This is a genomic window from Nocardiopsis sp. LDBS0036 (assembly GCF_041228755.1).
Classification (GTDB): Bacteria; Actinomycetota; Actinomycetes; order Streptosporangiales; family Streptosporangiaceae; genus Nocardiopsis; species Nocardiopsis dassonvillei.
Map to the genome: position 1 here is coordinate 6,141,263 of NZ_CP141103.1, position 57,671 is coordinate 6,198,933.

The following is a 57,671-nucleotide window of genomic DNA, read 5'->3' on the forward strand; positions in this document are numbered from 1 at the left end:
GCGCGGGCGGGCGACGGCTGGGTGGGCTGGAGGTCGGGGACCGCCCGGCTGCTGCCCGAGCTCGTGGCGGGGCGCGAGCGGGGGCCGCTCCTTCTGGCAGACCGGCGTCCGGGACCGGCGAGGCGCCCCGCCGCGGCCGACCTGTGCCCGCTGACGGGGCGAGGGCGCCTGTCCTACCCGCGTGCGGAGTACCTGTTCAAGCGGGCCACGCGCTCTCTGGATCCGGCGGGGCGGGGCTACACCCTGAGCAGGCTCCGGCCCTGAGCGCATCCGCGCGCGGCGGGGCGGAGGGGGCCGCCCCGTGGTCCCGGTCGGCCCGCCGGGGAGTGTTCCGCGCGGGCTTCCGGAGCGGCGAGCGGCCCTCCGGGCCGTCTCCCGCACGACGGTTCGCGCGGGTCGGCCCGGTGGGCGCCTCCGGCGGGCGCCCGAGGCGCGGCGCGGGGACGGCGGGTCCGGTGGGGGCGGCTTACCCGTGGGCGCCGGGCCACCGCCCGCACCGGACGCTAGGCGAGCAGGCCGTCCAGGGGGATCAGCACCCCCGAGCCCAGCGCCAACAGGCCCGTGGACAACAGCACCACCACCATGAACAGGGTTCCCACCACGGCCAGGCGGAAGGCCCCCAGGCGCCGACGGGCCCGCGAGGTGGGCTTCCTGCTGGCCGCCGAGCGGCCCAGCGCCACCAGCAGCACCGACAGCAGCACCGGCAGCCACCACGCCGCCCCGGTGTCGCCGGGCAGCAGACCGGTGACGGCCCCGGTGACCTCCGACAGCCAGCCCAGGACGGCGCCGTTGCTGGCGTCCAGCAGTCCGGTGTAGGCCGAGGTCACGAACTCGCTCTCGGGGTAGAAGCCCTCCTGCGGGCGCACCACGCGGCCCAGGCCGTCCAGGAGCCCGAGCAGCGCCGCGGGGTAGGCGAACCGGCGGCACGCGCCCGCCTTCATCGCCCGCTGGATCTGGCCCATGGTCTTGTCGGCCCGGCGCCTGCGGCGTTCCTGTTCGCGGGGGTCGAGCGAGGGGTCCTGCGGTCCCGCGGGGTTGTAGGGGTGCGGGGCGGTCGCGCCCTCCGGGCGGCCGGGCGCGGAGGACCCGGCGGCGCGCCTGCGGACTCCGGCCGCCTTCTCGCGGACCTGCGACCAGCGTTCGCCGGCCGAACCGGCCAGCGACGCCCACCGGTCCTGGCGGCGTGCCCTGCCGTCGGCGCGCTCGCGCTCGGCGACCGCGCCGCCGACCCGGGCCGCCTCGGGCAGCAGGAGCACCGCCGTGATCAGGGCGGCCCGGGTGGCCAGGGCGTCGCGGCCGTTGGCGTCGCGCAGGGCCAGGCGCCGCTGCTCCGCCCACCACGGGGCGTGCGGGGCGGCGGTGCGCTGGCGCGGGTGCCAGGACTGGCGCCGCAGCAGCGACCGGCTCCGGGAGGCGGTGTCGGGGAGCAGGACCAGTTCGACCGCCCTGGCCCAGGCGGTGTCGGTCTCGTGGGTGTCCGGGCGCCGGGGCGCGTCGGGGCCCGAGCCGACCAGCTGGTCGACGTTCTCGGACACCTTGCGCATGATCAGGGGCACCTCGTGCTGGACGCGCTCCAGCAGGGCGCACCGCCCCGAACCGCCCGAGCGGCAGGCCGGATGCGGACACCAGTGCTGGGCGCCCAGCCCGACCGCGCCCGAGGTCACGGCCTCGCGCACCACCGCGTGGCGGCTGGCGTCGCCGGTGGCCAGGTCCAGCAGCCCGTCGGCGCTGATCTCGTGGCCGCGAAAGCGCGGCGGCATCCCGGGCACGTAGCGGGCGGCCAGCGCGCTGATCGCCACGTGCGCCTGTTCGGGGTGGGCGTCCAGGCCGGTCAGGTAGGCGCGGTCGAAGGTGTAGTCGTTGACCTCGCGGTCCAGCCAGCTGCGCAGCTGCGACCAGTGGGTGCGCAGCCACATGGCGCCGGTCTCGGAGCGGTCGAGCAGGTCGAAGGCCAGGCTCGGCGGGTCCTCGTGGCTGGCTCCGGCGAACTCGATGGGGCGCAGGCGCTTGACCGCGCGGATCTGCGGGCGCTCGCCCGCCAGCCACTGCGCGACCTCGTCGTATCCCCAGCGGGCCGAGGGCGCGAGCGTGAGCAGGCCCCGGGCCAGCAGGCGCCAGCGCTCGTCGGTGATGGCGGAGATGTCCACCTCGGTGTTGCGGGCGGTCAGCCAGTTGCCGCCGCGCTCGGGGCGGCGTCCGGCCACCAGTTCGTGCACGATCACGCCCAGGGACCACCAGGCCGCGGGCGCCTCGCGGCGGCCCTCGACGACCTCAGGGGCGGCGTAGTCCTCGGTGACCGCCAGTCCGCCGTAGACGCGGCTCATGGTGGCGCGTACGGCGCCGCCGAAGTCGGTGAGCGCCACGACCGGCGGGTCCAGGGACCGCACGAGCAGGTTCTCGGGCTTGACGTCGGTGTGGTTGTGCTGGAGTTCGTCCTGCCAGTGGTGCAGGCACTCGGCGATGGCGGAGACCACGGCGCGGGCGCGGTCGTCCGGTAGCGGGGCCTGGTCGATGAGCGCGCGCAGCGAGCCGTGGGAGAAGTACTCCTGGGCCTCCCAGGCCAGGTCCTCGCCCCAGGAGCTGGCGGCGGTGCCGTAGCCCTGGATGGCGGGGGTGTGCGGTGAGGCGGTGCCGCGGGCGCGCAGGCGGTCGAGGAGTTCGCGGTTGATGTCGTGGCCGGGCCGGTACACCTTGAGCGCGAGCCGGCGCCCGGGGGAGTCGGTGGGTTCGGCCAGGTAGACGACGGCCTCGCCGCCCGCGCCGATGTGGTCGAGCACGCGGTAGCGGCGGCGCAGTTCGGCGGGGACGGCGTAGTCGAGGTCGCTGGCGGGGCCGACCACCACGCGCGAGACCAGGCGGGCCATCCAGTCCAGGAGCGGGCCGAACAGGGTCCGCCACCAGGGCGCGCGGCCGTCGGTGCGGCCGTCGCCCGGGATGCTGCGGGCCGGGCGGGTGCCCGGGGCCGCGGCGGCCGTGCGGGTGGCGTCCGCCTGGCCGGCGCCGGGCAGGACGCTGGTGCGGTCCGCGGCCGGGGAGGACACGCGGGTGGGCTCGGTGCCCTCCCCCGGGGCCGTTCCCGGGCGGAACACACGGGTGGCCCGGTGGGTGCGGTCCGCACGCGTGCGGTCCTCGTCGGGGCCGATGCGTGTGGTGGGCGCGGTGGGTTCGATCCGCTGGGTCGGCGCGTTCTCGTCACCGGGGTCGGGCGTGACCATCGGGGTCGGAGCCATCCTTCGGATAGGCGTTGGTGTCGTGGACCTGCGGGGGAACGAGGGCCCCTCCAGGGTAGGTCCGCGCGGCGCGGTTCGCGCGCCGTTTCGGGCCCCGGTGCGGGTTCCTCGGCGTAGCCCCTCGTCTCCTTTGACTCCCGGTGGGCGCGTGGAGTTCCACCCGGAACGCGCAGACGGTGCGCTCCGGGGCGGGAAGACCGGTGCCGCGGCGCTGCGCGCGCCTCGGCGCCGTCCGCGCGGGCCACCGCGCGCCGGTCCCGCTCCGCCGTGCGGGACCGCCTGTTCGGCCCCGTCCTCCGTGGCATGAGGGCCCGGTTCCAGGCGGCCGGTCGGCTGCTCGCGGTCGGCCGTGCGTCCCTGCGGCACGAGGGCCCGGTGCCGCCCGTGGTGCTCAGTGCCGTCCGCGCGGGGTCACGCCGAGCCTGTCGCAGGACTCCTGGTACATGCGCACGACCTCGGCGCGGATCTGGGCGCGTTCGGTGAGCGGTCGCGCCCACGGCACGCGCACGGCGTGCTCGGTTCCGTCCACGGTGACCGCGTAGTCGCCGCCGTCGCCGTCCAGGCCCGTCATGCGCGCGGCGGTGGCCTCGGGCTGGCCGCCCAGCGCGCGGCAGATGAGCAGGGTGTCCTCGGGGTGGTCGCCGTTCATGTGGGCGGTGACGGCGGCGACGACCTCGGGGGAGAAGGGGTTGGACGGGGACACGGGACCTCCTGGTCGGCGGGTGGCGCGCACGCGTGACACGAGCGGGGGGAGGGCTGTGCGCCCTCCCCCCGCTGACGATATCCGAGCGGCCCCGAAGGTGATGACGGTGTGTCGTCAAAACTTCCGGGAGGCCGTCCCGTCCCGCGTGTTCCCCCGCTTCGTCCGGCCCGGAGTCCGCCCGGCCGTCACGGACGTGCTCAGGCCTGGCGGGTGAACTCGGCGTCGATGTCGATGGTGATCTTGTCGCCGACGACCACGCCGCCGCCGTCCATCGGCATCTCGATGTCCACGCCGAACTCCTTGCGGCTGATCTGCGTGGAGGCGGTGAAGCCGGCGCGGTTGAGACCGTAGGGGTCGATGGTGGAGCCGTTGAACTCCAGCGCGATCTCGACGGGGCGGGTGTTGCCCTTGATGCTCAGCTCGCCCTGCAGGACGAAGTCCTCGCCCTTGGCGACGGCGCCGGTGGAGCGGAAGGTGAACTCCGGGTGGTTCTCGACGTCGAAGAAGTCGGCGGAGCGGATGTGGTTGTCGCGGTCACCGTTGTCGGTGTTGATCGAGCTGGCGTCGATGGTGGCCTCGACGGACGCCTGGGTGGGGTCCTCGGGCACCGTCAGCGTGGCGTCGAACTTCTCGAACCGCCCGCGGACCTTGCTGACCATCATGTGTCGTACGGAGAAGCCGACGACGCTGTGGGCGGTGTCGATCTTCCAGGTTCCGGCCTGGAGTTCCTGCGCTGCCATGGTGTCTCCCTGTCGGGTCGGCGGACCCGGGGACCGGGCCCATTCGCTGAGGTGTAACAAGACGCCTTAGAAGAATCTTCCTCGGAAGAGGAGTTTAGGCAATGCCGAGCCCTCGTGCAAGGCGTTCCTCCGGCGAGAGCCGACGCGGGGCCCGACGGTGTGGCGGAGCGGGGGTTTCGGACACGCCGCTACGATGGGCCGCATGAACAACGCCGGGTGGCTTGACGTCAAGGAACAGCACGTCTGGCGTGGTTTCCTCAGGATGAACGCCTGGGTCTACGACGAGCTGGAGAAGGACCTGCGCGCCCGTACCGGGCTCTCCCTCATCGAGTACGGCATCCTCGTGCACCTGTCCGAGGCCGAGGGGCGGCGCATGCGCATGCGGGTGCTCGCCGACAGCGTCATCGTGTCCAAGAGCAGGCTCTCCCACCAGGTCGCACGGCTCGAACGCGGCGGCTACGTGCACCGGGAGCACTGCGACGACGACCGCCGCGGGCTGTGGGCCGTGCTCAGCGACAAGGGCTCCCTCCTCCTGCGCCAGGCCGCGCCCGGCCACGCCGCGCGCGTGCGCTCGCTGGTCTTCGACCGCCTCAGCGAGGAGCAGGTCGCCCAGCTCGGCTCGATCATCGGCGCGCTGGAGCAGGGCGAGGCCGCCCGGCGGGGGTGAGGCCCCGCGACCGCCGTCCCCGCGGGCCCGCCCGTTTCGTGTGTCCGGCACACCCCGAGGGCGGCCGGTGACCGGGCGCGTCGCCCGGTTCGCGCCCTTTCGGGCGTGCCCGCCACAGGCCCCGCGCCCCACGGGTAGAGTCGGTGCACGTGAGCAGACCATCCATCATCGGCGCCCAGAACTTCCGCGACGACGACGGCAGCGTCGATCCCGGGGTCGAGGCGCGCCTGCGCGAACACGCGACGGGCGCGACGGGCGACCGCCAGGTGCTGGCCGCGCTCAGCGGAACCCGCGTGCTCATCCCCGTGGTCGCCGTGGCCACCGAGACCGAGGAGGGCGTCGGCGGGCTCACCAAGGACAAGAACAGCGAGGTCGCCGTCCCGATCATGACCGGCAGGGACGGGCGGCGCGGCATGCTCGCCTTCACCTCCGTGGACGCGGTCCGCCGCTGGCGCCCGGACGCGCGCCCCGTGCCCTTCACCGTCAGGGACGCCTGCCAGGCGGCCCTGGAGGAGGAGGCGGACGCGCTGGTGCTCGACGTGGCCGGCCCCGTGCCCTACACCGTTCAGGGTCCCTTCCTCAGCATGATCGCCGAGACCGGCGCCGTCCCCGAGCCCAAGGACGACCCGCAGGTCCTCGGACTCATCTACCAGGTCACCAAGGGCGAGTTCGGTATCGAGCGCGTCCGCATCCACCCCTCCGAACGCGGCGAGATCGGCATCCGCCTCGAACTCGACGAGCGCGACGACGAGGTCCTGCGGCGCGTGGCCGGGCGGCTCACCGCCGAACTGCGGCACGTGCTGCCCGGAGGCATCGAACTGAGCGCCGTCGTGCGCGCCCAGCGCGACGACGCGCCCCCGAACGGGCCCGGGACCGCCGCCCGGGACTGACTCCGTCCCGGTCGCTTCCGGCCGGGCCGCGAGCCCCGCGGTCGTGGGCCGCTCCGCGCCCTCGTCCCGTGCGTGCGCCGTGCGGGCACACGGTGCCGCGGCGTTCGCGTACGGGGAGTTTTCCACAGGCCGGACCGGGCGGTGTCGCCGCGGGCCCCGGAAGGGTAGCTTCCCATCATGCCCACCCCCTCGACACTCCTCCTCCACCCGCACCTGTGGACGGCGTCCGTCGCCGTCCTCCTCGCCCTGCTCGGAGTGGTGGTGGGCCGGGTCAACGGCCGCCTCGTCCACCTCTTCGGCCCCGCCGACCCGCCGCCCGCACCCGCCTCCCGCGGTTCGCTCACGCCCTCCGCCGACCGGCACGTCCAGCCCGCGCGCGACGACGCCACCGCGGTCCCCGACACCGGGGAGGACGTGCGCGGCGAGCGCCGGCTCCCGCCGCCGGACGACGACGAGGGCCCGCCGCCCCCCCGCTGCCCCCACTGCCGCGCCGAGCTGCGCTTCCTGCGCTGGTTCCCGGCGGTGGAGGCCCGCACGTTCCGAAGACGGGGGGCCTGCCCCCACTGCGAGCAGGTCGTCCGGTCCCACCCCGCGGTCGTCGTCGTGACCGCCGTGCTCTTCGGCTGCGTCGGCCTGTGGGCCACCCTCCAACCCGACTGGTCCCCGTTCGGCGTGCTGGCCGTGCTCTGGCTGACCGCCGTCGGCGTGCCGCTGGCCGTCATCGACCTGCGGGTCATGCGCCTGCCCGACGCGGTCGTCCTCCCCGCCTACCCCGTCGCCGCGGTCCTGATCGGGCTGGCCGTCCTGCTGCCCCCCGAGGGGCCCGACACCGACCGGGCCGCCGGGGCGCTCGTCAGCATGGTCCTGGTCACGGTGCTGTACTGGCTGCTGTGGCGGGTGCACAGCGCGGGGCTGGGGTTCGGCGACGTCAAGCTCTCCGGGCTCACCGCGCTGTACGCGGGGTGGGCGGCCGGGACCCTCGGCGCGCTGGTCGCCGTGTTCTGGGCCTTCGCGGCCTTCTCCCTGGTGGGGGTCGTGCTCATGGCGCTGCGGCGGCTCACCCGCAGGGATCCCTTCCCGCTCGGTCCGTTCATGCTCGCCGCCGCGCTGGCCACCGTCCTGACGGGAGGAGCGCTGTTTCCACAACCCTGAACCCGGCGCTCCACCGCGCACCGATCCGTGAAAGGATCGTGCACATGTTGCGTTGGCTGACCGCGGGGGAGTCCCACGGACCCGCACTCGTCGCGATTCTTGAGGGCCTCCCGGCCGGTGTGTCCGTCACCTCGGACGACATCGCCGCCGCGCTGCTCCGCCGTCGCGCCGGGTACGGGCGGGGTGCCCGGATGAAGTTCGAGAAGGACCAGGTCTCCGTCATCGGGGGCATCCGACACGGCCGCACCCAGGGGGGTCCGGTCGCGATCGAGGTCGGGAACACCGAGTGGCCCAAATGGGAGAAGGTGATGTCCCCCGACCCCGTGCCCGCCGAGGAGCTGGAGAGCGTGGCGCGCAACGCGCCGCTCACCCGGCCCCGCCCCGGCCACGCCGACCTGGTGGGCATGCAGAAGTACGGCCACGGGGAGTCGCGGCCGATCCTGGAGCGCGCCAGCGCCCGTGAGACCGCCGCCCGCGTCGCGATCGGCGAGGTCGCGCGCCAGTTCTGCCGTCAGGCCCTGGGCGTGGAGATCCTGAGCCACGTGGTGTCCATGGGGCCCGTGGCGGTGCCCGAGGACGCCCCGGAGCCGCGCCCGGAGGACCTGGCCGCCATCGACGCCGACCCGCTGCGCTGCTTCGACGCCCAGACCAGCGCCCGCATGGTCGAGGAGGTCGACGACACCAAGAAGTCCGGTGACACCCTCGGCGGCGTGGTCGAGGTGCTGGCCTACGGCCTGCCGCCCGGCCTGGGCAGCCACGTGCACTGGGACCGGCGCCTGGACGCGCGCCTGGCCGGTGCGCTCATGGGCATCCAGGCGATCAAGGGCGTGGAGGTCGGCGACGGCTTCCGCACCGCCGCCCGCCGCGGTTCGGCCGCCCACGACGAGATCGAACCCGGTCCGGACGGCGTGCGCCGCCGCACCAACCGCGCCGGAGGCGTCGAGGGCGGTATGACCACCGGCGACCCGCTGCGCGTGCGCGCGGCGATGAAGCCCATCGCGACGGTGCCCAGGGCGCTGGACACCATCGACATCGAGACCGGCGAGCCCGCGCAGGCCAACCACCAGCGCAGCGACGTCACCGCCGTCCCGGCCGCCGGTGTGGTCGCCGAGGCGATGGTCGCCCTGGTGCTCGCCGAGGCCGCCGTCGAGAAGTTCGGCGGAGACTCGGTCGCCGAGACCGCGCGCAACCTCCGGGGCTACCTGGACGCGCTGACTATCCGCTGACCTTCGATCCCGACCTCGGCGTGCTTCCGTCCCGTTCACGAACGGGACGGAAGCGGACTGGGAACCGCCACGGCTCCCCTTGCCGGAGCGGTTGTCCACAGGCGCGTCCTCGGGGCTGGCGGGGCGCCAAGGGAAGGGCCACACTGGATTCGGGAGCGCTCGTCGCGCTCACAGGCGACGGAGTCGCCCCCGAATCCGAGCATAGGGGCGGATCGAATGTCCCCGCCAGTGCCGCGATCCGGCCTGTGGACGACCTCTCTCACCGCCTCCGGGGACCGAGGTCCGCTGGAGTAGGACAACGCCGTGGCCGTGCTGTCCCCGCACGCGCGGGAACGGTTCACATCCCCCCGGCAAGGGTTCGCGTCTCCCCGGCGAAGCTAAGGTGGGGGGAAGGCAAGATCAAGGCAGGGGGGCAGCGCTTCTCAGCGCGCGGTGCCCCGGATTCTCCAGATGGGAAGAGCGTGGCAAAAGCGATCGCGGTGCTCATCGGTTCGCCCGGATCGGGCAAGTCCACCGTCGGAGAGGCCCTGGCGGGGCGCCTGGGCGCCGACCTGTTGTGCACCGACACCGAGGTCGAGAAGCGCGCGGGCAAGCCCATCGGCGACATCTTCGTCGAGGACGGCGAGGAGCGCTTCCGCGCCCTGGAACGCGAGGTCGTCGCCGAGGGGCTGCGCGCCTGGGAGGGCGTGATCGCCGTCGGCGGCGGCGCGGTCCTGGACGAGGACACCCAGCGCGACCTGGCCGGACACCACGTGGTCTACCTCCAGGTGGAGTTCGGTGAGGCCGCCAAGCGCGTGGGCATGGACGTGGCCCGTCCCCTGCTCGCGGGCAACCCCCGCACCCGGCTGCGCCAGCTGCTCAACGAGCGCCTGCCCGTCTACGAGCGCCTGGCCAGCGTCACCGTGGAGACCACCGGCTACCACCCCGAAGAGATCGTCGACGCCATCCTGCCCTCCCTGGCCGGACAGGACTCCGGAAAGGCCCAGCAGTGACCGTGACCCGGATCGGTGTGGGCGACTCCGCCGGCCGCTACGACGTGGTGGTCGGCAGCGGGGTCCTCTCCGAACTCCCCTCCCTGGTCGGCGACGCCGCCCAGGTGGCCGTCATCCACCCCGAGAGCCTGGACGGGATCGCCCGCCCCGTGGTCGGCGCCCTGGAGGCCGCCGGTTACCGGGCGCACTCCATGCCCGTCCCGGACGGCGAGGCCGCCAAGACCGCGGCCGTCGCCGCCGACCTGTGGTCCCGGCTCGGGCAGCGCAACTTCACCCGCAGCGACGCCGTCGTCGGCGTGGGCGGGGGAGCCGCCACCGACCTGGCCGGGTTCGTCGCCGCCACCTGGCTGCGCGGCGTGCGCTCGGTCCTGGTGCCCACCACCCTGCTCGGCATGGTCGACGCCGCCGTCGGCGGCAAGACCGGCATCAACACCCCCGAGGGCAAGAACCTCGTCGGCGCCTTCCACCCCCCGGCCGGGGTCCTGTGCGACCTCGCGACCCTGCCGAGCCTGCCCCGCGCCGACTACATCGGCGGCCTCGCCGAGATCGTCAAGGCCGGGTTCATCGACGACCCCGTCATCTGCGACCTGGTCGAGGACGACCCCGAGGGCGCGGCCGAACCCGGGGGCAGGCACACCCGCGAGCTCATCGAGCGCGCCATCCGGGTCAAGGCCGACGTCGTCTCCGGCGACCTGCGCGAGAGCGGCCGCCGCGAGATCCTCAACTACGGCCACACCCTGGGCCACGCCATCGAGCGCGCCGAGAACTACACCTTCCGGCACGGCTACGCGGTCTCCATCGGCATGGTCTACGCCGCCGAACTCGCCCGCCTGGACGGCCGCGTGGGCGACGACCTGGTCCAGCGCCACCGCTCGCTGCTCTCCTCGGTCGGCCTGCCCGTCTCCTACGCCCCCGAGGCCTGGCCCGAACTGCGCGCCGCCATGAGCGTGGACAAGAAGGCCCGCGGGGCCACCCTGCGCTTCGTCGTCCTGGACGGCCTGGCGCGGCCCACCATCCTCAGCGGCCCCGCGCCCGAACTGCTGGACGAGGCGTACCGCGCGGTCACGGGCGACACCCGGGTTCCGCGAAGCCACTAGACTGCACACAGGCGACGTGCGCACCGGCGCGCCCGGGGAGCTCCCCGAGGTGCCCGTGCCCGGCCCCACCGAACACCGACCGGGCCCCGCGGGGGTCGGTCCCCGACGTGTCAAACCCCTTGGAGAGACGACCGAAGTGGCCACGACGAACGACATCAAGAACGGCACGACCCTGCGGCTCGACGGCGGCGTCCTCTGGAACGTCCTGGAGTTCCAGCACGTCAAGCCGGGCAAGGGCGGCGCGTTCGTCCGTACCAAGCTGAAGAACGTCCTCACGGGCAAGATCGTCGACAAGACCTTCAACGCCGGGTCCAAGGTCGAGTTCGCCAACGTCGACCGCCGCGAGATGGAGTACCTCTACCACGACGGCGAGGCCTTCATCTTCATGGACACCAGCACCTACGACCAGATCCCGGTCCCGGAGGCCGTCGTCGGCGACGGCAAGGACTTCCTGCTGGAGAACACCAAGGTCACCGTGGCCACCAACGAGGGCAACCCCCTCTACATCGAGCTGCCCGCCGCCGTCGAGCTGGAGATCACCCAGACCGACCCGGGCGTGCAGGGCGACCGCTCCACCGGCGGCACCAAGCCCGCCACCGTCCAGACCGGCGCCACCATCCAGGTTCCCCTGTTCATCAGCGAAGGCGAGCGCGTCAAGGTCGACACCCGCACGGGTGACTACCTCGGGCGAGTCAACTGATGAGCGGAGCACGGCGCAAGGCACGGCGGCGCGCGGTCGAGGTCCTCTACGAGGCCGAGGTGCGCGCCACCTCGGTGGAGGACGTCATCCGGCGCCGGCGGGCCCAGCCCGAACCGCCGATCAACGACTTCACCGAGAGTCTGGCCCGCTCGGTCGACGAGCGGCGTGAGCGCATCGACGAGCTCCTGGACACCTACGCCATCGGCTGGACCCTGGAGCGCATGCCGGTCGTGGACCGCAACATCCTGCGGATGGGCGCCTACGAACTGCTGTGGGCCGACGACATCCCGGACGGTGTGGCGATCGCCGAGGCGGTCGGCGTGGCCAAGGAGCTGTCCACCGACGAGTCCCCCAACTTCGTCAGCGGACTCCTGTCCAGGCTGATGGAGAACAAGTCGACGCTCTCGCTCTAGGGCGCGACCGGCATCGGCGCGTGGGGGACCGTCGGGGCAACGTGGATTGAGGGAACGCAGGTGACTGACAGGACCAGCGTGGCCGCGGGCGGCGGCCTCGGCGCGAGCGGGGCGACCGGCCCGGGGCGGGCCGCCAACGCGGCCCGGACCGCGGTCGTGTGGGACGCCCTCGTCGGACTGCTGGACCGGCTCGGGGACGGGCCCCTGGAGATCGTCGACGCGGGCGGGGGCACCGGCGGCGCCGCCGTCCCCCTGGCCGAACTCGGCCACCGGGTGACCGTGGTCGAGCCCAGCCCCGACTCGCTCGCGGCCCTGGAGCGCCGCGCCGCCGAGCGGGGCGTGTCCGTGCGCGGGGTTCAGGGGGAGACCCGCGACCTGGCCGCCCTGTTCGCGCCGGCCAGCGCCGACCTCGTCCTGGTGCACAACGTGCTGGAGTACGTGGACGACCCCGCCGCGGCGCTGCACGACGTGGTCGGCATCACCCGCGAGGGCGGTGCGGTGAGCCTGCTGGTCACCAACGCGGTCGCCGGAGCCCTGCACCGCGCGCTGGCCGGACACATCACCGAGGCCCACCACCTGCTCGGCGACCCCGACGGGCGCTGGGGCGAGGGCGACCCGATGCCGCGCCGTTTCACCCGCCAGCAGGTCCTGGAGCTGATCGGCCGGGCCGGGCTGTCCGGGGAGAGCGTCCGCGGCGTCCGCGCGTTCGCCGACCTCGTGCCCGGGCACGCCTGGGAGGGCGACGCCCACGCCGGGCAGCACCTGGTGGAGCTGGAGAGGGCCGCCGCCGAGCACCCCGAGCTGATCGGCATCGCCACCCAGCTGCACGTCGTCGCGCACCGCTCCTGAACCCCGGTACCGGGGGCCGGGGCGCCCCCGGCACGGCATAACCTGGCTGTATGAGCCGACGCCAACTGGAACGCGGCGCCGCGATGCGGGGCATGGTCTCCCCGGAGGGCATCGCGGCGCTGGACGCGGACTTCCCCGCGGACGGCTCCGGACCGGACGGCGACTGCCACATCCTGCACCTGGACATGGACGCGTTCTTCGCGAGCGTCGAACAGCTGCGCCATCCCGAGGCGCGCGGACGCCCGGTCATCGTGGGCGGCACCGGTCCGCGCAGCGTGGTCTCCTCCGCCGACTACCTCGCCCGCGCGCACGGCGTGCACTCGGCCATGCCCATGGCGCGGGCCCTGCGCCTGTGCCCGGACGCCCTGGTCTTCCCGCCCGACGGCCGCGCCTACCGCCAGGCGTCGGAGGCCGTCATGGACATCCTGCGCTCGGTGACGCCGCTGGTGCAGCCGCTCTCCCTGGACGAGGCCTTCCTGGACGTGTCCGGCGCGCGCCGCCGCCTGGGCGGGCCGGTGCGCATCGCCGCGATGATCCGCGAGCGGGTGCGCCGGGAACAGCGCCTGACCTGCTCCGTGGGCGTGGCCGCCACCCGCTTCACCGCCAAGCTCGGCTCCACGCACTGCAAGCCCGACGGCCTGCTCCTGGTGCCCACCGCCCACGTGCGCGGTTTCCTGGACCCGCTGCCGGTCGGGGCGCTGCCCGGGGTGGGGGACCGGACCGAGCAGACCCTGGCCCGGCTGGGCGTGCGCACGGTCGGGCAGCTGGCCCGCTACGAGCCGGACCTGCTGCGCATGGAGCTGGGCGACAAGGCCGGGACCCGCCTGGCCGAGCTGTCCCGGGGGGTGGACACCAGCCCGGTCGTGCCCGAGTCCCCGGACAAGAGCATCGGCTCGGAGGAGACCTTCGACGAGGACGTGGCCGACCCCGAGGTGGTGGACCGCGAGCTGCTGAGGCTGGCCGAGAAGGTCGGGCGCCGCCTGAGGGCCTCGGGGCAGGCGGGACGCACGGTGAGCGTGAAGCTGCGCCGCGGCGACTTCTCCACCATCACCCGGGCGCGGACCCTGGCCGAGGGCACCGACGTGGCCCGCGAGATCAGCGCCGTCGCCCGCGAGCTCTACACCGCCTCCGGGTTGCGGGGGGTGCCGCTGCGCCTGGTGGGGGTGCGGGTGGAAGGGGTCATTCCGGTGGAACAGGTGCACCGCCAGTTGGCACTGGGGGAGGAGGAATCGGGTTGGAGGGATGTTGAACGGGTTATGGACCGCGTAACGGCACGTTTCGGGCCGGGCGCGATACAGTCGGCCGTGTTGGCCAAGCGTGACGAAAACGACGTATGATGCGGCAACTTCCGGGGCCCTCGGAGCGTTCCCCAGGGTAGGACCGGAATGAGGGTAAGAAGAGAGGCATGGAAGCCGGTGTTTCCGATACAGGGCGAGGGTATCGTGGCCCGTGGTGGTCAGGTACGCACGCAGCTTTTCTTTCCACCGGGCGCTAGCTCATCGTATTCTGGGCATACCACTGACCAAGAGACTGTTCTTCAGTACCCGTCACCCCAACCGGGGACTGCCGTAGGGAGGCGCCGTGCCGCTCTCTGAACACGAGCAGCGCATGCTCGACCAGATCGAGCGGGCGCTGTATGCCGAGGACCCGAAGTTCGCGAACACCGTTCGGCAAACGAACCCCGCGGTCCATTACAAGCGCTGGATCATCAAGGCCGGACTCGGTTTCGTCGTCGGTATCGTGCTGCTGATGACGGGGTTGATGCTCCAGTCCACAGTCGCCCAGGTCGCCATCAGCGTCCTCGGTTTCCTCGTCATGCTGCTGTGCTTCCTGTGGGGCGCCAACGCCTGGCGCAAGGCCTCCGGGAGCGGCGGTGCCGACCAGGGCGTCGCGGTGGCGGAGCCCAAGCAGAAGCGCCGGGGCGGCAGCCGTCCCGGCATGATGAATCGTTTCGAGGAGCGCTGGCGCCGTCGCCAGGAGGGTGAGGAGTAGGACCCCGGTCCCACACCCTCGCCGGTCGCGATCGGCCGTGCCCCGTCGGGCGGGGATCCCGGAGGGGATCCGCGCCGGACACCCGGTTCCCCGTGGTGGGCCCCGCACAGTGGTGCGGGGCCCACCACGTTTTTCGGGCGTGGGCCGTGGTTTCCCGGAGGCGTCCCAGGCTGGCGCGGTGCACGGGGGAGGCGCTGTCGTCGACCGCCCCGGGACAGGGGGGCGGCGTCCGCGCGCCGGGGCCGTGCCCCGCCCCCGGCTGGGACACGGCCGCTAACGCCGGGGCGCAACCTCTCAGGTCAGCACAGGCGGGGCGGCACGGCCGCCACCGCTAGGGCGTCACGGGCTCGGGGTCGGCCGCGCGGCGCGGACGGTGCCACGGCGCCAGCGACCGGGGCAGCAGCACCGCGCGGACGCGCGTTCCCGCGCCGACCACACCGGTCAGCCCCGCCAGAGCCGTCCGCAGGTCCTCGCGCAGCCCTTCCGGGGTCCGGGGCGAGGGCGCGTAGCGCGACTCCTCCTCGGCCAGGGCGAGCCGCCGCAGCGCCGCCGCGGCCTCCGGCGGCACCGGGCCCGGAACGGTCCCCGACATCAGCCCCGCCGGGGCCGCGTCGGGCTGGGGCACCGGACCGGAACCGGCCAGGCGTTCGGCCGTGGCACGCGGGCTCTCCACCAGCGACCACGCGCCGCCCAGGTCCAGACAGGTGTCCCGCAGCTCCCGCCACGCGGTGTGCGCGCCCGCAGCTCCCGCGCCGCCGGTCAGCGACGCCGTCCGGGACCAGCGCGTCAGGGCGCGCACCAGCGCGGGCAGGGCCAACAGCAGCAGCACACCCGTGGCGGCGCCCGCAGCGGGCAGCCACGACAGGTCCGGGCCGCCCCGCGCGTCGTCGCCCGGGGCGGCCACCGACGTGGAGGGCTCGTCCTCGGGCTCCGCCTCGGGGGTCCCGCTGGGCTCCTCGGCCTCCGCGGTGGCCTCGTCCCGCGCGGCCTCCGTCTCCTCGGGCGAGGGCTCCCGCGTCTCCTCCGCGGCCCCGTCCGGGTCGTCGACGCCCCCCCGCCCGCCCCGGGAGTAGTCGGGCACCGACGCCGAGCCCTGCCCCCCGGCGGAGGAGGGGGTCGGCTCGAACCGCACCCAGCCCGCGCCCTCGAAGTACAGCTCCGGCCAGGCGTGGGCGTCGCCCACGGACACCGCCCAGCGGCCGTCGCCCTGCTGCTCGCCCGCGGTGTAGCCCACCGCCACCCGCGCCGGGATGTCCACCTGTCGGGCCATGACCGCCATCGCCCCGGCGAACTGCTCGCAGTAGCCCACCCGGTCCCCGAACAGGAAGTGGGCGAGCGGGTCGGCGCCGTCGGGCACCGCGGGCGGGGACAGGTCGTAGGTGAACGCGCCCCCCGTGAAGTGGTCCTGGATGGCCACCGCCCGCTCGTAGGGGCTCCGCGCGTCCTCGGTCAGGTCCTCGGCCAGCTCCCGGACCCGCGGGTCCAGGTCGCCGGGCAGGTCGCGGAAGTCGCCCGGCAGCGACCGCGGGCTGCCGCTGTCGGCCAGCTCCTCGGCGGACGGCTCCCGGCCCAGGGTCTGCACGGTGAAGTTCAGCCCCGTGGGCGCGCTCTCGGTCGTGAACACCACGTGGCTCGCCGGGTCGGCGTACCACTCCCCGGGCACGTCCACCGTCCGCGCCCAGTACGGCAACGGCAGGAAGTCGATCCCGGGCGCGTCCGAGTCCATCGAGATCCGCGTGGTCACCGCGTCGCCTGAGGGCTCCGAGCCCCACCCGGTGGGCAGCGGCAGCTCCCCGTCGACCAGGGTGTCGCCCGAGGCGCTGACCGGCGTCATCGTCCAGTTCGCGCCGTCGAACTCGTCCAGCACGTACGTGCGCAGGTAGTCGGGCCGCTCGGCGTCGGTCCGGTAGGTCAGCACGGTGCGGTCGGAGGAGGAGGCCAGCTCGCGCCGCAGCGAGACCAGCGGGTGCGTGGTGGTGATGCGGTCCCCGCCGGTGCCGATGTAGGTGCCGTCGGCCATCGTGTGGAGCACGTCGGTGCGCAGCGACGGCACCGCGAGCGGCACCGTCAGCGCCAGCAGCACCGCGGCGGCCGAGGCCACCGCCACCGTCGTCGCCCTGCCCACCGCGCCCAGCACACGGGCCGAGGAGTCGTGGCCGTCGGGGACGCGCACGCCCCACTCGCGGCCGCGCACCCGCACGTCCACCGCGAGCAGCAGCAGGAAGCCGACGGCGCCGCTGGTCGCGGCCGGCCAGCCCAGTCCGGCGTCGTCCACGATGAGCGGGACCGCCATCAGCACGGCCACCAGGGCGCCGACCATCCCGGGGCAGCGCGCGGTCACCGCCAGGAAGTCCGCGATGATCGCGAACAGGACGAACACCAGCGCGATGATCAGCATGACCCCGGCGGTGGAGGAGACCGGGGGCGTGCTGGTGTCGATCGTCTCCAGGCCCTCGTCGAACACCCGCAGCAGGTGCAGCGCCGTGTCACCGGAGGGCAGCAGCCCCAGCGGCGCGACGTGTCCGGCGAACAGCGGCGTCATCAGCAGCGCCGCCGCCAGCACCTGGAGGAACGGCACCGGGAAGGAGCTCCAGCCGCTGAGGCGGTACAGCGCGGACACCCCGCCCACCGCCACCGTCATCACGAGGGCCGGGACCCACCAGGCCTCGCCCCGTACGAGGCCGTCCAGCAGTGGCATCGCCATCAACAGGCAGGCCAGGGTGGCCAGGGGCATCAGTGCTCTCAACGCGGACCCTTCCGGGGGGTGTGCGGCCCGGCGGCGGGAGCGGGAGCCCAGGCGCGGCGCCACAGGTCGGGCAGTTCGGCGGTGGAACCCAGGACGAGGACGCGCCATCCGGCCGCGGTCAGCACGTCGTGGACCCCGCGCAGGGTGTCGGGGCCGGGCCAGGCGGCGTGCGCGCACAGCACGGCCACGCGCACGCCCCGGCCGCCCGTGCGGGACAGGGCGGCGGCCTCCTCGGGATCCACCGCGCCCAGCACCGCCACGACCAGGCCGGTCGCCCCGCGGGATTCGGCCAGCATGCCGATCCCGCCGAGCAGCCCGGGGGTGTCGGAGGGCTCGGCGACGGCCAGGCCGTCCAGCACGCCCGACGCGCTCGTGGTCGGGACCCGGCCCCGCTCGGTGTGCAGGCGCAGCTCGTGGCCGCCGTCGAGCAGGTGCACCGCCACCGAGGCGGCGGCGCTCACGGCGGTCTCCAGGGACCCGGCGGGCCCCGGGTGCCCGTGCGCCCCGCGCCGCGTGTCCAGCAGGACCACGCTGCTCTCCCGCGAGTGCTGCTCGTCCCGGCGCACCATCAGCTCACCGTGCTTGGCGGTGGACCGCCAGTGCACCTTGCGCAGGTCGTCGCCGTACCGGTACTCGCGGGGGACGGGGTCCTGCTCCCCGGCGCCGCTCACCGAACGCCGCGGCGAGTCCTCGCCCTTGGAGCCGTCGGCGGCGCCCAGCGCGGTCAGCGGGACGGTCACGGGGGTCACGAGCAGGCGCGAGGGCCCGCCCACGTCGCGGCTGACCCGCACGCACCCCAGCGGGTCGGTCACGCCGACCCACAGCGGACCCACCGGGTAGTCCCCGCGTACGGCCGGGCGCACCAGGTAGGCGACGTCGCGTACGGCGCGCGGACCCAGGTAGCCCACCGTGTAGCGGGGTTCGCCGCCCAGCGGCACGGGCAGCGTGTCCCGCACCGACAGCGCGGCCACCGGCCAGGTCCGCGAGGAGTTGCCCACACGCAGTTCCACCCGGGCGTTGTGCCCGGCCGGGATGCGCACGGGGGACAGGGTGCGGCTGTGCACGACGCGGGAGGCGGCCCCCAGGACCGTCAGCGCCGACAGCGGCGGGATCACGGTCAGCAGCACGCCCAGGCCCACGACCTCGCGCTGCCCCACGACCAGGCCGGACACCAGGGCGGTCAGGCCGAGGATGAGCATGCAGACGCCTCGTGCGGTGAGGGTTCGGTGCGGGCGCATGGACCCTCTCTCAGGGGGCGGGTGCGTACGGGGCGGAGCGGAGGGCCGCGGGCGCCGGGGGTCTACTGCGGGCCGGGCACGGGCAGGCGCGCGACCAGCTTGGCCACGATCTGCTCGGGGGTCAGGCGCTCCATCTGCGCCTCGGGGCCGGGCAGCAGCCGGTGCGCGAGCACCGGCACGGCCAGGGCCTGCACGTCGTCGGGGACGACGTAGTGCCGTCCGTCCAGGGCGGCGTAGGCGCGGGCGGCCTGCACCAGGTGCAGGGTGGCGCGCGGGGAGGCGCCCAGGCGCAGTTCGGGACTGGTGCGGGTCGCGTTGACCAGGTCCACGACGTAGCGGCGCATGCCCGGGGCCACGTGCACCGTGCGCACCCGGTCGGCCAGGTCGCGGACCTGGGCGGCGTTGGTGACCGGCGTCAGGTCCTCCAGCGGCGAGCTGGAGCTGTGCGAGTCGATCATGTCGAGTTCGGCCTGGGGGGCGGGGTAGCCGACCGAGACGCGGGCCATGAACCGGTCGCGCTGGGCCTCGGGGAGGGCGTAGGTGCCCTCCATGTCGCCCGGGTTCTGGGTGGCCACCACCATGAACGGCCGTTCCAGGGCGCGGGTCTGGCCGTCCACACTCACCTGGCGCTCGGCCATGCACTCCAGCAGGGCGGCCTGGGTCTTGGGCGAGGCGCGGTTGATCTCGTCGCCCACCACGATGTTGGCGAACACCGGGCCGGGGTTGAACTCGAACTCGCGCCGGTCCTGGTGGTAGACGCTGACACCGGTGATGTCGCTGGGCAGCAGGTCCGGCGTGAACTGCACGCGCTGCACGGAGCAGTCCACGGCCCGGCCCAGGGCCTTGGCCAGCATGGTCTTGCCGACGCCGGGGACGTCCTCGATGAGCAGGTGGCCCTCGGCGAGCAGGACCGTCAGCGCCAGGCGCAGCACCTCCGGCTTGCCCTCGATGACCGTCTCGATCGCGGCGCGGACGCGGTCGGCCACGGCGACGATCTCACCGACGTCCCCCTGGACGTCGCCCCCGCGACCGCCGTGGTGTGTACCGAGTGACACCAGACCCCTCCCGCTCCCTGTGGCTCCGCGTGTCGCTGTTCGGAACCGAGGCTAAGCCCATTCCAACCGATTGCAAACCAAAGCGCCGGAATCAGCGGCCGATTGGTTCCAGGAATGGTCAAAGAGGCCAAAGGGCTCCAATCACCCTTCTGATCCTCGGTGGCGGCGCCGGTGCCGGCCGAGAGTGCGGAGCGGGTGAGGGCCCCGGCTCCGACCGGCCGGGACACCGCCCCGCCCGTCCGACACGCCGGGCCGCCCGCCGGGAGCCCGCTCTGCCCTTCCGCGTGCGCGCACGCGGGCACGCGCGCGGTGCCGCCACAGGTCGTCGCGGTCCCCGGGGTCGCCTCCTCCGCGACACACCCCGCGCCCTCCACCTTCCCCCACCATCACGGCCAACGCTGTGACCTGCGTTTTCCTGGCCCGCAGTGGGCGTAAAAGCCGGAAAGATCTGTTGACGGTGGGGAAGAGTGGAGTAAGGTGGGGCACCGTGGAGAGGGTGAATTCTCCACTTCGAGGGTGAGGGAGGTGGAAGTGTGTTCCTCGGCACCCACACGCCCCGGCTCGACCAGAAGGGGCGGCTCTTCCTCCCCGCGAAGTACCGCGACGAGCTGTCGGGGGGTCTGGTGATCACCAAGGGCCAGGAACGCTGCCTCTACGTCTTCCCGACGGAGGAGTTCCGGCGCATCACCGACGCCCTCGCCACCACCCCGGTCACCGCCAAGGCGGTGCGCGACTACAGCAGGGTCCTCTTCGCCAGCGCCTCGGACGAGAACTGCGACAAACAGGGAAGGGTCACCATCCCGGCCAAGCTCCGCGACTACGCGGGCCTGGAGCGGGAGTGCGTCGTGATCGGCGCCAACACCCGCTTGGAGATCTGGGACTCCCGGGCGTGGTCGGACTACGAGGCCGAACAGGAACCCGCCTTCGCGCAACTGTCGGAGGAGGTGCTGCCCGGGGTGCTGTGACCCCGGCGGAAGCACCGCCGGGCCGATCAGCACACAGTCCACACCCTCGCAAGCCGGAGTCCGGCAACGGCCTCCGGGCGCGGTCTCCACGAGCTGGCGCGACTTCCCCGGTGCCAGGTCGTGAGCGCGAAGCCACCGGAAGGTGGACAATAGCGGCCGTGTCCGGAGGCCCGCCGGAACCCGCCGGGCCGTGCCAAGGACACCGTGGAGCGCACCGACCGCGGCGCTACCACGGCGACTCGGGGGGAGACGGCGACAGCGTGGAGGAACAGCAGCACATGGGGGACATCGGGCAGGACGGCGGGACCGGGGGCGCCCGCACGGACGGGAGCGGCGTGCCCGCCGACGGGGAGAACCCCGCCGGGGAGCAGGCGCGCCTCGACGCGGCCCGCTCCGGAGCCGACCCCCTGCACGTGCCCGTCATGCTCGACCGGATCGTGGAACTGCTCGCTCCGGCCCTGGAGCGGCCCGGCGCCGTCCTGGTCGACGGCACCCTGGGCCTGGGCGGCCACTCCGAGGCGCTCCTGCGCGCCTGCCCCGGCATGCGCCTGGTCGGCGTCGACCGCGACACCACCGCCCTGGAGCGCAGCGCCGCACGCCTGGCGCCCTACGCCGACCGCACCCACTTCGTGCACGCGGTCTACTCCGACATCCCGCGAGCCCTGGACGAGGCGGGCGCGGCCGAGGCCGACGCCGTCCTGCTCGACCTCGGCGTCTCCTCGCCGCAGCTGGACGAGACCGACCGCGGCTTCGCCTACGCCCACGACGCGCCGCTGGACATGCGCATGGACCGCGACCAGTCTCTGACCGCCGCCGAGGTCGTCAACACCTACCCGGTCGCCGAGCTCACCCGCGTGCTGCGCACCTACGGCGAGGAGCGCTTCGCCTCCCGCGTGGCCAGGGCCATCGAGCGCCAGCGCGCCCAGGCGCCCATCGAGTCCACCCGCGCGCTGGCCGAACTGGTGCGCGAGGCCATCCCGGCGGCCACCCGCCGCACCGGCGGCCACCCCGCCAAGCGCGCCTTCCAGGGCCTGCGCATCGAGGTCAACGCCGAACTGTCCATCCTCGAACGCGCCCTGCCCGCCGCGATCGCGCGCCTGGCGGTCGGGGGCCGTGTGGCCGTGCTGTCCTACCACTCGCTGGAGGACCGGATGACCAAGAGGGCCCTGGCCGCGCTGGCCACCGACACCACGCCCGCCGACCTGCCGGTCCCCCTTCCCGAACGGCAGCCCGAACTCCGGCTGCTCACCCGGGGGGCCGAACTCCCCACGGACGAAGAGAACGAACGCAACCCGCGCGCGCAGTCGGCCCGCCTCCGGGCGGCCGAACGCGTGCGACCGCCGCGGCAGTAGGGAGACCCAGATGAGCACGAGGACGGACACGCGCCGCACGCCCGTACGCGGTGGCAAGGCCCCCACCGGGAAGGCCGCCCCCGCGCGGCCCAAGCGGGCGGTCGAACCCGCGACCAGGCCCGCGGCCGCGCCCGCACGGGCCAAGCGCACCCGGACCGGGGGCGGTGCGCAGGGCCGGGCGCCGCGCATCCCCTTCGTCCTGCTCATCCTGTTCCTGCTGGGGGCCACGCTCGTCAGCCTGCTCGTCCTGCGCAGCGTCGTGGCCGAGGAGGCCTTCGCCATCGCCAACCTCAAGGAGGAGAACCGGGAGCTGTCCTACGAGGAGCAGCAGCGGCGCAGCACGGTCGCCGAACTGGAGAGCTCCGAGCGCATCTCCGACGAGGCAGAGGCCATGGGCATGGAGCAGGGCGGTGAACCCCCGCTCTTCCTCGACCCCGAGACCGGTGAGATCAGCGGCGCCACCGGGAGTGGTGAGTGAGTACTCCCAGAGACCGGCGTCCCCGGGACCCCCGCAGGCCCGGAGCGGCCAACCGCTCGGGGTCCCGGCCCAAGAGGCCCCAGCGCGAGCCGCGCCGCCCCGACGGCGGCGCCCGCCCCTCGGCGCGCACCCCGGGGCGTCCGGCGCGGGAGGCGCGCGGCGGTGAGCGCCGCCGCGGCGGGGGCTCCCCGCCCCCGCTCCCGCCCCTGCTGCGCCGCACCTTCCGCAGGGGCGAGCCGCCGGGCCGCATCAAGATCGGCGGGGCCCTGATCACGGCCGTCCTGCTGCTCTTCGCGGGACGCCTGGTGCAGATCCAGGTCGTGGAGGCCGAGCACTACGCCGAGGCGGCCTCCAACACGCGCCTGCAGACCATCGACATCCCCACCCTGCGCGGTCAGATCACCGACGCCGACGGCAACCCCTTCGCGCTGTCGCTGGAGGTGCGCACCGTCTTCGTCGATCCCGAGACGGTCGCCGAGGACGAGCGTGACCAGCTCGTCGAGGAGCTCGTCACCCGCTTCGACCTGGAGGAGGACGAGGTCGCCCAGAAGGTGGACGCCGCGCCCAGCCGCTACGAGGTGGTCGCCCGCGGGGTCCTGCCCGCGGAGTGGGAGGAGCTGGCCGACCTCAACCTGTCCGGCCTGGGCTCGCAGGTCTCCTACGAGCGCGTCTACCCCGAGGAGACCGGCGCCGCCGACCTCGTCGGCTTCGTCGGCGCCGAGGGCCACGGCCTGGAGGGACTGGAGGGCTACCTCAACGACACCCTGGCCGGTGAGGCGGGCAAGCGCCGCGTCGAGGTGGGCGCCGACGGCACCCAGATCCCCATGGCGGGCGGCCTGGTCAGCGAACCCGAGCCGGGCCAGGACGTGCGCCTGACCCTGAACCAGGACATCCAGTGGTACGCGGCCCAGACCCTCGCCGAGCGCGTGGAGGAGCTGGACGCCCAGGGCGGCAGCGTCATCGTGGAGCGGGTCGGCACCGGTGAGATCCTCGCCATGGCCGACTACCCGACCTACTCCCAGAGCGACATCTCCTCCAGCTCCCCCGAGCAGTGGTCCAACGGCGCGGTGGCCACGATCTTCGAGCCGGGCAGCACCAACAAGGTCGTCACCATCGGCGCCGCGCTGGAGGAGGGCGTCACCACCCCGGAGACGGTCTACACCGTGCCCGACAGCATCCGGTACCTGGACACGACGTTCAAGGACTCCAGCCCCCACGAGACCCTGCGCCTGACCACCAACGGCATCATGGCCCAGTCCAGCAACGTGGGCACCATCGAGATCGCCGACCAGGTGGGGCGGGGCGTCCTGCACTCCTACCTGGAGGACTTCGGGCTCGGCCAGCCGACCGGGCTCCAGCTGCCCGGTGAGCAGGCGGGCGTGCTCAAGGACCCGGAGGACTGGTGGGGCACCCAGCTGCCGTCGGTCTCCATCGGCCACGGCCTGTCGGTGACCGCCGCTCAGATGGCGTCGGTGTACGCCACCGTCGCCAACGGCGGTGTGCGGGTGGAGCCCCGGGTGGTCGCCGGGACGGTGAACGCCCAGGGGGAGTTCACTCCGTCCGAGGAGCCCGAACAGCGGCGCGTGTTCAGCGAGGAGACCGCCGATCAGCTCGCGCTGATGCTGGAGGCGGTCACCAGTGACGAGGGCACCGCGCCCCAGGCCCGCATCGACGGGTACCGGGTCGCGGGCAAGACCGGTACCGCCAACCGGCTCGACCCGGAGACGGGCGACTACGACGGCGGCGGGTACACGTCCACCTTCTCCGGGTTCGCGCCCGCCGACGACCCGGAGGTCGTGGTCCAGGTGGTGCTGCACGACCCGCAGCAGGACTACTACGGCGGCGAGGCCGCGGGGCCGGTGTTCAACGACGTCATGTCCTTCGCGCTCAAGACGCTGAAGGTCCCGCCGTCGGGGACCGAGGCGCCCGCCATCCGGCTGTCGGAGGACCAGGGCGGCGGCTAGGAGGGCAGCCGCGGGCGTCCCCGTCAGGGCGCGGCGCGGTCCAGGTGGGCGCGCACGGAGCGCACGTGCTCGGGGCCGGTGCGGCAGCACCCGCCCACGAGCACCGCTCCGGCCTCGTACCAGCCCACGGCGGCGCGGCCGAACTCCTCGGGCTCGGCCGTGCCGGTCCACCGCCCCCGCGCCGCGTCCCACTCCTCCCCCGAGTTGGGGTAGGCCACCGCGGGCAGGCCGCACGCGGCGACCGCGCGCACCAGCGCGGGGACGTGCCGGGGCGCGGTGCAGTTGACGCCCACCGCCACCAGCCGCCCGTCGGCGTGCAGAGGGGCGAGTCCGGCGGCCGCCTCGCGCAGGGGCGTGCCGTCGCTGACGCGCTCACCGTCCCGGCAGGAGAAGCTGATCCACGCGCGGGCGCCGGGGGTCTCGGCGAGCAGCCGGGCCAGCGCCCGGGCCTCGGCCGCCGAGGGCACGGTCTCGCAGGCGAGCAGGTCCGCCCCGGAGTCGGCGAGCACCCGCCAGCGCTCCCGGTGCCAGGCGTACAGGCCCTCCTCGTCCAGGTCGTAGTCGCCGGTGTACTCCGAGCCGTCCGCCCGGGCCGCGCCGTAGGGGCCCACCCCGGCGGCCACCAGCCCGGAACCGAACGCGTCGCGCTCGGCCCGCGCCAGCTCCACCGAGCGGGCGATCAGCGCCAGGGCCTCGGACTCCGTGGCGCCCCGCGCGGTCAGTGCCGGAACGCTCGCCTGGTACCCGGCGGCGATGGCCACGTCCGCGCCCGCCTCGAAGTAGTCCCGGTGCACCCGGCGGACGAGATCGGGCTCCTCGGCCAGCAGCCGCGCCGACCAGAGCCCGCCGCCCAGGTCGCGGCCGTAGGCCTCCAGACGGGTCGCCAGCCCGCCGTCGAGCACCAGCGGGCGCCGTGACGGGGCGGTTCCGGCCATGCGCCACCTCCGCGTTCGGGCCGAGTCGAGGACGCCTCCAGCCTAGGCGTGAACACCCGGTCGGGGCCGCCGGGCCGCGGCCGCCCCTCCCCGCGGCCGTGGGCTCCGGGGCCCGCCCGCCGGGGGCGCGCCCCCGGCCGCGAAGGACACCGGACGGTCATCGACGTGTACGGCGAACCCGCGTAACCTGGGCGAAACGCCCGGTTCGGGAAACCTCGGCGAACGCAGCGTGGAAATTACCGGCCGGTCGTCGACAGCGGTTAACCTCCACACGTGCCACCGGTAATGCGACCTGAACACACGCCACTTCGTCCACTGTCCGCCCTCGCAGCGCTGCTCGGGCCGGACGCCTCCCTCCTGCGCCCGGACCTGGGCGCGGACCGACCCCCCGAGGTGCCGGACAGGGAGGTGCACGTCCGCGGCATCACCCACGACTCCCGCCAGGTGGGGCCCGGAGACCTGTACGCCGCCCTGCCCGGGACCCGCGCGCACGGCGCCGACTTCGCCGGGCAGGCCGCCGAGGCGGGCGCCGCCGCCGTCCTCACCGACGGGGACGGGGCCGAGCGGGCCGCCGCCACCGGGCTGCCCGTCATCGTGGTCCCCGACGTGCGCGCCGTGCTGGGCACGGCGGCCTCGTGGGTCTTCAAGGACCCGGCGCAGGACCTGCTGCTGATCGGCACCACCGGCACCAGCGGCAAGACCACCGTCACGTACCTGGTCGAGTCGGGCCTGCGCCACGCCGGAATGCGCACCGGCCTCGTCGGCACCGTGGAGATGCGCGTGGGCGACGAACGCGTCGTCTCCTCGCTCACCACGCCCGAGGCCACCGACCTGCACGGCCTGTTCGCCCTCATGCGCGAACGCGGCGTCTCCGCCGCCGCCATGGAGGTCTCCAGCCACGCCCTGGCCCTGAGCCGGGTCGGTGGCACCCGCTACGACGTCGCGGTCTTCACCAACCTGTCCCAGGACCACCTGGACTTCCACTCCGACCTGCGCGACTACTTCGACGCCAAGGCCCGCCTGTTCACCCCCGAGTACTGCGACATCGCGGTGGTCAACGCCGACGACCGCTTCGGCCGCGCGCTCGTGGACATGGTGCAGGCCGACGGCCGCGTCCCCGTCACCACCTTCGCCGTGGACGGCTACACCGACGCCGACCCCGCCACCGCCATGGAGGCCGACTGGCGGGCCGTGGACGTGCGTCTGGGCGCCATGGGGAGCGCCTTCCGCATCGTGGGCCCCGGCGGCATGGAGGCCAACGCCTCCGTCGCCCTGCCCGGACCCTTCAACGTCTCCAACGCGATGGCCGCCATCGTCGGTCTGGTCGAGGCGGGGCTGCCGCTGGAGACCGCGATCGCGGGTGTGGCCGCCGCCCCGGGCGTGCCCGGGCGCATGGAGCCGGTCGTGGCCAACGCCGTGCCCCACGCCTTCCAGGACTTCACCGCGCTCGTGGACTACTCGCACAAGCCCGGCGCCATCGAGGCCGTCCTGACCGCCCTGCGCGCCACCACCGAGGGCGGGCTGACCATGGTGGTCGGCTGCGGAGGCGACCGCGACCGCGCCAAACGCCCGCTCATGGGCGAAGCCGCCGCGCGCCTGTCCGACCAGCTGGTCATCACCAACGACAACCCGCGCACCGAGGACCCCGTGAGCATCGCCGCGTCGATGCTCGAAGGGGTCGCCAAGGTGCCCGAGGAGCACCGCGCCCGGGTCACCGTGGAGTTCGACCGGGCCGAGGCCATCCGCCTGGCCGTCGAGCGCGCCCGTCCCGGCGATGTGGTGGTTGTCGCCGGGAAGGGTCACGAGACCGGTCAGTACGTCAAGGGTGAGGTGCTGCCCTTCGACGACCGCGAGGTGCTGCGCGCGGCCATCGAGGACCACCTCGGCATGAGCGCCCGCGAGCGGCTGGGGGTCGCCCTCCAGGACATCCACCGGGTTCCTGACCAGGGCTGACACCCCGACACTCCCGGAGTGCGAACCGTCTGGACGAGGGGGCGCGGGCCGTGCCCGCGCCCCCTCGGCGTCCGCGCCGGAGGGCCTGCGAGCGCTTCCGGGCAGGTGCGGGCCGACGGTCACGAAGTGGCGCATATTGCCGCCAGTGGGGGCCCGGCGGGATTCCGGACGCCCGAAGATGTTCTAAGGTAGGTCCGGCAATCGCAGCCCGACACGTGACGCCCCCGGCGGCGACCACGACGCGGCCCATGCCGACACCGTGGTGAGGCCCGGCGCGGCAACGCGCGGCATCCGCGGTGCCATCCCCTGACCTGAGACTCCGGCCGGGTGGCCAGCCGCCCCTGTGGCGTCGTGGACCGGGCCTGACATGAGGAGTGGATTTGATCGCGCTCACGCTCGATCGGATCGCTGAGATCACCCAAACCGCCATCGGCGGATCAGCGCGCCCCGAAGCCGTCGTCGACGGCCCCGTCGTCATCGATTCGCGGCAGGCAGTGCCCGGCGCGCTCTTCGTCGCCCTGGGCGGCGAACGCGTGGACGGACACGACTTCGCGGCCTCCGCGGTCGCGGACGGAGCGGCGGCGGCCCTGGTCTCCCGACCCGTCGACGCCCCCCACCTGCTGGCGGAGGGCGGCGACGAGGGAGTCGTCGCGGCCCTGACGCGGCTGGCCCGGCACGTGGCACGAGAACTCAGCGATCCCCGCCGCGGAGCGGAGCGCGCCGAGGTCGTCGCGGTCACCGGATCCTCCGGCAAGACCACGACCAAGGACCTCATCGCGCAGGTCGTGGCCCGCATGGGCCCGACCGTCGCCCCGGCGGGCTCGTTCAACAACGAGATCGGTCACCCCCTCACCGTGCTGCGCGCCGACACCGGCACCCGCTACCTGGTCCTGGAAGCCGCCGCCCGGGGTATCGGGCACATCGCCCACCTGTGCGGGGTGGCCCCGCCCCGGATCGGCGTGGTCCTCAACGTCGGCAGCGCCCACATGGGGGAGTTCGGCGACCGCGACGCCATCGCCAAGGCCAAGGGCGAGCTGGTCGAGGCGCTCCCGCCGGGAGCCGCGGACAGGGGCGCGGGAGGCGTCGCCGTCCTCAACGCCGACGACCCGCGCGTGAACGCCATGGCCGCGCGCACCCGTGCGCGCGTGGTCACCTACGGACTGGGGGAGGACGCCACCGTGCGCGCCACGGACGTGGTCATGCGCGAGACGGGCGCCCCCTCCTTCACCCTCCACCTGGCCGGGCGCACCGCCCGGGTGGAACTGGCCCTCGTCGGCGCCCACCAGGTCCACAACGCGCTGGCCGCCGCCGCGGTCGCCGACGAACTGGGCATGGGCGTGGACGAGATCGCCGAGGCGCTCGGCGCCGCCACACCGGTCAGCCGGTGGCGCATGGAGGTCACCGAGCACGCCGGCGCCACCCTCGTCAACGACGCCTACAACGCCAACCCCGAGTCCATGCGGGCGGCGCTGACCACCCTGGGCGCCCTCGCCCGGGACCGCCGCTCCATCGCCGTCCTGGCCCACATGGCCGAGCTCGGCGAGGGCGGCGGGGTCGAGCACGAGAGGATCGGTGAGCTCGCGGCCCGCACGGGCGTGGCCCACCTGGTCGTGGTCGGTGAGGCGGCCGAGGGCATCGCCGTCGGCGCCGAGGGCGCCGCGCGGCAGGGACTGTGGCAGGGCGAGTGCGTCCGCGTGGCGGACGTTCACGAGGCCGCCGCGGCCGTGCGCGCGCGGATGCGCACAGGAGACGTCGTCATTGTGAAGGGATCACGCGTGGCAGGGCTCGAAAGGGTTATCGACCTCATCACGGAGGGTGACGCCCAGTGATCGGCATCACTCTGGCGGCGGCCCTCGCGCTCGTCGTCTCCATGGGGCTCATGCCCCCGCTGATCAAGCTCCTGTACCGGTTCAAGTTCGGCCAGGAGGTCCGCGACGACGGACCCGAGGGCCACAAGACCAAGCAGGGCACGCCCACCATGGGCGGTATCGTCATCATCCTCGGCGCCGTCGTGGGCTACTTCGGCTCCCACGTGGTGCTCCTGATCGTGCAGCCCAGCGCCAGCGGGCCCACCGCGTCGGGCCTGCTGGTGATGTTCCTGTTCGTCGGGATGGGCTGCGTCGGCTTCCTCGACGACTTCATCAAGATCTACAAGCGCCGCAGCCTGGGCCTGCGCAGCGGCGCGAAGATGGTCGGCCAGGCCATCGTCGGCGTGGGCTTCGCCTACGGCGTCACCCTCTTCCCCAACGGCTACGGCTACACCCCCGCCGCCCCCAGCATCTCCTTCCTCCGCGACTTCGGCCCCCCGCTGATGATCGGCCTGTTCGTCCTGTGGGCCCTCTTCCTCATCGTCGGCTTCTCCAACGCGGTGAACCTGACCGACGGCCTCGACGGCCTGGCCACCGGCGCGACGATCCTGTCCCTGGTCGCCTACGTCATCATCGGCAACTGGCAGCTGCGCCAGTCCTGCGTGTCCTACCTCTCGGACAGCTGCTACACGGTCCGCGACCCCCTGGACCTGGCCGTGGTGGCCGCCTCCGTGCTCGGCTCCTGCATCGCCTTCCTGTGGTTCAACGCCCCGCCCGCCAAGATCTTCATGGGCGACACCGGCTCCCTGGCCCTGGGCGGTCTGATCGTGGGCCTGGCCATCACCACCCGCACGCAGCTCCTGCTGCTGCTCATCGGCGGCCTGTTCGTCATCATCACCCTGTCGGTGATGGTCCAGATCACCTCGTTCCGCCTCACCGGCAAACGCGTGCTGCGCATGGCGCCCCTCCAGCACCACTTCGAGCTCAAAGGCTGGGCCGAACCCACCATCGTGATCCGCTTCTGGATCATCCAGGGCCTGTTCGTGGCGATCGCCATCGGGCTCTTCTACCTGGAATGGATGCCGAGGTAGGCATGGCGCACCACGCTTCCCCAACACCGCCCGGCACCGCGCCGGAGGGCGCGCCCCTGCGGGGGCGCCGGGTCTGCGTCGCGGGCCTGGGAGTGTCCGGGCCCCCCGTGGCCAGGGCGCTCCTGGCCCGCGGGGCCCGCGTGACCGTCGTCGACGGCCGCGACGACGACACCGTCCGCCCGGTGGCCGACCGGCTCCGGGCGGAGGGCGCCGAGGTCGTCCTGGGCGACACCCCGCTGCCCGCGGATTGCGACCTGGTGGTCACCTCGCCCGGCTGGCGCCCCGACTCCCCGCTGCTGGTCCGGGCCGCCGAGGCCGGGATCGAGGTCATCGGGGACGTCGAACTCGCCTGGCGGCTCAAGCCCGCCGACCAGGTGTGGCTGGCCGTCACCGGCACCAACGGCAAGACCACCACCGTGCGCATGCTGGAGGCGATGCTGCGCGCGGACGGCCGCGACGCGCTCGCCGTCGGCAACGTCGGCACCCCGGTCGTGGAGGCGGTCCAACCCGACGCCGGGGGCCGTTTCCGCGAGGTCCTGGCGGTGGAGCTGTCCAGCTTCCAGCTGCACTGGTCCTCCAGCCTGCGCCCGCACGCCGCGACCGTCCTCAACATCGCCCCCGACCACCTGGACTGGCACGGCGGCCTGGACCCCTACGCCCGCGCCAAGGGCCGGATCTACGCGCCCGGCACCCTCCGCGTGGTCAACACCGCCGATGCCTGGTCGGTCCGCCTGGCCGAGGAGGACGGCGACCCGCACACGCCGCTGGTCGGCTTCCGCCTGGACACGCCCCGCGCGGGCGAGGTCGGCGTGGTCGAGGACCTGCTGGTGGACCGGGCCTTCGTCGAGGACCCGCACAGCAGCGCCGAGGAGCTGGCCACGCTCTCCGACGTGCGCCCGGCCGCGCCGCACAACGTCGCCAACGCCCTGGCCGCCGCCGCGCTGGCCCGCTCGGTGGGCGTGTACCCCGGTTCGGTCCGGGCCGGGCTGGCCGCCTTCGATCCCGAGCCGCACCGCATCGCCTTCGTGGCCACCGCGGGGGGCGTGGACTACGTGGACGACTCCAAGGCCACCAACCCGCACGCCGCCGCCGCGTCCCTGGGCTCCTACCCGTCCGTGGTCTGGATCGCGGGCGGCCTGCTCAAGGGCGCCGAGGTCGACGACCTGGCCGCGATGGCCGCCGACCGCCTGCGTGCGGCCGTGCTCATCGGCGCCGACCGCGCCCGGCTGCGCGAGGCCCTGGCCGAGCACGCCCCCGGGGTTCCGGTGGTGGAGGTCGAGGGCCCCGCCGACGGGGACGGCACCGTCATGGACGCGGTGGTCGCCGCCGCCGCCTCCCTGGCCGAGGAGGGCGACACCGTCCTGCTGGCGCCCGCGGCCGCCTCCATGGACATGTTCACCGACTACCGCGAACGGGGCCGCCTCTTCGCCGAGGCCGTACTCCGCTTGCCCTGAGTGACGGTTCGCCGCCCGTGCGTGACCGAACACGCGCGGGCGGCCCCCACTGTGCCCTCTGCCACGCCCCCGGGTCGTCAAAGATGGCCAACACGCGCGAAATGTCCACGGCTCCGCACCCGCCGGTACGCCAGTATTGAGGCGCGAATTTCGTGCGGAGGGTGTGGATGGCGGCGACGACGGCGGTTCCCGGGGCGACCCGGTCCAAGGCGCGCGCGGCGGCGGGCGGACGCGAACGCGCCCTGTGGCGTGAGTGGGTCCGCCTGCTGGACCGGCCGCTCACCTCGTACTACCTGATCCTGGGCACCTCGGTCCTGCTCATCGCGCTGGGCCTGATGATGGTGCTGTCCTCCACGATGGTCAACTCCATCGACGAGACCGGCTCGGCCTTCTCGATGTTCCAGCAGCAGCTGGTCTCGGCCGCCCTGGGCCTGCCGCTGATGTTCCTGGCCTCCCACCTGCCCCAGCGGATCTTCCGCCTGGTCGGCTACCCGGCGATGATCGTCTCGGCGGCGCTGCTGCTGCTCACCGTCTTCCAGGGCGTGGAGGTCAACGGCGCCACCCGCTGGCTGGACCTGGGCGGGCTGATCATCCAGCCCTCCGAGCCGGCCAAGCTCGCCTTCGCCCTGTGGGGTGCCAACATCCTGGCCCGCAAGGAGGAGCTGCGCGAGCTCACCGAGTGGCGGCACCTGCTCATCCCGCTGCTGCCCGGATGCGGCCTGCTGGTCCTGCTGGTGCTGATGGGCTCCAACCTGTCCACGGGCCTGGTGTTCCTGGTCACCTTCCTGGGGCTGCTGTGGGTGGTGGGCGCGCCCGGCAGGCTGTTCGGGGCCATGTTCGGCCTGGTCCTGGGACTGGCCGCCATCGCCATCGCCATCGAGCCCTACCGCATGGCGCGCGTCACCTCCTTCCTGGACCCCGAGGCCGACCCCCTGGGCTCGGGCATGCAGTCGCTGCACAGCCTCTACGCCCTGGGCACCGGCGGGGTCTTCGGCGTCGGCATCGGCGAGAGCCGCGAGAAGTGGGGCTTCCTGCCCTTCGCCGAGTCCGACTTCGTCTTCGCCATCATCGGCGAGGAGTTCGGCCTCATCGGCACCCTGCTCATGCTCGCCCTGTTCGGCATGCTCGGCTACGCCGGGATGCGCGTGGCCTTCCGCGTCAAGGAGCCCTTCCCCCGCCTGGCCTCCTTCGCCATCGTCACCTGGATCATGGGCCAGGCCATGATCAACATTGGCGCCGTCATCGGGCTGCTGCCCGTCACCGGCGTCCCGCTGCCCCTGGTCTCCTACGGGGGCTCGTCTCTGGTCACCACCATGGCGGCCCTGGGCGTTCTCCTGGCACTGGCCAAGACCGAGCCGGAGGCGCGCAAGGTACTGGAGGCCCGGGGTCCCAGTCGGGTGCAAAGGGCTCTAAGCTGGCTGGGCCTGGACAACATCGCCGCCTCGGTGAACAACCTCGGCGGCGCGGCGGCGTCCGGGCGACCCACCACGGCACGCGGCCCGCGCACGGCGGGCGCCCGCGGTGGCAGGACAACGGCCAAGCACAGGAGCGGACCGGTCCCGGCGGGTGACCGGCCAAGGAGGAATCGGCGACGATGAGGGTAGCCCTCGCCGGAGGCGGCACGGCCGGGCATATCGAGCCCGCACTCTCCCTTGCGGACGCGCTGCGGCGCATGGACCCCAGCACGGAGATCCTCTGCCTGGGCACCGAGCGGGGCCTCGAGACCCGGCTGGTGCCCATGCGCGGCTACGAGCTGGGCATCATCCCGGCCGTCCCCCTGCCGCGCAGGCTCACCCCGCAGCTGCTCAGCGTGCCCGGCAAGCTCGCGGGCGCCCTCAGCGCGGCCGGTGAGCACCTGGACCGGCTCCAGGCCGACATCATCGTCGGCTTCGGCGGCTACGTGGCCACGCCCGGCTACCTGGCCGCCCGCCGCAGGCGCATCCCCATCGTCGTCCACGAGGCCAACCCCCTGCCGGGCCTGGCCAACCGGCTGGGCGCGCGCCTGACCCCGCACGTGTTCACCGGCCACCCCCACACCCAGATCCGCAACGGCCGCTTCGTGGGCATCCCGCTGCGCGAGCAGATCACCTCGCTCGACCGGCTGGCCATGGGCGACAAGGCCCGCACCTACTTCGGCCTGCGCCACGACCTGCCCACCCTGCTGATCTTCGGCGGCTCCCAGGGCGCCCAGCGCATCAACGAGACCGCCTACGCCGCCCGCGACGCCTTCCGCGACAGCGGCGTCCAGGTGCTGCACGTGGTCGGCCCCAAGAACGCCGACGAGCCCCAGGACCTCACCCAGATGGGCATCCCCTACGTCGCCGTCCCCTACGTGGACCGCATGGACATGGCCTACGCCGCGGCCGACGTGGCCATGTGCCGCTCCGGGGCGATGACCTGCGCCGAGCTGACCGCCGTCGGCCTGCCCGGCGCGTTCGTGCCGCTGGCCATCGGCAACGGCGAGCAGGCCCTCAACGCCGAGCCCATCGTCCAGGCGGGCGGCGGGATGATGGTCAACAACGCCGACGTCTCCGTCGAGTGGATCACCCAGCAGCTCATCCCGCTGCTCACCGACACCGACCGGGTCGTGGCCATGTCCGAGGCGGCCGCCCGGATGGGCCGCCGCGACGCCGACATGGAGCTGGCCCGCGAGGTCACGGCCATCGCCCGCGGCGACAAACCCACGCCCGACATGCCGGTGTCCGAGGACGACGGCGACGAGGCCTTCTACGACGACGGGAAGGACACCCGATGAGCCTGGTGCGGCCGACCGAGCCGGTGCCCGTGGACAAGCTGGGCCGTACCCACTTCATCGGCCTGGGCGGAGCGGGCATGTCCGGCATCGCCCGCGTGCTGCTCCAGTCGGGGGTGGAGGTCTCGGGCAGCGACGCCCGCGACAGCGACACCCTGCGCGAACTGGAGCAGATGGGCGCCGACGTCCACGTGGGACACGCCGCCGACAACCTCGGCACGGCGGAGACCCTGGTGGTCTCCTCCGCCATCCGCGAGGACAACCCCGAACTGGTCGAGGCGCGCCGCCGGGGCCTGCGCGTGCTGCCCCGGGCCGCGGCCCTGGGCGCGCTGCTGCTGGGCCGCGAGGGCGTCGCCGTCTCGGGCACCCACGGCAAGACCACCACCACGTCCATGGTCGCGGTGGTGCTCCAGCACGTGGGCGCCGACCCCGGCTACGTCATCGGCGGCAAGCTGGTCACCACCGGCCTGGGCGCCGACGCCGGCATCGGCGAGGTCATCGCGGTGGAGGCCGACGAGAGCGACGGCTCCTTCCTCATGCTCTCGCCCAAGATCGCGGTGGTCACCAACGTCGAGGCCGACCACCTGGACAACTACAGCGGTATCGAGGAGATCCACGCCAACTTCGCCTCGTTCGTCGACCGGGTCGAGCGCACGCTCGTCGTGGGGGTGGACGACCCCGGCGCCCGCCGGGTGGCCGAGCTGGCCCGCGAACGCGGCAAGCGGGTGCTCACCTACGGCGAGGCCGAGGACGCCGACTACCGCGTCACCCGGGTGCGCGCCCGCGGCTTCACCACCGAGTTCACCATCCGCACCGCGAACGGCGAGCCCGTGGACGGCCAGCTCGCCGTACCGGGCCGCCACAACGTGCTCAACGCGGCCGCGGCCGTCGCGGTCGCCGACGAGCTGGGCCACGACCTGGAGGTGGCGGTCGAGGGCATCGCCGACTTCGCCGGCGCCGCGCGCCGCTTCGAGCCCAAGGGCGAGGCGGGGGGAGTGGCCGTCTACGACAGCTACGCCCACCACCCCACCGAGATCGAGGCCGACCTGCGCGCGACCCGTGCGGCGCTGGAGTCCCTGGCCGAGGAGGCGCGCGAGGACGGTCGTGAGCACGCCGGGGGCAGGGTCGTCGCCCTGTTCCAACCGCACCTGTACAGCCGCACCCGCATCTTCGCCGAGGAGTTCGCCGCCGCGCTGGGCCTGGCCGACGAGGTCGTGGTCACCGAGGTCTACGCCGCCCGCGAGGACCCCGAGCCCGGGGTCACGGCGGAGCTGATCACCTCGCGTGTCGCGCACGACCGCGTGTGGTACGTGCCCGGCCGCGACGACGCCGTGCTCCGGGTGGCCGAGTTGGCCGGCCCCGGCGACATCGTGCTCACCATGGGCGCGGGCGACGTCACCGAGCTGGGCCCGCGCATCGTCGAGGCGCTCGCGCAGAGGGCCGACGGCCTCGGGGGCTGAGGCGGGAACGGCCAGCGTTGGGGAAGCGGTCGCGCGGACACACGGAAGGGGAGCAGGTGGTCGCTGAGCAGGAGGAGGCGGCTGGGCACGCGGTGCCGCGCAAGCGGTCCGACCCCTGGAAGTTCGCCTTCGTGGCTCTGCTGGTGGTCGCCCTGGTCTGCGTGGTCGCCTGGCTGCTGCTCGGGTCCCGCCTGCTCGTGGTGCGCGACGTCGCGGTCACCGGCCTGGACCGGACCCCCTCCGAGGAGGTGGTCGCGGCCTTGGGCGTGCCCACCGGGACGCCCCTGATCAGGGTCGACCTGGACCGCAGCGAGGAGCGCGCCGAGGCGCTGCCGCTGGTGGAGTCGGCCACGGTCACCCGCGGCTGGCCCGCCACCCTGGAGGTCGAGGTGGTCGAACGCCGACCGCTGCTGGCCGTCCAGGCGGGGGAGGACTACCGGCTGATCGACGCCGACGGCGTGCGCATCGAGGACGCGCCGAGCCTGCCCGACGCCTACCCGCTGGTCCGCGTGACCGGGGAGGTGGAGGGCAACGAGGCCGTCGCCGCCGCCGCCGACATCGTCGGACGGGCACCGGACTCCCTCCTCTCCCGGATCCGGCTCATCGACGCCACCGACCCCGAGGCGATCGTGATCGAACTCGCCGAGGAGGCCCGTGTCGAGTGGGGCTCGCCCGAGGAGACCGCGCGCAAGAGCGACGTCCTGCGGGTGCTCATCGGCGAGCACCCGCCGCAGGAGGAGCGCGTCTACGACGTGTCCGCGCCCGACCTCGCCGTGGTGAGGTGAAGCGTTCCCAGGAACAGGACAGGCAGGGACGCGGCGGCGGGGGCCGGTCCGCCGAGCGGTACGGGCGCGGGCGGGCCGGAGGACCCCGGCGGCACGCCCGGGCGTCCCGCTCGGACATTCCAGACGCGACGCGCCGAGGGCACACATCGCTTCCCCGTGTCGTGCGCCGTTAGGCTGAACTCGTCATCGGTTGCCCGTGGTCGGCGGTCCGCTTACTGTCGGGAAACACAACCGAACGTCAACAAAGCACCAGAACAGGCTTTTCGGGTACGCGGGAACCGTTCCGCCTCACGGCGGACCGCACCAGCCCCTTCCGGGCGGGTGGACGGAGGCTCCGGCGGTCCGGGGTCCCCCGGTCACGGCGTCGTGGACGACCCGTCGGGGGACCCGAAACGCACACTGTAGAACCGGATGCCGGACCAAAGGCGCCTCCGGTGGCACACAGCCACCGGACGCGGTGGCGGAACGGCGTAAGCGAGCGGAAAGGCCCCTCGTCGTGGCAGCACCGCAGAACTACCTCGCGGTCATCAAAGTCGTCGGCATCGGCGGCGGCGGTGTCAACGCCGTCAACCGAATGATCGAAGAGGGGCTCAAGGGCGTCGAGTTCATCGCCATCAACACTGACGCCCAGGCGCTGCTGATGAGTGACGCAGACGTCAAGCTGGACGTCGGGCGCGAACTCACCCGCGGCCTCGGAGCCGGAGCCAACCCCGATGTCGGCCGCAAGGCCGCCGAGGACCACCGGGAGGAGATCGAGGAGGTCCTCAAGGGGGCCGACATGGTCTTCGTCACCGCCGGTGAGGGCGGTGGAACCGGAACCGGGGGCGCCCCGGTCGTGGCCAACATCGCCCGGTCCCTAGGCGCCCTGACCATCGGCGTGGTCACCCGCCCCTTCGGGTTCGAGGGCAAGAGGCGGGCCACCCAGGCCGAGTCGGGGATAGCGATGCTCCGCGAGGAGGTCGACACCCTCATCGTGATCCCCAACGACCGGCTGCTGTCCATCTCCGACCGCCAGGTCAGCGTGTTGGACGCCTTCAAGGCCGCCGACCAGGTACTCCTGTCCGGTGTGCAGGGCATCACCGACCTGATCACCACGCCGGGACTGATCAACCTGGACTTCGCCGACGTCAAGTCGGTCATGTCCGGGGCGGGATCGGCGCTCATGGGCATCGGGTCGGCGCGCGGGGACGACCGGGCGGTCGCGGCGGCGGAGATGGCGATCTCCTCGCCACTGCTGGAAGCGAGTATCGACGGGGCCCACGGTGTGCTGCTGTCCATCCAGGGCGGCTCCGACCTGGGGCTCTTCGAGATCAACGAGGCGGCACAGCTCGTCGCGAACTCGGCGGCGCCCGAGGCCAACATCATCTTCGGCGCCGTCATCGACGACGCCCTGGGCGACGAGGTGAGGGTCACCGTCATCGCGGCCGGCTTCGACGAGCCGGAGGGAGTGATCCCGGTGGTGCGGGAGCGCCAGCCGGTGGACCCTCCTGAGGCCGCCGCCCCCAAGGCAGGCATCACGTCCGGCAGGGAGGAGAGGACCGCTCCGGCGGCGCCCGCCTCCGCGGACGCGAGCGGGGCGTCGGCCGCCAACATGCCGTGGATCACACCGTCCCGTCCGGCCGAGCCCGCCCCGGAGCCGCAGTGGACGCCGCCGGCGACCCAGGCTCCGCCGGTCCAGCAGCCGGTCGAGGCCGAGCCCGCCCACCAGGAGCAGTACACCCAGGCCGCTCCGGCCGAGCCGGGCCCCGCACAGCAGACCCCGCCCCACGGCACGTCCGCCTTCCAGGCGGAGGCCGAGCCCGCCGAGCCGGTCCGCGCCGAGGAGCCCGCTCCGGCCGAGGAGGAGCCCGCCGAGCGTGAGGGCGGCCACGCGGGTCACATCCACGCGGTTTCGGACGCCACCGCCGAGCGGCGCGGGGACGTGCCCACGCCCCGGCGCCGGGTCATCTTCGACGACCCCGACGACCTCGACGTGCCGGAGTTCCTGAAGTAGCTCCGACCCCGGCCCCAGGGCCGGGGTCGTCGCCGCTTCGGGGCGGTCTCCGCCCAGCCCGGGGCGGTTCGGGCGGTGGTAGTGTCCTGGACCGGGGGGACGGCGAGGCGGGCCCCGCGGGAGCCCGCTCCCGCGAGGAGTCCGCGCCGGAGCCGGAACACGGCCGGTACCGGCCACCGGCCCCGAACGCCCTCCGGGCGACGCGGCCCGGGGTTCCCCCTCCGGCAGGAGCGGGGAGGAAACACCACCGGATGAGCAACGTCATCGACCTGGGCCACGGGGTCCGCGCGGCCGTCACCGAACGGCACGGGGGAGTGAGCGCCCCGCCCTACGACTCGCTCAACATGGGCCTGAGCTCGGGGGACGAACGCGAGGCGGTGCTCGCCAACCGCAAGATCGCCGCCCGCGACCTGGGGTTCGACGTCGACCGGGTCGTGTGGATGCACCAGGTGCACAGCGCCGACGTCCTCGTGGCCACCGGCCCCGGGGGCGCGGGCACCTGCGACGGGGTGGTCACCACCCGCTCCGACCTGGTCCTGGCCTCGATGGCCGCCGACTGCCTTCCGGTCCTGGCCGCCGACGCCGAGGCGGGCGTCCTGGGCGCCGCGCACTCCGGCCGACTGGGCACCGCGAACGGTGTGGCCGCCAACCTGGTCGCGGCGATGGCCGACCAGGGCGCCCGCGCCGACCGGATCACCGTCTTCCTGGGCCCCGCCATCTGCGGCGGGTGCTACGAGGTCCCGCCCCACGTGCGCGACGAGACCGCGCGCGGGGTACCCGAGGCCGCCTGCACCACGAGCCGGGGCACCGCCGGCGTGGACATGCGCGCCGCCGTCACCGCCCAGCTGCGCCGGGCGGGCGTCACCGACATCCGGGCCGACGGCCGCTGCACCCTGGAGAGCCCCGAACTGTTCTCCCACCGTGGTCAGGCGCCGACCGGCAGGTTCGCCGCCTTCCTCTGGCGCGCCTGAACGTCGTACCCGGCCACCAGGACGGTGCCGTGGGACGACCGGGACAGCCCGGTTTCCCCGCCTCCGCGGCGCCCGCGCGCCTCCCGGTCGGCCCCGTCCCCCGGCCCCGCCGTAGGCGCCGAAGGCTTCCCGTTCTCCGGGTGCCCGGACACGAGCAGGACCGCGCCGTAGGTGTCCGTTGAGGGTGCTGGCCGGCGACGGGTGGGACGAAGCGAAGCGGAGGCCCGAAGAACACCGCCTCACGCGCGGCCCCCGACGGGCCCGGCGTCCCCGGGGTTCGGGGCACGCGGGGCGAGGGGGGTGTAGGAAGGACAGCGAGTGGGATCCGTCCCAGGGAAAGAAGGAGCACCGTGACACACGCAGACCCGGCTCGCGTCGAGCAGGTCCGCGCCAACCTCGCCGCCGCGCGGGCCAGGATCGAGGCGGCCTGCGCCAAGGCCGGCCGCAGCCCGGACGAGGTGTCGCTGGTCGCCGTCACCAAGACACACCCGGCCTCCGATGTGCGGATTCTCGCCTCACTCGGGGTGACCGACGTGGGCGAGAACCGCGACCAGGAGGCGGCGCCCAAGGCCGCCGAGACCGCCGACCTCGGCCTGACCTGGCACTTCGTGGGCCAGTTGCAGACCAACAAGGCGCGGTCGGTGGCCTCCTACGCCGACGTCGTGCACTCGGTGGACCGCGCCAGGCTGGCCCGGGCACTGGGCGAGCGCGCCGCCGCGGCCGGACGGAGCCTGACCTGCCTCGTCCAGATCAACCTCGACGAGGACTCGAGGGCCGGGGTGATCGGTCCGCGCGGGGGCGTCGACCCCGGGGACGCGCTCGAACTCGCGGCGCGGATCGAGGAGCACGAGGCGCTCGTGCTGGGCGGGGTCATGGCGGTCGCCCCCCGCGAGGGCGATCCCTCGGCCGCCTTCGCGCGTCTACAGGAGGTCGCGGCCCGCATCCGCGATCGCTATCCTCGGGCGACGGTGGTGTCCGCGGGCATGAGCGGGGACCTGGAGGCGGCGGTCGAGCGAGGCGCGACACACCTGCGACTCGGTACGGCGTTGCTCGGCAACCGGGGACCGATCGTGGGGTAATGTCCCCACATAGACCTTGGAACCCGTCTGTGGAGTTCGCCCGAATGGACGCTCTCCCCGAGAGCGGACGGGACAGTGCGAAGGAGTCGGCTGCGGTGAAGGCCGCGGGGACGACGGAGGACATGAGATGGCCGGCGCGATGCGCAAGATGGCGGTCTACCTCGGCCTCGTGGAGGACGACCGTTACGATCACCGCTATGCGGACGAATATGATGAGTTCGACGATTTCGACGAGGGGGTGGAGGAGCAGCGTGAACGCGACGCTGACGCCCCGCCCGGCGAGGAAGCGCGAGGCGACGTGATGGACACCGGCGGTTACCTGGGCTCAGGTCGCGGTGGCACGACCGCGACCGCCTCCACCGCCGACCTCGCGCGGATCACCACGCTCCATCCGCGTACCTACAACGAGGCGCGTACCATCGGAGAGCACTTCCGAGAGGGTACACCGGTGATCATGAACCTGACCGAGATGGTCGACAGCGACGCCAAGCGTCTGGTCGACTTCGCGGCTGGTCTGATCTTCGGTCTGCATGGCAGTATCGAACGCGTCACCAACAAGGTGTTCCTGCTGTCCCCGGCCAACGTCGAGGTGACCGCCGAGGACAAGGCGCGGATCGCCGAGCGAGGGTTCTTCAATCAGAGCTAGAACGTCACATTTGTCCAGAGATTGGGTCGAGGAACGACCGTGAGTACCGTCCTGTCCGTGCTGATCATCATCCTGCAGCTGTTTGTCTTCGTGCTGCTGGCCAGGGTGATCCTGGAGATGGTGCAGTCCTTCTCCAGATCGTGGCGCCCCACGGGGTTCGTGCTCGTGATCGCTGAGATCGTGTACACGATCACCGACCCGCCACTGAGGTTCCTGCGTCGGTTCATCAAGCCCGTACGCCTGGGGAGCATCGCGCTCGACCTGAGCGTCCTGGTGCTCTTCTTCGGCGTCTACATCTTGATCGCACTGCTCGGGAGCTTCGCCTAGCAGGAGAGTAGACGTAGGCGGAAGGAACCGCCCCGGATTCCGCTATGTGGTCTTGGTCATGATCTGGATTGCCGTAAGGTCACGATCATGTAGCGTCCCTACGGACAGACTCCAAGCGCGCCAAGGAGACGAACATGCCGCTGACACCCGCCGATGTGCGGAACAAGCAGTTCAGTACCACCCGGCTCCGACCGGGATACGACGAAGAAGAGGTCGACGCCTTCCTCGACGAGGTCGAGTCCGAGCTCGACCGCCTGATCCAGGAGAACGAGGAACTGCGCGGCAAGCTGGCCGAGTGCCTGCGGGGCAAGGTGCCCAACGCCGGCATGCAGGACTTCCAGCAGCAGGACCAGGCGCCCGAGCCGCAGCACGAGCAGATGCGCCCCGAGCCGGTGCAGCCTCCGCAGGCCGTCGAGCCCCAGCCCCCGGTCCAGCAGCAGATGCAGATGGCCGGTCCCGGCATGGGCATGGGCGGCGAGGAGAACATGGACACGGCCGCCCGTGTTCTGGCCCTCGCGCAGCAGACCGCCGACCAGGCGATCTCCGACGCCCGCCGCGAGGCCGACGAGACCCTCGGCCGCGCCCGCCACGAGTCCGAGGACATCCTCGGCAAGGCCCGCCGCCAGGCCGACCAGATCATCGGTGAGGCCCGCGCCCGTTCCGAGAACCTCGACCGCGACGCGCAGGAGCGCCACCGCCAGGTCATGGGCAGCCTCGTCCAGCAGCGCGAGGAGCTGGAGCACAAGGTCAACGTGCTCAAGGACTTCGAGCGTGAGTACCGCAGCCGCCTCAAGGACTACTTCGAGCGCCAGCTGCGCGAGCTCAAGAGCGAGGAGGAGAAGGCCCAGGAGCTGAACAACCCGAACACCACGGGCGGCTTCCAGACCATGGCTCCGCAGACCGGCGCAACGCCCTCGCTCCAGCACGGCCCCACGGGCAACCCGTTCGGGCAGCCCGAGCCGGCCCAGCACGGCGGGTTCCACCCGGGCGAGCCGCACGAGCGCCGCTGATCACCGCGGCATCCGCTCGAACAACTGAAGACTCCGGCACAACACGTGTAAAGGTCCTGGTCGACCCGTGATCCTTAGCATCCTCGCAACCGTGGCGGTGCTGACGGCCATCGCCGTCATCGTGGCCGCCCTGGTGTTCGCCGAGACCGTCCTGGTGTATGTGGCACTGGGACTGGCGGGCGTCAGCGTTCTCCTCCTACTGGGGGCGCTGCTCCAGGGAAGGTCCGGCGGCGGGGGCAGACCGGATCGGACGGACGGTTTGGGGAAGGCGTCCGTCCCCGTCATGGCCGCCACCGCGGCATCGGCGGTGCCCATCGCACACGTGGAGTCGGAGAACCCCGGGCGCGTACCCGCACCGGCCTCCGAGCCGGTGCGGGAGCCCCGTGTCCCGGAGCGGCCCGCCTGGCCGACTCCGGTCGCGGAGGACGCCGGTCACGGAGAACCCGAGTACGACGTCCCCCGCTGGCAGACCCCCACGGCCCACGACTGGCCGGAACCGGATACGGCGGCGCACGACGCCGCCCCCTCCGCTCCCCACTCCGGACCGACCCCCTCCTGGGCGTCCTCCGAGGAGGAGCGGCCGCTCCGCGCCCCGGCGCCCTGGGAGAGCGGAGCCGACGCCGCCGACACCGCCGCGAGGGCGGAGTGGGACGAGCCGAGCGGTACCACCGCCGAGGACGGACCCGACACGGGGGACGGGACCGGCGAGCGCACCGCCGCCTCCGGCCCAGCCTTCACCTATGACATTCCCGGCCGCACGCCCCCGGCCGATGACGGCCCCTCCGCCGAGGACCGCCCCCCGTTCGGGGAGGACGCGGTCGGGGAGGACATCGACGACGCGCCCTTCACGGACGCCCCCGACGAGCACGGCGGTCGGGAGCGGGGCGGCTCCGCGTTCGCCTCCGAAGAGCCCTTCGCCTACAGCATCCCCCGTCCGGCGCAGGCCGTGGAGGAGAACTTCCCCGGGAACGGGGACGACGACTCCGGGAGCGCAGACCGGGACGCGGCCTCCTCCGCCCGCGACGTCCCCGGGGACGGGGACCGGGACAGCGACGGGGACGGCACTCAGGGGACCGGCACCTCGGACAGGGCCCCGTTCGCCTACGACATCCCCGGACGGTCGGCCGCTGAGGGAGCCGTCGAGGAGGACGCCTTCGCGGAGGACGGCGACGACGGGGACCGGCCCGACGAGGAGGAGAGCGGGGCCTTCGCCTACGACGTTCCCGGAGCCTCCTCCGCCGAGGACGCCTCCTCGCCCGGTGACGGCTCCCGGGCCGCGCGGGACGCGGTGGAGGAGGACATCGACGACGCGCCCTCCGCGGACGCCCCCGAGAGGAGTGACGCGGGGGAGCCCGGCGAGGACACGGCCGCCGCCGGGACCCCTGAGCCCGACGAGGCGTCCGTGCCCGCCGCTGACCACGAGGACGCCCGGGACACCGCGGAGGCGCGCGCCGCGGAGCGTCCGGAGGAAGCGGACGAGGACTCCGAGCCCGCCGCCGACCGGGAGGACGCCCTGGAGGCGCACGCCACGGAGCAGGCCCCGAGTGAGCCCGGGGCGGACGGGGGCGGCCCGGAGACGGCTGTCCTCCCGGTGGTCTCCGGGGAGCCGGAGGACGGACACGCTCCCGGCTCGGAGACGGCCGTCCTCCCGGTGATCTCCGCGGACTCCGAGCCGGAGGAGGAGCGAGCCCCCGACGGCGACCCCGATGACGCCGGGACCGACGAGGTGGCGGACAGCACCGGGGACGGCGCCCGGACCGACGACGAGGCCGACGAGCGCGCCGCGGACGGGGACTCCGGTGACGGGCGGGACGCCAGCAGCGGCGCCTTCTCCTACCGCGTCCCCAGCGGCGGGGACGAGGATGAGGACGGTGCGCGGGCCGGAGACGTCCCGGCCGCAGCCGAGCCCGACCACGGGGACACCGGGGAGGCCGACTCCGCCGCCCGTGCGGAACGCCCCGCCGACGGTGCCGAGGACGGTCCGGACGAGGACGGGGCGCGGGACACCGCCGACCGCGCCCCCCACGACGACGCCTCCGACACCAAGCGCTGAGACCCGGCGAGGGCGCCGCTCGGAGGAGCGGCGCCCTCGCGCGTTGACGGCCGGATCCGGCGTCCACCGGTCACCGGGCGTGCGGCGGCGTTCCCGCGCGTCACCCAGTGTCGGTGCGGACCGGGACTGGCCGGATCACAACGGTGCGTCGCCCCCGCGCGCTGAACGCCCTCCCAGGGCCGGGGAGGGCGACCACGGACCTCAGCGGCGGACCGGCCCCCAGCGGTGCCGAACGGTGTCGTGTGCGCGGCTCGACCATCCGGACGCCCGGCGGCCACCGCGGCCCGCGCCCCCGCCGCCGTGGAACGGAAAGCGGCCCGGCCCGTCCGCGGGAGGCGGACGGACCGGGCCGCTCCGGCCGCGGCCTCCGGTCAGGCCTTGCGGAACCCGAAGGTCACACCGAACTCCTCCGAGGAGGCGGTGTGCAGCTCCCGGCCCGGCTCACCGGCGACGAACGAGTCGGCGAGCACCTCGGCGGCGATCGCCTGGCCGTGCTCGGCGAGCGCCAGCTCGGTCGCCTCGTCCGTGACCGTCCACCACACCTCGATGCGGTCCGACACCTCCAGCCCGCTCCGCTTGCGGGCTTCCTGGAGCATCCGGACCATCTCGCGGGCGAGACCCGCGCGGCGCAGCTCCGGCGTGAGCTCCAGGTCCAGGGCGACGGTCTCACCCGACTCCGAGGCCACCGCCCAGCCCTCGCGGGGCTGCTCGGTCACCAGCAGCTCGTCGGCGCTCACCTCCACCGGCTCGTCCTCGACGTGCACCCGCGCCCAGCCGGTGGCGCGCACCTGCCGCACCAGTTCGGCCGGGTCTGCGGCCTGGACGGCCTTGGCCACCAGCGGGGTGCGCTTGGCGAACCGCTTGCCCAGCGCACGGAAGTTCGGCTTCACGGTGAAGTCCACCAGGTCGCCGCCCACCGAGGACAGCGAGTCCAGCGAGGCCACGTTCAGCTCGTCCGCGATCTGGCCGCGCAGCTGCTCGGGCAGGTCCGCGAAGCCCGGGGCGCCCACCAGGGCGCGGGCCAGCGGCTGGCGGGTGCGCACGGCCGAGTCCACCCGGGCGGAGCGGCCCAGCTCCACCAGACGGCGGGTCAGCGCCATGTTCCGGGACAGCTCGGGGTCGATCAGGTCCTCGCGCACCTCGGGCCAGGAGGCCAGGTGCACCGAGTCCGGGGCGCCCGGGCGGCGCAGCGCCGACCACACGTGGTCGGTCAGGAACGGCACGATCGGCGCCATCAGCAGGGTGACGGTCTCCAGGGCCTCGAAGAGCGTCGCGAACGCCGCGGTGCCCTCGGGGGTGGCGGCCCCGCCCCAGAACCGGCGGCGGGAACGGCGCACGTACCAGTTGGACACGTCGTCCACGAACGCGGTCAGGCGGCGCCCGGCGGCCGTGGTGTCGAAGGTGTCCATCGCCTCGGTGACGTCGCGGACGACCTCGTTGAGCTCCGAGAGCAGCCACCGGTCCAGCAGCGGCCGGTCCTGCGGCGCGGGCGCCGAGTCCAGCAGCGAGTGGTCCCAGCCCTCACCGGCGTTCGCGTACAGGGTGAAGAACGACACGGTGCTGTGGTAGGTCAGCAGCACCTTGCGGACGATCTCCTCCAGGGCGGCGTGGCCCACCCGGCGGGCGGTCCACGGCGAGCCGCTGGCCAGCATGAACCAGCGCAGGGCGTCCGCGCCGTGCCGGTCCATCACCGCGATGGGCTCCATGACGTTGCCCAGGTGCTTGCTCATCTTGCGTCCGTCCTCGGCGAGGATGTGGCCGAGCACGACCACGTTCTCGAACGAGTTGCGGCCGAACACCAGGGTGCTCACCGCCAGCAGCGAGTAGAACCAGCCGCGGGTCTGGTCGATGGCCTCGGAGATGTACTGCGCCGGGAAGTTCTCCCGGAAGGTCTCCTCGTTCTGGTGCGGGGCGCCCCACTGGGCGAAGGGCATGGACCCGGAGTCGAACCAGGCGTCGATGACCTCGGGGACGCGGCGGGCCACCCGCTCCTCCTCGGGCAGGGAGGGGTCGGCGTCCGGGTCGGGGATGACGATGTCGTCGACGTAGGGGCGGTGCGGATCCAGGGAGGACAGGTCCCGCCCGCTGAGGCGGCCCAGCTCCTCCAGGGAGCCCACGCAGATCTGGCGCCCGTCGGGGAACTCCCAGATCGGCAGCGGGGTGCCCCAGTAGCGGTTGCGCGAGAGTGCCCAGTCGACGTTGCCGCGCAGCCACTCGCCGAAACGGCCCTCCTTGACGTTCTCGGGCACCCAGTGGGTGGCCTGGTTCTGCGTGATGAGCTCGTCCTTGACCGCGGTGGTGCGGATGTACCAGGACGGCACCGCGTAGTACAGCAGCGCCGTGTGGCAGCGCCAGCAGTGCGGGTAGGAGTGCTCGTAGCTGACGTGGCGGAAGAGCAGGCCGCGGTCGCGCAGGTCGCGCACCAGCGTCTTGTCGGCCTCCTTGAAGAACACCCCGCCCACCAGCGGCAGGTCGGCCTCGAAGGTGCCGTCGGGGCGGACCGGGTTGACCACGGGCAGCCCGTAGGCGCGGCACACCACCATGTCGTCGGCGCCGAAGGCGGGCGACTGGTGCACCAGGCCGGTGCCGTCCTCGACCGTGACGTAGTCGGCGAGCACGACGTAGTGGGCGGGCTCGTCGAAGGGCACCAGGTCGAAGGGGCGCTCGTAGGTCCAGCGCTCCATCTCGTCGCCTTCGAAGCTCTCGCCGGTGAGCTCCCAGCCCTCGCCGAGGACCTTCTCGAACAGCGGACGCGCCACGACCAGGCGCTCCTGGCCGTCGGTGGCCACCACGTACTCCACGTCCGGGTGCACGGCCACGGCGGTGTTGGAGACCAGCGTCCAGGGGGTGGTCGTCCACACCAGCAGCGAGGTGGGGTGCTCGGCGGCGGCCAGCGGGCCCGAGGTCACCGGGAAGCGCACGTACACCGACGGGTCGGTGACGGTCTCGTACCCCTGGGCGAGCTCGTGGTCGGACAGCGTGGTGCCGCAGCGCGGGCAGTAGGGGCTGATCCGGTAGTCGCGGACCAGCAGCCCCTTGTCCCAGATCTGCTTGAGCGCCCACCAGACCGACTCCACGTACTGGGGGTCCATGGTGCGGTAGGCGTCGTCCATGTTCACCCAGTAGCCCATGCGCTCGGTCATGGAGGTGAAGGCGTCCACGTTGCGCAGGACGGACTCGCGGCAGCGGTCGTTGAACTCGGCGATGCCGAAGGACTCGATGTCCTTCTTGCCGGACAGGCCCAGCTCCTTCTCCACGGCGACCTCGACGGGCAGGCCGTGGCAGTCCCAGCCCGCCTTGCGGTCCACGTGGTAGCCGCGCATGGTGCGAAAGCGCGGGAAGACGTCCTTGAAGGCGCGGGCCTCGACGTGGTGCACGCCGGGCTGGCCGTTCGCGGTGGGCGGGCCCTCGTAGAAGACCCAGTTGGGGCCGCCGCGGGTCTGGTCGAGCGAGCGCTGGAAGACGTTCTCCTTCGACCAGCGGCCGAGGATCTCGCGCTCCATGGCGGGCAGGTCGATCTGCGCGGGCAGCTGGGGCAGCGCGCGGGATTCGGGCCGGGGGTCGTTGGCCACCGTCGTACCTTTCCATCAGGTGTGTTCCTGACGGAGGGACGAGGCGTGCGGCCCCGCGGTACCACCCTCCTTGGACCGCGGCCGTGCCGCTGGGCGGCGGGCGGCGGATCCCTCTTCGTTGCGCTGTGCCGGTTCTACTGGGACGCGGCGCGTCCGTTCCTCCGGCGGCTCCGGGGTGATCTTCGCGCTGGTCGTGCCCCCGGGCTCGCACCGCCCCCGGGTCGCTTGGACGGTCCAGCCGTTCTAGGCTGTTGCGCGTCCGGTCGGGGCCAGCGCTACTCGTCCCCATCGACACCTGAGGTCAGGATAACGCAGCGGGGAGGGCCCCGCCGCTCGTTCGGGGGAGGGCCGCCGTGGCTGAGGACGTCCGGGGCGCCGTGCTGGTGACGATGGCGGACCGCGAGGACGCCGAGGAGTTGGCCGACCAGCTCCTGGAGCAGGGGTACGAACCGTGCCTGGTGCACCGCGACATGCTCGCGGGCGAGGACGACGCCGAGGACGTGGACTGGGTGATCGAGGTGCACACCGGGCCGCACGGCGGTCCGGCGGTGTTCGACGAACCCCACCTGGCGGTCCTGGCCGAGGACTACGGCGGTTTCGCGTTCGCGGAGTGAGGTGCGCGACTCCCGCCCGTGAGGTGGGCGGGTCCGACGGAGCGCGTGGGCTGGTCGGGCTGAGCGGAGCCCGTGGTTCTCGCGGGACGGGCGGACCGGGCGGGACGGGCGGAGCGCGCTGGTCCGGCGGGTTCAGCGGATCGCGTGCGCTGAACGGGTCCCGTGTGCTGGCCGGAAAACCGGTTGGGCGCGGGCCGGTGGAAGCGCGAGGATACGTCCCATGCTGATACGTACCGCCGTGCCCGAGGACGGTCCTGCCGTCGCCGACGTGGAGGTCCGCTCCTGGCGGGCCGCCTACCCGGGAATCGTCCCGCAGGACTACCTCGACGCCATGGACGCCGCGGAGCGGGGCGCCCGGTGGTCGGACTGGATCGCCGGAGCCGCCCGGCCGGGAGCGGAGCTGCTGCTCGCCGAGGACGGCGCGGGGGTGGTGGCCTTCGCCTGTTTCGCCCCCGTCGAGGAGGGCGGGGAGGGGGCGGGCGGCACCGCCGGGCCGTGCGAGCTGGAGGCCTTCTTCTCCGTCCCCGAGACGTGGGGGAGCGGGGTCAACCGGCGGCTGATCGCCGACGTGCACCGGGCCGTCGCCGGGGCGGGGTACGGCGAGGCCGTCCTGTGGGTGCTCCGGGACAACCCGCGCGCCCGGCGCTTCTACGCGGCGCACGGCTGGGAGGCCGACGGGGCGGTCACCGAGGAGGGGCCCCTCAACGGCGCGGTCCTGCCCCGCCTGCGCTACCGGCGGGGGTTCTGACCGGGACCGGTCGGTGCGCGGCCTCGCGGACTCCGCGCCCCCGGGACGAACGACGCCCCCACCCCGTGCCGGGAGCGTCCGGGCAGGTCGGAGCCGTGACCGGGAGGAAGGCGCGTCGCCCCGGATCTTTGCCTTGCCCGGGCGGATTGCCTAGGCTGCCGGCACCACTCGCGGTACCGCCCAGGGGGGAGAGTCCGCGCTCCGGCGGACTCCGGGACCGGTGCCGAGCCGTCTGGAGGGATTGCGATGAAGGCCACCGACGCCGCCCGGCTGCCGGTCCTGCCGGGGGAGGACCCCTGGACGGCGGGGGAGCTCGCCGAGGTCCGCGGGCGACTGGAGGAGGAGGCCGCCGCGGCGAAGCGGGAGCTCGGGCAGGTCGAGGCCGAGTTCACCGAGCTGCTGGAGGACCCCGTGGAGGGGGCCGGGGACGACAGCGCGGACGCCGGGGCCAGGGCCTTCCAGCGCGAACAGGATCTGGCGTTGGCCTACAATACTCGTGACCTGCTCGCCGAGGGCGAGCGGGCGATCGAACGGATGGACGCGGGGACCTACGGGGTCTGCGGCTCATGCGGGCAGGCCATCGGGAAGGCGCGCCTTCAGGCCTTCCCGCGCGCGACCCTGTGCGTCACCTGCAAACAGCGCGAGGAGCGTCGCTGACTGAGGTAGAGCCCTCCGGGGACAGGAACATGACCACGACCGACAAGACGGGCGCGCGTCCGCGCAGGTACCTTCTCCTGCTGCTCGTCGCGCTCGCCGCGATCGGCGTCGACTTCCTCACCAAGGAGTGGGTCCTGGCGACCTTCGCCGAGGGCGAGTACCTCGACGTCATCGGCGACTTCGTCCAGTTCACCCTGGTGTTCAACACGGGCGCCGCCTTCTCCATGGGCACCGACTTCACGTGGGTGTTCACCTGCATCGCCAGCATCGTGGTCCTCGTCATCGGCTACATGGGTCTGCGGGTGCGCAGCGTGTGGTGGGGTGTGACGCTCGGACTGATGATGGGCGGCGCCGCCGGGAACCTGGTGGACCGCTTCTTCCGCGACCCGGCCCCCTTCCACGGCGCGGTCGTCGACTTCATCAGCGTGGGGACCTTCCCGGTCTTCAACATCGCCGACTCCTGCGTGGTGGTGGGCGCCTGCCTGGTGGTGGCGCTGACCTTCAAGGGACTCAACCTGGACGGGACCTTCATCGAGGACGACCGCGACACCAAGAAGGCCTCGGCCGAGGGCGGAGAGAACGCCGGAGGCGCCGGTGGGACCGGTGCCGCCGGAGACGACAGGACCGGAGGGAGGGACCAGTGAGCGACGTTCGAAGCCTGCCCGTGCCCGACGGGCTGGAGGGCGACCGGCTCGACTCGGCCATCGCCCGGATGTTCGGCCTGTCCCGTACCCGCGCCGCCGAGATCATCGGTGACGGCGGCGTCCTGGTCGACGGCTCCGAGGCGGCCAAGTCCGACCGCGTCAGCGCGGGGGCCTGGCTGGAGGTCACCCTCCCGCCGCCGCCCACCGCTCCCGTGCCGCGTCCCGAGGCCGTGCCGGGCATGCGGATCGTGCACGAGGACACCGACATCATCGTGGTGGACAAGCCGGTCGGCGTGGTCGCCCACCCGACCGTGGGCTGGACCGGTCCCAGCGTCCTGGAGGGCCTTCTGGCCTCCGGAGTGCAGGTGGCCACCAGCGGCGCCGCCGAGCGCCAGGGCATCGTGCACCGGCTGGACGCCAACACCACCGGCCTGATGGTGGTCGCCAAGAGCGAGACCGCCTACAGCGTGCTCAAGCGGGCGTTCAAGGAGCGCACCGTGGACAAGCACTACCACACGCTCGTCCAGGGGCACCCGGATCCACTCCGGGGCACCGTGGACGCGCCGATCGACCGCCACCCGGCGGGCGACGGACGCTGGGCCGTGGTCGCGGGCGGGCGCCCGTCGGTGACGCACTACGACACGCAGGAGGCCTTCCGGGCCGCGAGCCTGCTGGAGATCAAGCTGGAGACGGGCCGCACCCACCAGATCCGGGTGCACATGTCGGCCCTGCGCCACCCGTGCGTGGGCGACATGCTCTACGGCGCCGACCCGACCCTGGCCGAGCGGCTGGGCGTGCGCCGCCAGTGGCTGCACGCGGTGCGCCTGGGCTTCGACCACCCCACCGAGCACCGCCCGGTGGAGTTCTCCAGTCCCTACCCGGACGACCTCGCCGCCGCCGTCGAAACGCTGCGCGAGGACTGACCGACCGGCTCCCGGGTCGGGCCGTCGGGATCCGGCGGCCCGACCCGATCCGTCCACAGGCGCGGATGAGGGCTTGCCGTGCGTGCGCGGGGCGAACGACACTGGGATCGGGGGGAAGCCCCGCCCCCTGGGGGCGCGCGGCGCCCCCGGTTCTCAGTCTGACACCGGGCTTCGGCCCCGGCCAGGGCCTTCCCGGACCTGTGGACGGCTGGCCTGCGGGAGGCCCCGGTCACCTCCTCCGCGCGGACGGGACCACGTACCGGGTACGGATCACCCCTTGGCACAGGGCGGCGCCCAGGATGATGACCACCGCGCCCAGCGGCTGGTTCCAGCTCAGGGTCTCGTCCAGCAGCACGACTCCGGCGGCGATCGCCACCACCGGCGCCACGTAGGTGACCGTGGTCGCCACGGTCGCCCCGGCCTCGCGCACCACCGCGTACTGGAGGATGTAGGCCACACCGGTGCCGAAGACGCCCAGGGTGCTCACCGCCGCCACCACCTGCCACGTCACGCCCGTGGGCATCTCGGTGAACAGCGGGACCAGGACCACCAGCGGCACCGAGCCCAGCAGCAGTTGCAGAGTGCTCAGTTCCAGGGCGCCGTGGGAGCTGCCCGCCACGAACCGGCGCAGGTAGGGCGTTCCGATCCCGTAGCAGACGGTGGCTCCCACGACGAACAGCATGCCCAGCACGGCGTCGCCGTCGCTGACGGTCACCTCGTCCAGCGACCTCCACACCCCGAACACGGTGAGCACACCCAGGAAGCCGATGCCCAGGCCCAGGACCCGGTCGCGGTCGGGCCGCTCGTCGGAGAGCAGCAGCATCGAGAACACCACGCCGAACAGGGGCGTCGAGGCGTTCACGATGCCCATGAGCGCGGACGGGATGAGCTGGGCGGCGTACCCGAACAGGGTGAAGGGGACGGTGTTGAGCAGCAGCGCCGCCACGAACATGTGCCCCCACAGGCGTGGTGAGCGCGGCAGCCGGCCGCCCCGCAGCAGCAGGACGGCGAGCAGGGGCAGCGCTCCGGTGGCCATGCGCCCGAGCGAGAGCTGCACGGGGGAGAGCACCTCGGCCCCGATCTTGATGAACAGGAAGCTCATGCCCCAGATCAGGGAGAGCAGGACGAACTTGGCCCGCCAGTCGGAGAGCGCGCGGCGCGGGCTGCCGGGCGGGGCGGACACGGGGGAGACAGCGGAGGCAGCGGACATGGGACGTTTCTATCCCCGAACGATGTGTTAGGTCTACTTCGTATTGCTTAAGTCGGACCTTAGGCTTGCTTACATGCTCAGCGTCGACCGACTCCGGGTCCTGCACACCATCGCGGCCCACGGCTCCCTCAGCGCCGCCGCCGAAGCCCTCCACGTCACCAACTCGGCCGTCTCCCAGCAGCTCACCAAACTCGAACGCGAGGTCGGACAGCCCCTCGTCGAGCGCAACGGCCGGGGCGTGCGCCTCACCGACGCGGCCGAACTCCTGGTCGAGCACACCGCCAGGATCCTGTCCATGGTCCAGCGCGCCGAGGCCGATCTGGAGGCGCACCGCGACGACGTCACCGGACACCTGCGCCTGTCCGCCACCCCCACCGCCGTCCGGGGCCTCCTGCCGCACGCGCTCTCCTCCCTGCGCGAGGCCCACCCCGGTCTGCGGGTGGAGCTGCACGAGGAGGAGCCGCACGAGAGCGTGCCCGCCATGGCCCGCGGGGACGCCGACCTGGCCATGGTCGTCGACTGGATCGGAGCGCCGCTGAACCTGCCCAGCGGCATGAGCCGCGCCCCGCTCATGGAGGACGTCGGCGACATCGCCCTGCCCGCCGACCACCCCCTGGCCCATCGAGAGATCCTCGCACCGGAGGAGATCCTCGACCTGCCCTGGATCAGCTGGTCGCGCGGGTCGATCTGCGACGACTGGCTGCACGGCCTGATCCGGGCGCACGGCGGCGAACCCAACGTCATCCACAACGTGGAGGAGCACCAGACCAAGCTGGCGCTCATCGCCGCCGGGATCGGCGCCGCCGTCATGCCCCGCCTGGGATGCGGACCCCTGCCGGAGGGGGTGCGGGTGGTGCCCGTGCAGCCCGCGCTGGTGCGCCAGGTGTACGTGTTCTGGCGCACCGACGCCTCCCGTCGTCCGGGCATCCGCGCCACCGTGCGCGCCCTGCGCGAGGCGGCCGCCGCCTACGCCGCCTGAGTGCTCAGCCCCCTTCCCGGAAAGGTTCGGGTCCGATGAAGGGGCACGGGCACCGTGCCGCCCGAGGCGGCCGGTACGGCGCCCGTGCATCCGTGCACGCCGGGGGCAGGGCGCGTCCGCAAGGCTTCGCCCGAGCGCTCCGGCAACGACCGGTGGCGCGGTGGTGACCGCTTGATCGGACGCGACCGCTGCCCCGGAGTCTGCCAGTGGCCCGGTTGCCCGTTGACCTGGTAGCCCGCGGCCCCGGTCACCCGTCGGGCCGGTGGCGACCGGTGGCCTAGAGACGACGGCGTTCCGGTGGGCCGGTGGTGCGGACGGCCCCGCGGGGCGGCGACCCCCAGCCGTGCGGCGGTACCGGCTCAACCGTTCAGCAGGCCCGACAGGGTGGCGCCCGGGCTGATCACCTCCGGGTCCGTCCGCACGTCCACCAGGGTGGGCAGATCCGCCCCCACGGCCTCCGCCAGCGCCTTCTCCAACTCCTCACGCGTGTGCGCGGTCGCGCCCCTGGCGCCCAGGGACCGGGCGTACCCGGCCAGGTCCAGCGGTCCGCTGATCCGGGTTCCGGCGATCCTCCCCAGTTCCCGGGCCTGGTGCATGGCGATCGTGCCGTACAGGCCGTTCTGGAACACCACCACGGTGACCGGCGCGTCCATCCGCACCGCGGTCTCCAGCTCCTGCCCGGTCATCAGGGCGCCGCCGTCACCGGCCACCGCCACCACCGTCCGGTCCGGGGCGGCGATCTTGGCCGCCACCGCGGCGGGCACGGCGTAGCCCATGGCGCCGCTGGTCGGCGCCAGCTGGGTGCGCGGGTGCCGGAACCACCAGCCCCGGTGCAGGAAGGAGGCGAAGTTTCCCGCGTCGTTGGTGATCAGCGCGTCCTCGGGCAGCGCCGCGCGCATCCCCGCGACCACCGCCCACGGATGGAGCCGGGAACCGGTGTGCCCGGCGGCCTCGGGGGGCACCGTCGCGGTGTCCACCCACACCCGGCGGGCCGAACTCCAGTCGCGGTAGGGCGCCTGGACCGGCGCCCCGGCGAGTTCGCGCAGCGCCTCCCCGGCGTCGGCGACCGCGCCGAACCACAGGTCGGTACCGGCCCCGAGCTGCCCCGGATCGATGTCGATCTGCGCGACCCGGACGCGTCCGCCGCGTTCGGGCAACCGGTACCCCTGGGTGGTGGTCTCGCTCATCCGGCAGCCGACCACCAGGACCGCGTCGGCCTCCGCCAGGGCGTTGAGCACCGGCGGAGAACAGCCCAGCCCCAGGTGCCCCAGGTACAGCGGGTGGTCGTTGGGGAACACGTCCTGGCGCCGCCAGGCGGCGTACACGCCCGTGTTGAAGCGTTCGGCGACCCGGATCAGGTCCTCCCGGGCCGCGCGGGCGCCACCGCCCGCGACGATCACCGGGCGCACCGCCCTGGCCAGCCAGGTCGCCAGCCGGTCCCTGGCCTCCGTGCCCAGGACCGGGCGCGGGACCACGGGCGGTCCGGGCGGGTCCTGGGGGCCCACGCGCTGGCCGAACAGGTCGCCGGGCACCGCGATGGCGACCGGGCCGGGCCTGCCGGTGGTGGCGACGCGGACCGCCTTCGCGGTGACCTCCGCGAGCCGGTCGGCCCGGTGCACGGTGGTGGACCACTTGGTGATGGGCGTGTAGAAGGCGGTGAGGTCCACCTCCTGGAAGGCCTCTCTGCCCAGGTGCTCGGTCTCGGCCTGTCCGAGGAACACGATCATCGGCGTCGAGTCCTGCATGGCGGTGTGCACGCCCACCGCCAGGTTGGACGCTCCCGGCCCCCGGGTGGCCGCGGCCACGGCGGGGACGCCGGTGAGCTTGGCCTCGGCCTCGGCCATGAACCCGGCGCCGTTCTCGTGCCGGGTGGAGACCAGCTGCATGCGCGGGTGCTGGTCGATCGCGTCGGCGAGCTCCAGGAAGCTCTCACCGGGGACGGTGTAGCACCGTCTGATCCCGGCCGCGGCCAGCACCCCCACCACCGCGTGCGCGGCGGTGTCGGTGGGCGGGCTGGGGCGTTCTGCTGCGCCTGTGGCCATGGGGGCGGGGTCCTTCCATCGTCGCAAGGTCCACTCGGCGCGTCCGAACGGTCCAGACCGGGGGCCTGGCGCGTCCGGGCGCGTGCGGCCGGTGGTGACCGGCCGCTGCCGTTTCGAGCCTCGTGGGCTCCGCGGCGTCCCGGATGCTGCCACCCGGGGGCCGCCGTCCCGGGCCGCCGCTGTCCGGCGCCCGAGTGGGGTCTTCGGCTTCCTTCCCAGGGGGAGGGGAACTTGCACTCCCCGCCCGCCGTGTACGGGGACGGCCGTGGTGGGGCGATCGGTCGGAACCCGGGCCGGGCCGGCACGGGCGAACGGGAAGGCCCCGTCACCGGCTGGCAGGCCCTCCGACGTCCCACCACCTCCTCACCTTGAGGAAACCGCAGCGCGGCGGCCTTCGGTAGGGGATGTGGATAACTTCCCCGGGCCGCTCGGCCGAGGCCCAGCGCCCACGTGAGCCGGGTCCGTCCCTCGTCGGAGGCCCGCCCCGATGCTCAGCCAGGGGCGTCCGGGGAGCGGTTCCCCTGCCGGAGGCGCGCGCCCGGTATTCGGCCAAGGGTGTTCGGGGAGCGGCCTCATCATCGGAGGCCGCCCCGCTGCTCAGCCGACGCCGAGGGCGCGCAGGCCCGCCGTGGTGGCAGCGGCGGCGACGATCACGACGAGGAAGGGCGCGCGCAGGACCAGGGCCAGGACTGCGGCGCCCAGGCCGCCCATCCGCGCGGTGTCCCAGGCCAGCGCCTGGCCCTCGCCGCGCAGGGCCTCCACCGCGATCAGCGCGGCGAGCAGGGCGAGCGGCACCGCGGTGGCGAACCGCCGCAGCCACGGGTTGTCGAGGAGCCGCCGCGGAGCGGCCAGGCCCGCGTACTTGAGCAGGTAGCAGCCCGCGGCGGTGGCGACGAGCACGGTCCACAGGGTCATGGCCGGACCTCCCCGCGCTCCGCCTCGGACCGCCGGTCGCCTTCCTCGCTGGGCAGGGCCGGGCCGCCCTCCCCGGCGGCGGGACCGATCAGCGCCACGAGCGCGGCCGAGGCGGCCAGCAGCACAGGGACGCCCGAGGGCAGGAACGGGGTGGACGCCAGGGCCAGACCCGCGCCCAGGCCCGCGATCAGCCACGTGCGGGCGCCGCCCTCCCGCAACCGGGGCCACAGCAGCCCCAGGAAGACCGCCGGACCCACCGCGTCGAGCCCGAACGCGCTGATGTCACCCACGCGCTCGGTGGCCAGTGCCCCGGCCAGGGTCGCCACCACCCAGGAACCGCCCAGCACGGCGTAGGTCGTCACGAACGCCGTACGCGCCGACGCGCGGTCCGGCTGGGCCAGCGTCACGGCCGTGGTCTCGTCGATCACCCCGTGCGCGGCCAGCGCCCGTCGCGCGCCCCGCCAGCCCAGCACGTCCGCCAGGCGCAGCCCGTACAGGGTGTTGCGGGCGCCCAGGAGCAGCGCGCCCGCCGCCCCGGCGACCAGGCTGCCGCCACCGGCGATCACCCCCACCAGGGCGAACTGGGAGGCTCCGGTGAACA

The 57,671-nt window shown here is 73.6% G+C and carries 49 protein-coding genes (2 of these 49 running past the window's edge); 37 read left to right on the top strand and 12 right to left on the bottom strand.

What is annotated here, in order from left to right; all coding sequences use genetic code 11:
• Positions 1–264, top strand: partial view of a sigma-70 family RNA polymerase sigma factor gene (locus tag UIS43_RS26115; RefSeq protein WP_370011982.1) — the final stretch only. The gene continues 1,692 nt to the left of window position 1, outside the view; 264 of the gene's 1,956 nt are visible here — the last part of the coding sequence; its start codon lies off the left edge, out of view; it ends in the stop codon at positions 262–264.
• Positions 265–503: 239 nt separating this feature from the next.
• Here the strand turns inward: UIS43_RS26115 and UIS43_RS26120 are convergent, their stop codons facing one another.
• The 3 genes from UIS43_RS26120 to UIS43_RS26130 all read right to left on the bottom strand — a co-directional run bounded on the left by UIS43_RS26120 (position 504) and on the right by UIS43_RS26130 (position 4,673).
• Positions 504–3,215, bottom strand: coding sequence for a serine/threonine-protein kinase (locus UIS43_RS26120; RefSeq protein WP_370013277.1), 2,712 nt, complete (start codon positions 3,213–3,215; stop codon positions 504–506).
• Between the two features lie 406 nt (positions 3,216–3,621).
• Positions 3,622–3,933: a DUF2470 domain-containing protein gene (locus UIS43_RS26125; RefSeq protein WP_013151922.1), complete on the bottom strand. Its 312-nt coding sequence runs from the start codon at positions 3,931–3,933 to the stop codon at positions 3,622–3,624.
• Positions 3,934–4,130: 197 nt separating this feature from the next.
• The gene (locus UIS43_RS26130; protein WP_013151923.1) at positions 4,131–4,673 is read right to left on the bottom strand and encodes a YceI family protein; all 543 of its coding nucleotides are present in this window, start codon (positions 4,671–4,673) and stop codon (positions 4,131–4,133) included.
• A 193-nt stretch (positions 4,674–4,866) separates the two neighbouring features.
• Here UIS43_RS26130 and UIS43_RS26135 point away from each other — a divergent pair, with 193 nt between their 5' ends.
• From UIS43_RS26135 to UIS43_RS26185, 11 genes are all read left to right on the top strand, one after another.
• Positions 4,867–5,340 carry a MarR family winged helix-turn-helix transcriptional regulator gene (locus tag UIS43_RS26135; protein ID WP_013151924.1) on the top strand — a complete coding sequence of 158 codons (474 nt, stop codon included), beginning with the start codon at positions 4,867–4,869 and terminating at the stop codon, positions 5,338–5,340.
• Positions 5,341–5,489: 149 nt separating this feature from the next.
• Entirely contained in the window at positions 5,490–6,230 is a 741-nt protein-coding gene (locus UIS43_RS26140) for an SseB family protein (RefSeq protein ID WP_013151925.1), read from the top strand.
• 177 nt (positions 6,231–6,407) lie between these two features.
• The gene (locus tag UIS43_RS26145) at positions 6,408–7,382 is read left to right on the top strand and encodes an A24 family peptidase (RefSeq protein WP_013151926.1); all 975 of its coding nucleotides are present in this window, start codon (positions 6,408–6,410) and stop codon (positions 7,380–7,382) included.
• 44 nt (positions 7,383–7,426) lie between these two features.
• Positions 7,427–8,608 (top strand): chorismate synthase, encoded by a 1,182-nt coding sequence (aroC, locus tag UIS43_RS26150; protein ID WP_013151927.1) that lies wholly within the window; start codon positions 7,427–7,429, stop codon positions 8,606–8,608.
• 479 nt (positions 8,609–9,087) lie between these two features.
• Positions 9,088–9,600, top strand: a complete 513-nt coding sequence (locus tag UIS43_RS26155; protein ID WP_041552348.1) for a shikimate kinase — start codon at positions 9,088–9,090, stop codon at positions 9,598–9,600.
• Entirely contained in the window at positions 9,597–10,697 is a 1,101-nt protein-coding gene (gene aroB, locus UIS43_RS26160; protein ID WP_013151929.1) for a 3-dehydroquinate synthase, read from the top strand. The genes UIS43_RS26155 and aroB overlap by 4 nt, the downstream gene beginning before the upstream one ends.
• Before the next feature lie 136 nt (positions 10,698–10,833).
• Entirely contained in the window at positions 10,834–11,397 is a 564-nt protein-coding gene (efp, locus tag UIS43_RS26165) for an elongation factor P (RefSeq protein ID WP_041552350.1), read from the top strand.
• Entirely contained in the window at positions 11,397–11,810 is a 414-nt protein-coding gene (gene nusB, locus UIS43_RS26170) for a transcription antitermination factor NusB (protein WP_013151931.1), read from the top strand. The genes efp and nusB overlap by 1 nt, the downstream gene beginning before the upstream one ends.
• 60 nt (positions 11,811–11,870) lie before the next feature.
• Positions 11,871–12,659 (top strand): methyltransferase domain-containing protein, encoded by a 789-nt coding sequence (locus UIS43_RS26175; protein WP_019607049.1) that lies wholly within the window; start codon positions 11,871–11,873, stop codon positions 12,657–12,659.
• 83 nt (positions 12,660–12,742) lie between these two features.
• Complete coding sequence (gene dinB, locus UIS43_RS26180; protein WP_013151933.1) at positions 12,743–13,996, top strand: DNA polymerase IV; 1,254 nt, start codon at positions 12,743–12,745, stop codon at positions 13,994–13,996.
• 244 nt (positions 13,997–14,240) lie between these two features.
• Complete coding sequence (locus UIS43_RS26185; RefSeq protein WP_013151934.1) at positions 14,241–14,651, top strand: DUF3040 domain-containing protein; 411 nt, start codon at positions 14,241–14,243, stop codon at positions 14,649–14,651.
• A gap of 331 nt (positions 14,652–14,982) precedes the next feature.
• Here UIS43_RS26185 and UIS43_RS26190 read toward each other — a convergent pair whose 3' ends face one another.
• The 3 genes from UIS43_RS26190 to UIS43_RS26200 all read right to left on the bottom strand — a co-directional run bounded on the left by UIS43_RS26190 (position 14,983) and on the right by UIS43_RS26200 (position 19,690).
• Positions 14,983–17,385, bottom strand: a complete 2,403-nt coding sequence (locus UIS43_RS26190; RefSeq protein ID WP_370013278.1) for a transglutaminaseTgpA domain-containing protein — start codon at positions 17,383–17,385, stop codon at positions 14,983–14,985.
• An 8-nt stretch (positions 17,386–17,393) separates the two neighbouring features.
• Positions 17,394–18,635: a DUF58 domain-containing protein gene (locus tag UIS43_RS26195; protein WP_013151936.1), complete on the bottom strand. Its 1,242-nt coding sequence runs from the start codon at positions 18,633–18,635 to the stop codon at positions 17,394–17,396.
• A 62-nt stretch (positions 18,636–18,697) separates the two neighbouring features.
• Positions 18,698–19,690 carry a MoxR family ATPase gene (locus UIS43_RS26200; protein ID WP_013151937.1) on the bottom strand — a complete coding sequence of 331 codons (993 nt, stop codon included), beginning with the start codon at positions 19,688–19,690 and terminating at the stop codon, positions 18,698–18,700.
• Between the two features lie 533 nt (positions 19,691–20,223).
• Here UIS43_RS26200 and mraZ point away from each other — a divergent pair.
• The 4 genes from mraZ to UIS43_RS26220 all read left to right on the top strand — a co-directional run bounded on the left by mraZ (position 20,224) and on the right by UIS43_RS26220 (position 24,449).
• Positions 20,224–20,655, top strand: a complete 432-nt coding sequence (mraZ, locus tag UIS43_RS26205) for a division/cell wall cluster transcriptional repressor MraZ (RefSeq protein WP_013151938.1) — start codon at positions 20,224–20,226, stop codon at positions 20,653–20,655.
• 278 nt (positions 20,656–20,933) lie between these two features.
• Positions 20,934–22,007, top strand: coding sequence for a 16S rRNA (cytosine(1402)-N(4))-methyltransferase RsmH (gene rsmH / locus UIS43_RS26210; RefSeq protein ID WP_071621621.1), 1,074 nt, complete (start codon positions 20,934–20,936; stop codon positions 22,005–22,007).
• A 10-nt stretch (positions 22,008–22,017) separates the two neighbouring features.
• On the top strand, positions 22,018–22,485 hold the full coding sequence (locus UIS43_RS26215) for a hypothetical protein (protein ID WP_117198994.1): 468 nt from the start codon (positions 22,018–22,020) through the stop codon (positions 22,483–22,485).
• Complete coding sequence (locus UIS43_RS26220) at positions 22,482–24,449, top strand: penicillin-binding protein 2 (protein ID WP_071621622.1); 1,968 nt, start codon at positions 22,482–22,484, stop codon at positions 24,447–24,449. The genes UIS43_RS26215 and UIS43_RS26220 overlap by 4 nt, the downstream gene beginning before the upstream one ends.
• 23 nt (positions 24,450–24,472) lie before the next feature.
• Here the strand turns inward: UIS43_RS26220 and mmuM are convergent, their stop codons facing one another.
• The gene (gene mmuM, locus UIS43_RS26225) at positions 24,473–25,384 is read right to left on the bottom strand and encodes a homocysteine S-methyltransferase (RefSeq protein ID WP_013151942.1); all 912 of its coding nucleotides are present in this window, start codon (positions 25,382–25,384) and stop codon (positions 24,473–24,475) included.
• Positions 25,385–25,669: 285 nt separating this feature from the next.
• On the opposite strand from mmuM, the gene UIS43_RS26230 reads away from it, so the two are divergent.
• The 15 genes from UIS43_RS26230 (at position 25,670) to UIS43_RS26300 (ending at position 44,766) form a co-directional block, all read left to right on the top strand.
• Positions 25,670–27,337: a UDP-N-acetylmuramoyl-L-alanyl-D-glutamate--2,6-diaminopimelate ligase gene (locus UIS43_RS26230; protein ID WP_013151943.1), complete on the top strand. Its 1,668-nt coding sequence runs from the start codon at positions 25,670–25,672 to the stop codon at positions 27,335–27,337.
• A 380-nt stretch (positions 27,338–27,717) separates the two neighbouring features.
• Complete coding sequence (gene murF, locus UIS43_RS26235; protein ID WP_013151944.1) at positions 27,718–29,166, top strand: UDP-N-acetylmuramoyl-tripeptide--D-alanyl-D-alanine ligase; 1,449 nt, start codon at positions 27,718–27,720, stop codon at positions 29,164–29,166.
• Positions 29,163–30,236, top strand: a complete 1,074-nt coding sequence (gene mraY, locus UIS43_RS26240; RefSeq protein WP_013151945.1) for a phospho-N-acetylmuramoyl-pentapeptide-transferase — start codon at positions 29,163–29,165, stop codon at positions 30,234–30,236. Before murF ends, mraY begins: the two co-directional genes overlap by 4 nt.
• 2 nt (positions 30,237–30,238) lie before the next feature.
• Entirely contained in the window at positions 30,239–31,690 is a 1,452-nt protein-coding gene (gene murD, locus UIS43_RS26245) for a UDP-N-acetylmuramoyl-L-alanine--D-glutamate ligase (RefSeq protein WP_013151946.1), read from the top strand.
• 167 nt (positions 31,691–31,857) lie between these two features.
• The gene (gene ftsW / locus UIS43_RS26250; RefSeq protein ID WP_071621623.1) at positions 31,858–33,288 is read left to right on the top strand and encodes a putative lipid II flippase FtsW; all 1,431 of its coding nucleotides are present in this window, start codon (positions 31,858–31,860) and stop codon (positions 33,286–33,288) included.
• Positions 33,285–34,445, top strand: coding sequence for an undecaprenyldiphospho-muramoylpentapeptide beta-N-acetylglucosaminyltransferase (gene murG, locus UIS43_RS26255; RefSeq protein ID WP_013151948.1), 1,161 nt, complete (start codon positions 33,285–33,287; stop codon positions 34,443–34,445). Before ftsW ends, murG begins: the two co-directional genes overlap by 4 nt.
• Positions 34,442–35,902 (top strand): UDP-N-acetylmuramate--L-alanine ligase, encoded by a 1,461-nt coding sequence (gene murC, locus UIS43_RS26260; RefSeq protein ID WP_013151949.1) that lies wholly within the window; start codon positions 34,442–34,444, stop codon positions 35,900–35,902. The genes murG and murC overlap by 4 nt, the downstream gene beginning before the upstream one ends.
• Before the next feature lie 56 nt (positions 35,903–35,958).
• Entirely contained in the window at positions 35,959–36,687 is a 729-nt protein-coding gene (locus UIS43_RS26265; RefSeq protein WP_041552353.1) for a cell division protein FtsQ/DivIB, read from the top strand.
• Positions 36,688–37,183: 496 nt separating this feature from the next.
• Positions 37,184–38,680 carry a cell division protein FtsZ gene (ftsZ, locus tag UIS43_RS26270; protein ID WP_013151951.1) on the top strand — a complete coding sequence of 499 codons (1,497 nt, stop codon included), beginning with the start codon at positions 37,184–37,186 and terminating at the stop codon, positions 38,678–38,680.
• Positions 38,681–38,931: 251 nt separating this feature from the next.
• Entirely contained in the window at positions 38,932–39,651 is a 720-nt protein-coding gene (gene pgeF / locus UIS43_RS26275; protein WP_013151952.1) for a peptidoglycan editing factor PgeF, read from the top strand.
• A 350-nt stretch (positions 39,652–40,001) separates the two neighbouring features.
• Complete coding sequence (locus UIS43_RS26280) at positions 40,002–40,730, top strand: YggS family pyridoxal phosphate-dependent enzyme (RefSeq protein WP_013151953.1); 729 nt, start codon at positions 40,002–40,004, stop codon at positions 40,728–40,730.
• A 127-nt stretch (positions 40,731–40,857) separates the two neighbouring features.
• Positions 40,858–41,376: a cell division protein SepF gene (locus tag UIS43_RS26285; protein ID WP_013151954.1), complete on the top strand. Its 519-nt coding sequence runs from the start codon at positions 40,858–40,860 to the stop codon at positions 41,374–41,376.
• A gap of 39 nt (positions 41,377–41,415) precedes the next feature.
• Positions 41,416–41,703 (top strand): YggT family protein, encoded by a 288-nt coding sequence (locus UIS43_RS26290; RefSeq protein ID WP_013151955.1) that lies wholly within the window; start codon positions 41,416–41,418, stop codon positions 41,701–41,703.
• A gap of 134 nt (positions 41,704–41,837) precedes the next feature.
• Entirely contained in the window at positions 41,838–42,713 is an 876-nt protein-coding gene (locus UIS43_RS26295; RefSeq protein WP_013151956.1) for a DivIVA domain-containing protein, read from the top strand.
• Positions 42,714–42,804: 91 nt separating this feature from the next.
• Positions 42,805–44,766: an AAA family ATPase gene (locus UIS43_RS26300; protein ID WP_126625047.1), complete on the top strand. Its 1,962-nt coding sequence runs from the start codon at positions 42,805–42,807 to the stop codon at positions 44,764–44,766.
• A 371-nt stretch (positions 44,767–45,137) separates the two neighbouring features.
• Here the strand turns inward: UIS43_RS26300 and ileS are convergent, their stop codons facing one another.
• Positions 45,138–48,338: an isoleucine--tRNA ligase gene (gene ileS, locus UIS43_RS26305; protein ID WP_370011987.1), complete on the bottom strand. Its 3,201-nt coding sequence runs from the start codon at positions 48,336–48,338 to the stop codon at positions 45,138–45,140.
• A 353-nt stretch (positions 48,339–48,691) separates the two neighbouring features.
• Here ileS and UIS43_RS26310 point away from each other — a divergent pair, with 353 nt between their 5' ends.
• From UIS43_RS26310 to UIS43_RS26330, 5 genes are all read left to right on the top strand, one after another.
• Complete coding sequence (locus tag UIS43_RS26310; RefSeq protein WP_370011988.1) at positions 48,692–48,952, top strand: hypothetical protein; 261 nt, start codon at positions 48,692–48,694, stop codon at positions 48,950–48,952.
• A gap of 220 nt (positions 48,953–49,172) precedes the next feature.
• A complete protein-coding gene (locus tag UIS43_RS26315) occupies positions 49,173–49,700 on the top strand; it encodes a GNAT family N-acetyltransferase (protein ID WP_013151960.1) in 528 nt (175 codons plus the stop codon).
• A 246-nt stretch (positions 49,701–49,946) separates the two neighbouring features.
• On the top strand, positions 49,947–50,357 hold the full coding sequence (locus UIS43_RS26320; protein ID WP_013151961.1) for a TraR/DksA C4-type zinc finger protein: 411 nt from the start codon (positions 49,947–49,949) through the stop codon (positions 50,355–50,357).
• 29 nt (positions 50,358–50,386) lie between these two features.
• Positions 50,387–51,001, top strand: coding sequence for a signal peptidase II (gene lspA, locus UIS43_RS26325; RefSeq protein ID WP_013151962.1), 615 nt, complete (start codon positions 50,387–50,389; stop codon positions 50,999–51,001).
• On the top strand, positions 50,998–51,924 hold the full coding sequence (locus UIS43_RS26330) for an RluA family pseudouridine synthase (protein ID WP_013151963.1): 927 nt from the start codon (positions 50,998–51,000) through the stop codon (positions 51,922–51,924). Before lspA ends, UIS43_RS26330 begins: the two co-directional genes overlap by 4 nt.
• A 229-nt stretch (positions 51,925–52,153) precedes the next feature.
• Here the strand turns inward: UIS43_RS26330 and UIS43_RS26335 are convergent, their stop codons facing one another.
• A complete protein-coding gene (locus tag UIS43_RS26335; RefSeq protein ID WP_013151964.1) occupies positions 52,154–53,134 on the bottom strand; it encodes a DMT family transporter in 981 nt (326 codons plus the stop codon).
• Between the two features lie 73 nt (positions 53,135–53,207).
• Here UIS43_RS26335 and UIS43_RS26340 point away from each other — a divergent pair, with 73 nt between their 5' ends.
• Positions 53,208–54,113 (top strand): LysR family transcriptional regulator, encoded by a 906-nt coding sequence (locus UIS43_RS26340; RefSeq protein ID WP_013151965.1) that lies wholly within the window; start codon positions 53,208–53,210, stop codon positions 54,111–54,113.
• Positions 54,114–54,472: 359 nt separating this feature from the next.
• On the opposite strand, the gene UIS43_RS26345 is transcribed toward UIS43_RS26340, so the two are convergent.
• The 3 genes from UIS43_RS26345 to UIS43_RS26355 all read right to left on the bottom strand — a co-directional run.
• Entirely contained in the window at positions 54,473–56,155 is a 1,683-nt protein-coding gene (locus tag UIS43_RS26345) for a thiamine pyrophosphate-dependent enzyme (RefSeq protein ID WP_013151966.1), read from the bottom strand.
• Positions 56,156–56,752: 597 nt separating this feature from the next.
• Entirely contained in the window at positions 56,753–57,070 is a 318-nt protein-coding gene (locus UIS43_RS26350; protein ID WP_013151967.1) for an AzlD domain-containing protein, read from the bottom strand.
• A protein-coding gene (locus UIS43_RS26355) for an AzlC family ABC transporter permease (RefSeq protein WP_370011990.1) crosses the window boundary here: on the bottom strand, positions 57,067–57,671 show its 3' portion. It continues 148 nt past the right edge of the window; 605 of the gene's 753 nt are visible here — the last part of the coding sequence; its start codon lies beyond the right edge, outside the window; its stop codon occupies positions 57,067–57,069. Before UIS43_RS26355 ends, UIS43_RS26350 begins: the two co-directional genes overlap by 4 nt.

Bases quoted from the DNA above. Each gene is read 5' to 3' on its own strand.
- UIS43_RS26345 (WP_013151966.1), bottom strand. From the start codon at position 56,155: ATGGCCACAGGCGCAGCAGAACGCCCCAGCCCGCCCACCGACACCGCC.
- UIS43_RS26230 (WP_013151943.1), top strand. From the start codon at position 25,670: ATGCGACCTGAACACACGCCACTTCGTCCACTGTCCGCCCTCGCAGCG.
- mmuM (WP_013151942.1), bottom strand. From the start codon at position 25,384: ATGGCCGGAACCGCCCCGTCACGGCGCCCGCTGGTGCTCGACGGCGGG.
- UIS43_RS26120 (WP_370013277.1), bottom strand. From the start codon at position 3,215: ATGGTCACGCCCGACCCCGGTGACGAGAACGCGCCGACCCAGCGGATC.
- UIS43_RS26315 (WP_013151960.1), top strand. From the start codon at position 49,173: ATGCTGATACGTACCGCCGTGCCCGAGGACGGTCCTGCCGTCGCCGAC.
- UIS43_RS26320 (WP_013151961.1), top strand. From the start codon at position 49,947: ATGAAGGCCACCGACGCCGCCCGGCTGCCGGTCCTGCCGGGGGAGGAC.
- UIS43_RS26295 (WP_013151956.1), top strand. From the start codon at position 41,838: ATGCCGCTGACACCCGCCGATGTGCGGAACAAGCAGTTCAGTACCACC.
- UIS43_RS26335 (WP_013151964.1), bottom strand. From the start codon at position 53,134: ATGTCCGCTGCCTCCGCTGTCTCCCCCGTGTCCGCCCCGCCCGGCAGC.
- nusB (WP_013151931.1), top strand. From the start codon at position 11,397: ATGAGCGGAGCACGGCGCAAGGCACGGCGGCGCGCGGTCGAGGTCCTC.
- UIS43_RS26285 (WP_013151954.1), top strand. From the start codon at position 40,858: ATGGCCGGCGCGATGCGCAAGATGGCGGTCTACCTCGGCCTCGTGGAG.
- UIS43_RS26215 (WP_117198994.1), top strand. From the start codon at position 22,018: ATGAGCACGAGGACGGACACGCGCCGCACGCCCGTACGCGGTGGCAAG.
- pgeF (WP_013151952.1), top strand. From the start codon at position 38,932: ATGAGCAACGTCATCGACCTGGGCCACGGGGTCCGCGCGGCCGTCACC.
- UIS43_RS26350 (WP_013151967.1), bottom strand. From the start codon at position 57,070: ATGACCCTGTGGACCGTGCTCGTCGCCACCGCCGCGGGCTGCTACCTG.
- murC (WP_013151949.1), top strand. From the start codon at position 34,442: ATGAGCCTGGTGCGGCCGACCGAGCCGGTGCCCGTGGACAAGCTGGGC.
- UIS43_RS26135 (WP_013151924.1), top strand. From the start codon at position 4,867: ATGGGCCGCATGAACAACGCCGGGTGGCTTGACGTCAAGGAACAGCAC.
- ftsW (WP_071621623.1), top strand. From the start codon at position 31,858: ATGGCGGCGACGACGGCGGTTCCCGGGGCGACCCGGTCCAAGGCGCGC.
- UIS43_RS26195 (WP_013151936.1), bottom strand. From the start codon at position 18,635: ATGCGCCCGCACCGAACCCTCACCGCACGAGGCGTCTGCATGCTCATC.
- UIS43_RS26145 (WP_013151926.1), top strand. From the start codon at position 6,408: ATGCCCACCCCCTCGACACTCCTCCTCCACCCGCACCTGTGGACGGCG.
- aroC (WP_013151927.1), top strand. From the start codon at position 7,427: ATGTTGCGTTGGCTGACCGCGGGGGAGTCCCACGGACCCGCACTCGTC.
- rsmH (WP_071621621.1), top strand. From the start codon at position 20,934: ATGGGGGACATCGGGCAGGACGGCGGGACCGGGGGCGCCCGCACGGAC.
- UIS43_RS26190 (WP_370013278.1), bottom strand. From the start codon at position 17,385: ATGCCCCTGGCCACCCTGGCCTGCCTGTTGATGGCGATGCCACTGCTG.
- murG (WP_013151948.1), top strand. From the start codon at position 33,285: ATGAGGGTAGCCCTCGCCGGAGGCGGCACGGCCGGGCATATCGAGCCC.
- dinB (WP_013151933.1), top strand. From the start codon at position 12,743: ATGCGGGGCATGGTCTCCCCGGAGGGCATCGCGGCGCTGGACGCGGAC.
- UIS43_RS26130 (WP_013151923.1), bottom strand. From the start codon at position 4,673: ATGGCAGCGCAGGAACTCCAGGCCGGAACCTGGAAGATCGACACCGCC.
- murD (WP_013151946.1), top strand. From the start codon at position 30,239: ATGGCGCACCACGCTTCCCCAACACCGCCCGGCACCGCGCCGGAGGGC.
- UIS43_RS26340 (WP_013151965.1), top strand. From the start codon at position 53,208: ATGCTCAGCGTCGACCGACTCCGGGTCCTGCACACCATCGCGGCCCAC.
- lspA (WP_013151962.1), top strand. From the start codon at position 50,387: ATGACCACGACCGACAAGACGGGCGCGCGTCCGCGCAGGTACCTTCTC.